This window comes from Fusobacterium sp. FSA-380-WT-3A (genome assembly GCF_012843705.1).
In the GTDB taxonomy this organism is placed as follows: domain Bacteria; phylum Fusobacteriota; class Fusobacteriia; order Fusobacteriales; family Fusobacteriaceae; genus Fusobacterium_B.
The window spans coordinates 57672-115342 of sequence record NZ_JABAFQ010000001.1; the positions used below are offsets into that span (position 1 = coordinate 57672).

Annotated in this window: 50 protein-coding genes (2 of these 50 cut by a window edge); 9 read left to right on the forward strand and 41 right to left on the reverse strand. The window is 25.5% G+C overall.

Annotation, left to right across the window (positions count from 1 at the left end):
* The 32 genes from pncA to HF862_RS00430 all read right to left on the reverse strand — a co-directional run.
* Window positions 1-209 carry the 5' portion of a bifunctional nicotinamidase/pyrazinamidase gene (gene pncA / locus HF862_RS00275; protein ID WP_170185924.1) on the reverse strand. The gene continues 415 nt to the left of window position 1, outside the view, so only the first 209 of its 624 coding nucleotides appear in the window; it begins with the start codon at window positions 207-209; its stop codon lies beyond the left edge, outside the window.
* 68 nt (window positions 210-277) lie between these two features.
* A complete protein-coding gene (gene mgtE, locus HF862_RS00280; RefSeq protein ID WP_170185925.1) occupies window positions 278-1630 on the reverse strand; it encodes a magnesium transporter in 1353 nt (450 codons plus the stop codon).
* Window positions 1631-1868: 238 nt separating this feature from the next.
* Window positions 1869-2615: a GntR family transcriptional regulator gene (locus HF862_RS00285; protein ID WP_170185926.1), complete on the reverse strand. Its 747-nt coding sequence runs from the start codon at window positions 2613-2615 to the stop codon at window positions 1869-1871.
* A gap of 31 nt (window positions 2616-2646) precedes the next feature.
* Window positions 2647-3813: a MalY/PatB family protein gene (locus HF862_RS00290; RefSeq protein ID WP_170185927.1), complete on the reverse strand. Its 1167-nt coding sequence runs from the start codon at window positions 3811-3813 to the stop codon at window positions 2647-2649.
* Window positions 3814-3826: 13 nt separating this feature from the next.
* Window positions 3827-5362: a maltose/glucose-specific PTS transporter subunit IIBC gene (gene malX / locus HF862_RS00295; RefSeq protein ID WP_170185928.1), complete on the reverse strand. Its 1536-nt coding sequence runs from the start codon at window positions 5360-5362 to the stop codon at window positions 3827-3829.
* 26 nt (window positions 5363-5388) lie between these two features.
* A complete protein-coding gene (locus tag HF862_RS00300; RefSeq protein ID WP_170185929.1) occupies window positions 5389-7125 on the reverse strand; it encodes a class I mannose-6-phosphate isomerase in 1737 nt (578 codons plus the stop codon).
* 175 nt (window positions 7126-7300) lie between these two features.
* Window positions 7301-8530 (reverse strand): U32 family peptidase, encoded by a 1230-nt coding sequence (locus HF862_RS00305; protein ID WP_170185930.1) that lies wholly within the window; start codon window positions 8528-8530, stop codon window positions 7301-7303.
* 39 nt (window positions 8531-8569) lie between these two features.
* Window positions 8570-9910, reverse strand: a complete 1341-nt coding sequence (dnaB, locus tag HF862_RS00310; RefSeq protein ID WP_170185931.1) for a replicative DNA helicase — start codon at window positions 9908-9910, stop codon at window positions 8570-8572.
* A 2-nt stretch (window positions 9911-9912) separates the two neighbouring features.
* Window positions 9913-10359, reverse strand: a complete 447-nt coding sequence (gene rplI, locus HF862_RS00315) for a 50S ribosomal protein L9 (RefSeq protein WP_170185932.1) — start codon at window positions 10357-10359, stop codon at window positions 9913-9915.
* Window positions 10359-11219: a hypothetical protein gene (locus HF862_RS00320; protein WP_170185933.1), complete on the reverse strand. Its 861-nt coding sequence runs from the start codon at window positions 11217-11219 to the stop codon at window positions 10359-10361. The genes rplI and HF862_RS00320 overlap by 1 nt, the downstream gene beginning before the upstream one ends.
* Window positions 11219-12652: a DNA polymerase III subunit gamma/tau gene (dnaX, locus tag HF862_RS00325; RefSeq protein ID WP_170185934.1), complete on the reverse strand. Its 1434-nt coding sequence runs from the start codon at window positions 12650-12652 to the stop codon at window positions 11219-11221. The genes HF862_RS00320 and dnaX overlap by 1 nt, the downstream gene beginning before the upstream one ends.
* 21 nt (window positions 12653-12673) lie before the next feature.
* Window positions 12674-14065, reverse strand: coding sequence for a sigma-54 dependent transcriptional regulator (locus HF862_RS00330; RefSeq protein WP_170185935.1), 1392 nt, complete (start codon window positions 14063-14065; stop codon window positions 12674-12676).
* Window positions 14066-14091: 26 nt separating this feature from the next.
* On the reverse strand, window positions 14092-14973 hold the full coding sequence (locus HF862_RS00335) for an energy transducer TonB (RefSeq protein WP_170185936.1): 882 nt from the start codon (window positions 14971-14973) through the stop codon (window positions 14092-14094).
* Between the two features lie 11 nt (window positions 14974-14984).
* Window positions 14985-15422, reverse strand: a complete 438-nt coding sequence (locus HF862_RS00340) for a biopolymer transporter ExbD (protein ID WP_170185937.1) — start codon at window positions 15420-15422, stop codon at window positions 14985-14987.
* A 3-nt stretch (window positions 15423-15425) separates the two neighbouring features.
* Window positions 15426-16037 carry a MotA/TolQ/ExbB proton channel family protein gene (locus HF862_RS00345; protein WP_170185938.1) on the reverse strand — a complete coding sequence of 204 codons (612 nt, stop codon included), beginning with the start codon at window positions 16035-16037 and terminating at the stop codon, window positions 15426-15428.
* 18 nt (window positions 16038-16055) lie between these two features.
* Window positions 16056-16409 (reverse strand): hypothetical protein, encoded by a 354-nt coding sequence (locus tag HF862_RS00350; protein ID WP_170185939.1) that lies wholly within the window; start codon window positions 16407-16409, stop codon window positions 16056-16058.
* Between the two features lie 22 nt (window positions 16410-16431).
* Complete coding sequence (locus HF862_RS00355) at window positions 16432-19422, reverse strand: tetratricopeptide repeat protein (RefSeq protein WP_170185940.1); 2991 nt, start codon at window positions 19420-19422, stop codon at window positions 16432-16434.
* Window positions 19423-19427: 5 nt separating this feature from the next.
* Complete coding sequence (locus tag HF862_RS00360; RefSeq protein ID WP_170185941.1) at window positions 19428-19979, reverse strand: DUF116 domain-containing protein; 552 nt, start codon at window positions 19977-19979, stop codon at window positions 19428-19430.
* Between the two features lie 189 nt (window positions 19980-20168).
* Complete coding sequence (locus HF862_RS00365; protein ID WP_170185942.1) at window positions 20169-21335, reverse strand: iron-containing alcohol dehydrogenase; 1167 nt, start codon at window positions 21333-21335, stop codon at window positions 20169-20171.
* A 199-nt stretch (window positions 21336-21534) separates the two neighbouring features.
* Window positions 21535-22653 carry a DNA polymerase III subunit beta gene (dnaN, locus tag HF862_RS00370; RefSeq protein ID WP_170185943.1) on the reverse strand — a complete coding sequence of 373 codons (1119 nt, stop codon included), beginning with the start codon at window positions 22651-22653 and terminating at the stop codon, window positions 21535-21537.
* A 16-nt stretch (window positions 22654-22669) separates the two neighbouring features.
* Window positions 22670-23494 carry an RNA polymerase sigma factor RpoD/SigA gene (locus tag HF862_RS00375; RefSeq protein WP_170185944.1) on the reverse strand — a complete coding sequence of 275 codons (825 nt, stop codon included), beginning with the start codon at window positions 23492-23494 and terminating at the stop codon, window positions 22670-22672.
* Between the two features lie 15 nt (window positions 23495-23509).
* On the reverse strand, window positions 23510-24508 hold the full coding sequence (locus HF862_RS00380) for an NAD(P)H-dependent glycerol-3-phosphate dehydrogenase (protein ID WP_170185945.1): 999 nt from the start codon (window positions 24506-24508) through the stop codon (window positions 23510-23512).
* A gap of 36 nt (window positions 24509-24544) precedes the next feature.
* Window positions 24545-25150 (reverse strand): glycerol-3-phosphate 1-O-acyltransferase PlsY, encoded by a 606-nt coding sequence (plsY, locus tag HF862_RS00385; protein WP_170186217.1) that lies wholly within the window; start codon window positions 25148-25150, stop codon window positions 24545-24547.
* Window positions 25151-25496: 346 nt separating this feature from the next.
* Window positions 25497-27632: a DUF262 domain-containing protein gene (locus HF862_RS00390; protein WP_170185946.1), complete on the reverse strand. Its 2136-nt coding sequence runs from the start codon at window positions 27630-27632 to the stop codon at window positions 25497-25499.
* Window positions 27633-27650: 18 nt separating this feature from the next.
* On the reverse strand, window positions 27651-28184 hold the full coding sequence (locus tag HF862_RS00395) for a hypothetical protein (protein WP_170185947.1): 534 nt from the start codon (window positions 28182-28184) through the stop codon (window positions 27651-27653).
* Between the two features lie 10 nt (window positions 28185-28194).
* Window positions 28195-30162, reverse strand: a complete 1968-nt coding sequence (locus tag HF862_RS00400; RefSeq protein WP_170185948.1) for an AAA family ATPase — start codon at window positions 30160-30162, stop codon at window positions 28195-28197.
* Window positions 30137-30307 carry a hypothetical protein gene (locus tag HF862_RS00405; RefSeq protein ID WP_170185949.1) on the reverse strand — a complete coding sequence of 57 codons (171 nt, stop codon included), beginning with the start codon at window positions 30305-30307 and terminating at the stop codon, window positions 30137-30139. The genes HF862_RS00400 and HF862_RS00405 overlap by 26 nt, the downstream gene beginning before the upstream one ends.
* Window positions 30288-32477 (reverse strand): DEAD/DEAH box helicase family protein, encoded by a 2190-nt coding sequence (locus tag HF862_RS00410; protein WP_170185950.1) that lies wholly within the window; start codon window positions 32475-32477, stop codon window positions 30288-30290. The genes HF862_RS00405 and HF862_RS00410 overlap by 20 nt, the downstream gene beginning before the upstream one ends.
* 9 nt (window positions 32478-32486) lie before the next feature.
* Window positions 32487-33644 (reverse strand): aminotransferase class V-fold PLP-dependent enzyme, encoded by a 1158-nt coding sequence (locus HF862_RS00415; protein ID WP_170185951.1) that lies wholly within the window; start codon window positions 33642-33644, stop codon window positions 32487-32489.
* 10 nt (window positions 33645-33654) lie between these two features.
* Window positions 33655-37263, reverse strand: coding sequence for a hypothetical protein (locus HF862_RS00420; RefSeq protein ID WP_170185952.1), 3609 nt, complete (start codon window positions 37261-37263; stop codon window positions 33655-33657).
* Window positions 37264-37266: 3 nt separating this feature from the next.
* The gene (locus HF862_RS00425) at window positions 37267-38151 is read right to left on the reverse strand and encodes a DUF4007 family protein (RefSeq protein ID WP_170185953.1); all 885 of its coding nucleotides are present in this window, start codon (window positions 38149-38151) and stop codon (window positions 37267-37269) included.
* A 12-nt stretch (window positions 38152-38163) separates the two neighbouring features.
* Window positions 38164-39882, reverse strand: a complete 1719-nt coding sequence (locus HF862_RS00430) for a phosphoadenosine phosphosulfate reductase family protein (RefSeq protein ID WP_170185954.1) — start codon at window positions 39880-39882, stop codon at window positions 38164-38166.
* Window positions 39883-39984: 102 nt separating this feature from the next.
* On the opposite strand from HF862_RS00430, the gene HF862_RS00435 reads away from it, so the two are divergent.
* The 3 genes from HF862_RS00435 (at window position 39985) to HF862_RS00445 (ending at window position 44169) form a co-directional block, all read left to right on the forward strand.
* A complete protein-coding gene (locus HF862_RS00435; protein WP_170185955.1) occupies window positions 39985-40953 on the forward strand; it encodes a tyrosine-type recombinase/integrase in 969 nt (322 codons plus the stop codon).
* 283 nt (window positions 40954-41236) lie between these two features.
* The gene (locus HF862_RS00440) at window positions 41237-43594 is read left to right on the forward strand and encodes a DEAD/DEAH box helicase family protein (protein ID WP_170185956.1); all 2358 of its coding nucleotides are present in this window, start codon (window positions 41237-41239) and stop codon (window positions 43592-43594) included.
* Entirely contained in the window at window positions 43594-44169 is a 576-nt protein-coding gene (locus HF862_RS00445; protein ID WP_170185957.1) for a bifunctional 2-polyprenyl-6-hydroxyphenol methylase/3-demethylubiquinol 3-O-methyltransferase UbiG, read from the forward strand. The genes HF862_RS00440 and HF862_RS00445 overlap by 1 nt, the downstream gene beginning before the upstream one ends.
* Before the next feature lie 159 nt (window positions 44170-44328).
* On the opposite strand, the gene rlmD is transcribed toward HF862_RS00445, so the two are convergent.
* The 7 genes from rlmD to pnp all read right to left on the reverse strand — a co-directional run bounded on the left by rlmD (window position 44329) and on the right by pnp (window position 51345).
* Window positions 44329-45699, reverse strand: a complete 1371-nt coding sequence (rlmD, locus tag HF862_RS00450) for a 23S rRNA (uracil(1939)-C(5))-methyltransferase RlmD (protein WP_170185958.1) — start codon at window positions 45697-45699, stop codon at window positions 44329-44331.
* Complete coding sequence (locus HF862_RS00455) at window positions 45699-45962, reverse strand: hypothetical protein (RefSeq protein WP_170185959.1); 264 nt, start codon at window positions 45960-45962, stop codon at window positions 45699-45701. The genes rlmD and HF862_RS00455 overlap by 1 nt, the downstream gene beginning before the upstream one ends.
* 14 nt (window positions 45963-45976) lie before the next feature.
* Window positions 45977-46924 (reverse strand): 16S rRNA (cytosine(1402)-N(4))-methyltransferase RsmH, encoded by a 948-nt coding sequence (rsmH, locus tag HF862_RS00460; RefSeq protein WP_170185960.1) that lies wholly within the window; start codon window positions 46922-46924, stop codon window positions 45977-45979.
* Window positions 46925-47030: 106 nt separating this feature from the next.
* The gene (locus HF862_RS00465) at window positions 47031-47291 is read right to left on the reverse strand and encodes a YggT family protein (protein WP_240934728.1); all 261 of its coding nucleotides are present in this window, start codon (window positions 47289-47291) and stop codon (window positions 47031-47033) included.
* Between the two features lie 21 nt (window positions 47292-47312).
* Window positions 47313-47861, reverse strand: coding sequence for a CDP-diacylglycerol--glycerol-3-phosphate 3-phosphatidyltransferase (gene pgsA / locus HF862_RS00470; RefSeq protein WP_170185961.1), 549 nt, complete (start codon window positions 47859-47861; stop codon window positions 47313-47315).
* A gap of 9 nt (window positions 47862-47870) precedes the next feature.
* The gene (rimO, locus tag HF862_RS00475; RefSeq protein ID WP_170185962.1) at window positions 47871-49205 is read right to left on the reverse strand and encodes a 30S ribosomal protein S12 methylthiotransferase RimO; all 1335 of its coding nucleotides are present in this window, start codon (window positions 49203-49205) and stop codon (window positions 47871-47873) included.
* Between the two features lie 16 nt (window positions 49206-49221).
* A complete protein-coding gene (gene pnp, locus HF862_RS00480; protein ID WP_170185963.1) occupies window positions 49222-51345 on the reverse strand; it encodes a polyribonucleotide nucleotidyltransferase in 2124 nt (707 codons plus the stop codon).
* A 252-nt stretch (window positions 51346-51597) separates the two neighbouring features.
* Between pnp and HF862_RS00485 the strand changes: the two genes are divergently transcribed.
* Entirely contained in the window at window positions 51598-52101 is a 504-nt protein-coding gene (locus HF862_RS00485) for a GNAT family N-acetyltransferase (protein ID WP_170185964.1), read from the forward strand.
* Window positions 52102-52243: 142 nt separating this feature from the next.
* Window positions 52244-53038, forward strand: coding sequence for a peptidylprolyl isomerase (locus HF862_RS00490; protein WP_170185965.1), 795 nt, complete (start codon window positions 52244-52246; stop codon window positions 53036-53038).
* Between the two features lie 38 nt (window positions 53039-53076).
* On the opposite strand, the gene HF862_RS00495 is transcribed toward HF862_RS00490, so the two are convergent.
* Window positions 53077-53355 carry an HU family DNA-binding protein gene (locus tag HF862_RS00495; RefSeq protein ID WP_170185966.1) on the reverse strand — a complete coding sequence of 93 codons (279 nt, stop codon included), beginning with the start codon at window positions 53353-53355 and terminating at the stop codon, window positions 53077-53079.
* Window positions 53356-54462: an alanine dehydrogenase gene (ald, locus tag HF862_RS00500; RefSeq protein WP_170185967.1), complete on the reverse strand. Its 1107-nt coding sequence runs from the start codon at window positions 54460-54462 to the stop codon at window positions 53356-53358. It lies immediately after the preceding gene.
* 182 nt (window positions 54463-54644) lie between these two features.
* On the opposite strand from ald, the gene HF862_RS00505 reads away from it, so the two are divergent.
* From HF862_RS00505 to HF862_RS00520, 4 genes are all read left to right on the forward strand, one after another.
* Complete coding sequence (locus HF862_RS00505) at window positions 54645-55970, forward strand: Na+/H+ antiporter NhaC family protein (protein ID WP_170185968.1); 1326 nt, start codon at window positions 54645-54647, stop codon at window positions 55968-55970.
* Window positions 55971-56061: 91 nt separating this feature from the next.
* Window positions 56062-56982: a phosphatidylserine decarboxylase gene (locus HF862_RS00510; RefSeq protein ID WP_170185969.1), complete on the forward strand. Its 921-nt coding sequence runs from the start codon at window positions 56062-56064 to the stop codon at window positions 56980-56982.
* A complete protein-coding gene (locus HF862_RS00515) occupies window positions 56979-57371 on the forward strand; it encodes a NusG domain II-containing protein (RefSeq protein WP_170185970.1) in 393 nt (130 codons plus the stop codon). Before HF862_RS00510 ends, HF862_RS00515 begins: the two co-directional genes overlap by 4 nt.
* A 13-nt stretch (window positions 57372-57384) precedes the next feature.
* Window positions 57385-57671, forward strand: partial view of an AI-2E family transporter gene (locus tag HF862_RS00520; RefSeq protein ID WP_170185971.1) — the start only. Its footprint extends 862 nt past the window's final position; the window shows 287 of its 1149 coding nt (coding positions 1-287); it begins with the start codon at window positions 57385-57387; the stop codon falls past the right edge of the window.

The following is a 57671-nucleotide window of genomic DNA, read 5'->3' on the forward strand; positions in this document are numbered from 1 at the left end:
ATCTCTCCAATTTTTCCATCAGAATTACTAGCAAAACTTTTATGAGTTATTGGATGCCAATCTTTAGTTGCTAGTATCATATTATTAGAATTTTTAAATTTTTCCATAAGAAGATTTCCAATAATTATAACTTTATCTCCATCTTTAACTTCTAGAGCACCATTTTTACAAAAATCATTTTGTAAGTCTATTAATAACAAAGCTTTCATTATCATCACCTAAAATATTTTATAAAATCTCAAGGGAATTATAGCATATCTAGTATAATTATTCAATGTTATATATTTAAAACATCTTTGTAAAGTAACATAGCCATATAGAAATATATTACTAGAGCCAAAGCATCTACTATTGTTGTAACTAATGGTCCAGCCATTATAGCTGGGTCAAGTTTTAATTTTTTAGCTCCAATTGGAAGTAATCCACCAACTAGTTTTGCTATTATAACCACAACTCCCAATGTTAGAGAAACTAAAAGGGAAATTTTTAAATCATTTTTTAAAATAAGTTTCATACGTAAAAAATTAACAAGTCCTAAACCTATACCAACAATCATACTAACTCTTAACTCTTTCCATAAAACTTTTAGGCAATCACTATCTTTTATCTCTCCTAAAGCCATTCCTCTGATAACAAGTGTAGAAGATTGAGAACCAGCATTTCCACCTGTATCCATAAGCATTGGAATAGCTGCAGCAAGGACTACCATTTGTTCAATAATATTTTCATATTTACTTATAATTGTACCTGTAAAAGTAGCAGAAACCATTAAAACTAAAAGCCAAGTTAGACGATTTTTAGCTAGTTGAAATACAGATGAATCTAAATACTCCTCTTTACTTGGAGCCATAGCAGCCATTTTTTGGAAGTCTTCTGTATTTTCTTCTTCAATAGCATCCACAACATCATCTATTGTGATAATTCCAACTAATATATTTTCTTTGTCAATAACAGGTAATACTGTTAAATCATATTTTTTAAATAAATCTATTGCTTCTTCTTGATTTGTAGAAGTTGTAACATATAAAATATTTTTATTCATGACATTTTCTATTAAATCATTATCATTTGAAATTAATAAATTTTTTAAAGAAATTTCACCAATAAGTTTTTTGTTTTCTGTTACATAAGCAACATCTATAGTCTCTAATTCTTCAACTTTTTTTCTTATAAATAAAAGACTATCTTTTACAGTCCAGTTACTTTTTAGAGAAAGATATTCTATTGTCATTAAACTTCCAGCAGAATCTTCCTCATAAGATAAAAATTGATTTATCAAAGAACGATTTTCATTTTTATAGTTTTCTAAAACTCTTTTTACAACATTTGAAGGCATCTCTTCAATAAAATCTATCATATCATCAAAGTAAAGTTCTTCTAAAAGTCCTTGTAACTTTTCGTCATTGATAGAGCTTATTAGTTTCATTTGCATATCAGGGTCTAATTCAGCAAATACTTCAGCTGCCTTTTCTTTATTTAGAAGCCTAAATAAAATTATTAAATCTTTTTCATTTTCTTCATTATTTTCAAAAAATTCAATAATTTTTACAGGAGTTTCAGAGTTTAAAACTCCTTGTAATCCTTTTAAATCTTTTTTTTCAAGAAGTTCTCTTACTATTTTTTCAAACATTTTTCCTCCTTTTACAGAGGAAAAAACATTATCCCTCTGTAATTCATATTAAATTTTTAATTGTTATTTTACATTGGGGATAAGTATCCATAATTTTCTCCTTATTCTTAAATTTATATTCAACTTAAATATTATAACATTTTTTATATTAAAAGTAAATATTTTTATTTTTTGAGAATTTATTTTAATAAAAAGTGTAATATTAATAAAAAACTCGAGAGAAATCTCGAGTTTTTTATTATTCTTCTATTTTATTTTTTAAAGTTATATTATAAGTAAATTTATCAGCACGATAAAATCCTAAATTATATTCTATAAGAATATTATCTAGTGTATAAACTTTTCTTTTTCTACAAAGAATAGGAATATTTTTATCAACAATACATAATTTTTTAGATATATCTCCATCAGGCATAGTAGCACTTATTTCTTCATAAGAAAATTCAGGAATAATATTGTGTTTTTTTTCTAAATACTCATATAATTTTTCAAAATTGCCATTCATAAAATCTTTATCTTCTTCTAAAAGAAAAATAGGATTAAAATAACTTATAAAATATACATCAGGATTTTTAAATCCTTTAGCTCGAATAAGTTTTACTACTTTTTGGTCACTTAAAAAAAGATTCTGTACTTCTTCTGGAGCTTCACAATATTCTACTATTGAATATTTATAAAAAAGATTTTGATTTTTTTTACTCATTTCGTCTGTAAAACTATGCCATTCTGAAAGGGTAGTATTTATCTTTTCTGGTTTTTGATTGAGCCTTGTTCCTTTTCCTCTAATTCTTTCAATAAGTCCTTGAATTTCTAAATTTTTCATAGCTTTTCTTAAAGTATCTCTACTAACTGATAACATGTTCATAAGCTCATATTCATTAGGTAAAAAATTATTAGAATATTCTTTACTAAATAACATTTCTTTTAAAATTTCTTCTACTTGTATATATAAAGGAATAGGAGATGATTTATCCACTTTATTCATAATTTCTCCTTAAAAATATTTTCAATAGATATTATACATTATTTTTTAAAATATCTAAAGCTTTTTTTATCCCTTTTACAGCAAGTATCAATTTTTCTTTTGGACATCCAACATTTAGTCTCATTCTGGTAGAATCTCCATAAACTTCACCAAACATAATTCCTACCTTACATTCTTTTATTAAAGTTTCTTTTAATAATTGAGGTTTTATGTTAGTTTCCTTAAAATCAATCCACATTAAATAAGTTGCTTCAGGTATATAAACTTTTAATTTTCTATAGTTATCTAATTCAGTTTTTACATATTCACAATTAGTTAAAATATACTTATTTAATTCATCTACCCAATAATCACATTGATTATAAGCTATAATAGTAGAAATAATACTTAAAATACTAGCTGAAGAAACAGAATCAATTTCTTTTGTATAAAAAAGGAATTTCTTTCTTAATTCTTCATTAGGAATAATACCATATGAACCACCAAGAGCAGGAGTATTAAAAGTCTTAGTAGGAGAACTAAAAATAATACAATTTTCAATATCTAACTTTAAAACAGGGGTATATTTTTTTCTAAGTATATCCATATGAATATCATCAGAAATTAATAAAACTTTATATTTTTTGCAAAGAGAAATTAATTTTTTTAATTCTTCTTCTGACCAGACTTTTCCTGTGGGATTTTCAGGATTACAAAGTAAAAATACTTTTACTCCTTCTTTAAAACCATTTTCAATTTTTTCAAAATCAGTTATAAAAACTCCTTTTTCAATTTCTTTTAATTGAATATCATAGACTTCATAAATTGATAATAGTTTTGAAAAACCATCATATCTAGGAGTATGAGTCATAATTTTTTTATTATTTTTATTTAAATAAAATCTTAAAATTAATGAAATACTATATAAAACAGATGGAGAATAAACTATCCACTCTTCCTCTATGTTAGTATTGTGTCTTTTTAAAAACCAATTTTTAATAGCTCCTTTATATTCATGATGATTCCACCTAGAATAACCATATATTTTATGATTTATTCTTTTTAAAAGTCCTTCATATATTTCTTTAGGTACTTCAAAATCAGTATCAGAAATAGAAAATGGTGTAATATCACCATTTCCTTTTCCAAATCTATCTTCTATATAATCCCATTGAGTACAAAAAGTTCCATGTCTATCAATAATTTTATTAAAATCCATAACTAACTCCTAATTATAAAAGTTTTTCAATTTGTTTTCTCATTACTTGAACTTTAGGTCCTATTATAACTTGAATATTTGTGTTACTTAATTTAACAACATCAATAGCTCCAGCTTTTTTAATTTTATTTACATCAATTATAGTAGCATCATTTAAAGTAAGTCTCAATCTAGTTATACAGTTATCAATATTGACTAAATTATCTTTTCCTCCTAAACCTTCTAACATTAATTTAGCAGTATAATTATTTAATTCACCAGATTCTAATATTTCTTTAGATTCCTCTGAAGAATCTCTACCTGGAGTTTGAATATTGTGTTTTTCAATATACCATTTAAATACGAAATAATAAGCGAAAAACCAAACTATACCAACAGGAATTACAAGATACCATTTAGTCCAAGTTCCTTGAAGTACTCCAAAAACAAAGAAATCTATAAGATTTCCATCTGTATTTCCTATTTTCACTCCAAGAATAGCCATAACAGAAAATCCTAAACCATACATTATAGCATGGAAAAGATATAAGATAGGAGCTATAAATAGGAATAAGAATAATATAGGTTCTGTAATTCCACCAATAGCAGAAGCAATAACAGCTGATATTAAAAGACCTTTTATTTTTTTTCTATTTTCTAAGAAAGAAGTTTTATATATAGTAAAAGCAACTCCAGCTAATCCAAATATAAGAGAAGGCATTTTTCCTTGAGATAAGAATTTAGTAGCTTCTGTACTTACAAATTCATGTCCTTGAGCAAATTGATTATAAAATATATTTAATGCTCCAAAAATTTGTTCTCCAGCTTGGTTTATATAACTACCTCCAGCTTCAGTAAATCTTATTAAAGCGACTAAGATATGATGTAATCCAAATGGTAATAATAAAACTTCTCCAGCTCCAAATAAGAAAGGACCAAAGTTACCAGATTTTTGAATAACATATCCAACTTTACTTATTCCAGATGCAAAGTAAGGCCAAATAAATGGAACTACTAAACCAACCAATGATAGAATAACAGCTGAAGCAATAGCAACAAATCTAGTTCCCCCAAAGAAAGAGAAAGCTTCAGAAAGTTCTATATCCTTAAATTTTTCATGAACAAAGAACACAATGATACCACAAATTAAACCTCCTAAAACTCCAGTATCAATACTTTGGATTCCTAGAATTGTTTTAGTATCCACAACATCTAATAAACCTCTTGAAGAAAGATGGAAGTTAATACCAAGTTGCATAGCAATATAACCAACAACTCCTCCAAAAGCAGCGATTTCTTTATTTTCTCTAGCAAGACCTAAAGGAATAGCTACAGCAAATAATAATGGTAAATATGAGAATACTACTAAACTTACTTGAATCATAAAATTAAAAGTAAGTTGTAAAATTTTATTTCCTAAAAATGGAAATGATTGAACAGTTGTAGGACCTGTAAATCCAGCTCCGATTCCTAATAAAATACCCATAGCTGCTAGTAGAGCCACTGGTAACATAAATGTTTTTCCTAAACTTTGGAAAAATTCCCATGCACTAATTTTGTTATTTTTCATAAATCTTCCTCCTTAAAACATTTTATTTAAAATCTTACATAAGCTTTTAAAGTACCAATTGTTTTTCCTAATGATTTTCCACAAGGTTCAATAATATATTCATCTACATTTCCAGGAATAATAAATGTTTCAGCATAATGAACTTTATAAGGTTTAAATTGATTTGTAGGACTTTTTATAATAGCTTCTTCACCTTCAACAAGATTTAAAACATTTACATTTCCATTTGTTTTATGTAAAACAGGTTTACTAAACCAATGTCTTCTAGTTTCAATAAATTCAAGTTTATGAAGTCCTGTTCTCTCTTCTATAATTCCCTCTTCTTCATGTAATACTTGAATATTATTTATAAGGTTTTCTTTTACCCAGTCTGTATCTCTATTATATTGAATAACTTCTTTTCCATGCTCAATATGTATAGGTCTAGGTAATCCATCAAGCCCTACTCTACTCCAATCCCAAAGTTTAAAAGTAAAAATATATGGAGTAGAACTAATTTCTAATACCATTGAATTTTTACCAGAACAATGAACAGTTCCAGAAGGTATTAAGAAATGGTCGTGTTTTTTTGCTGGAAATTTATTTACATATTTACTATCATCAAAAATTTCTTTTCCTGTATTTGCTTTTTCTAAAGCTGATATAAATTTTTTAGGATTTATTCCTTTTTTCACACCTAAATAAACACAAGCATCTTCTTTGGCATCTAACATATAATAACTTTCATCTTGAGTATAATGCATTCCAAATTTTTCTTGTATGTATTCTGTTACAGGGTGAACTTGTAAACTTAAATTTTGTCCATCCATAGTGTCTAAGAAATCAAATCTTATTGGAAATTCAGCTCCAAATCTAGCATAAACTTGCTCGCCTAATAGTTCTTTTGGTCTATATAAAACAAGGTCTAAAGACGGAATTTCAATTACTATATCTTTTTCACCTTTTAATAGAAGAGAGTTTTCTTCAGGAACACAATCAAAACACCAAGCAAAATTTTCTTTAGTTCTATCAAGGTCACATACTTCTTTCATCCATTGTCCTCCCCAAACACCTGGGTCAAAGAAAGGAACAACTCTAAATGGAGTTTTTGTAGCATTATTTAATCCTTCTCTAAAAGCATCTCCAGATAACATTTTAGGTTGATTTTTAATATTAGTATCAATTAAAAAATCAATTTTATCAAAAAGTTTTCTTTTATGTTTATCTAGCATTCTCCATTCAATAAAGAAAGAACGTTTATATTTTTTTAAGACATCTTCGTTATGATTATTTGCTCCCCAGTTATCTAAAGATTTATCTCTAAAACGTTGTTGAATTTCCCATCTAGCCATATCTAAATAGATTGTCATATCTGGATTGTCAACAAATAGGGAAGCTCCAATTCCATAGTAAATATTAATTCCCTCTTTTTTTTCAGATAAACTATTTTTAAATTCCTCTATCTTATTTTTATTGAAAAAATCAATTAGATTAAAAGGACACATATAACCAAATACTCTATCATCAGTTAAAAATCTATCAATCTTATTTAAAATTTCAGTTTCAGATAATTTAAACTGATTAACAAAATATTTTTTTCCAGGTAAAAGATTTATAAAATTATTAATAACTTCACTTTCATCTACCCCATGATACCAGTCAATTACAATATTACAGTTATTTGATACTATTTTTTGATTTATTTTAGAAATAATATCTTCATATCCAGACCAAAATTCTTTAGAATTATCAATAACTTCAATAAAAGGTAATTTATTATACATTTTTCCTCCTTATGTACGTACATACGTATTTATATAATAATTATATTTTATAAATTTTCTTTTGTCAATATATTATTTATGAAAAAAATGTATTTTTAATAGATTAGTCGGCAATAAAAAAAGGTATTGTATGATTTTACAATACCTTTAATCAATATTATTTTTATAGAGATTTTTAATTTTCCTCTTTATATCTTCTAATCATATCTAAAACTTCCATATTTTCATCAAGAGTAATTCTTACAGTAGAATTTGGATTAGCAACTGTAGTTTCCTCTTCATGACCATTTTTACCTATTAAAGTCATTACAGGAAGTTTAATTTTTCTAGGGTCATATTTAGGAGTAACAACTTCTAATTCTTCCCCTGTTTCTAATCTATTTCTTATAGCAAGAACATATTGGTTATCTCCAATTTTATCAATTACTTTTGCTACTAATTGATGAGTTTGGCTATAAGAATTTCTGTCATTGTAATTTTGAGCTTCTGCTCCAGGTTTTCCATGATAAAATCCCTCTGTATATAATCTATGAGAAGTTGATTCTAATTCTTTTATCCATTTTTCTTCAAAAGAATAATTTCCAGCATAATATTTATCAATAGCTTCTCTATATGTTTTAACAACATTAGCTACATAATAAATTCCTTTCATTCTTCCTTCAATTTTTAAAGAATCTACACCAGCTTCTAATATATCATCAATCATTCTTATTGTACATAAATCTTTTGAACTAAAGATAAATGTTCCGTGCTCATCTTCAAATACAGGCATATATTCTCCAGGTCTTTTTTCTTCAACTACAGAATATCTCCATCTACAAGATTGAGCACAATCTCCACGATTAGCATCTCTCCCTGTCATATAGTTACTTAATAAACATCTTCCAGAAATAGACATACACATAGCTCCATGAATAAATACTTCAATTTCAATATCAGGAACTTTGGCTCTAATTTCTTTTATATTTTCTAAAGATATTTCTCTAGCAAGAACAACTCTTCTAGCTCCCATATCTCTCCAAGCTTTAACAGATACCCAGTTTGTATTACTTGCTTGTGTACTTACACTGATTGATAAGTTTGAATTTTGTTTTACAATTTGGAATACTCCTAAGTCAGCAACAATAACTCCATCAACATTTATACTTTCTAAGAATTTTACATATTCTGGTAAATCTTCTAATTCTTCATTGTGTGGAATTACATTTAAAGTAACATAAACTTTTTTTCCTAAAGAGTGGGCATACTCAACAGTTTTTGTAAGCTCTTCATCAGAAAAGTTATTACTTCCAGCTCTTAAGTTAAAAGCTTTTCCTCCTAAAAATACTGCGTCAGCTCCATAATGGAAAGCCATTTCCATTTTTTCAATATTTCCTGCTGGAGCCAATAATTCAACTTTTTTCATTACATCTCCTCTTTCTTTATATATCAATTAATTTTTAAATTAATCTATCTTTGTAGTATAATCTCCAAACTTAGTTATTTCGTGGAAGAATCTAAGTTTAACAGTTCCTACAGGTCCATTTCTTTGCTTACCTATGATTACTTCTGTTATTCCTTTTTCATCTGTATTTTCGTTATAATAATCATCTCTATAAAGGAAAATAACCATATCAGCATCTTGCTCTATTGCTCCTGATTCTCTTAAATCAGAAAGCATAGGTCTTCTATCAGACCTTTGTTCTGGAGCTCTGGAAAGTTGTGATAAAGCTATGATTGGAACATCTAATTCTCTAGCAATTCCTTTTAATGACCTTGAAATATCAGAAATTTCTTGTTGTCTGTTATCTCCTTTTCCAGAACCTTTTATAAGTTGTAAATAGTCAATTATTATTGCATCAAGTCTACCCATAGCTTTTAATTTTCTAGCTATTGACCTTATTTCCAAAACATTTACACTTGGAGTATCAGCTATATGAATTTTAGCTTCTGAAAGTTGCCCACAAGCTACACCAATTTTTCCCCATTCATCATCTGTTAAAAAACCATTTCTAATTTTTTGTAATCCAATTCCAGATTGAATAGACAAAAGTCTTTGTAAAAGTTGAGCACTAGACATTTCAAGACTGAATAATAAAACTCCTTTTTCTGAACGAGTGGCCATATTAAGAGCTATATTTAAGGCAAAGGCTGTTTTTCCCATGGCTGGTCTAGCTGCTAATACAACTAAATCAGAAGGATGAAATCCACTTGTCTTTTCATCAAATACAGAAAAGCCAGATGAAATTCCAGTAGTAACTCCTTTATTTCTAACTATAACCTCTAATCTTTTTAACTCTTCTGTTATAGCTTCTCTTATATTTATAATTTCTTTTGAATCTTTATTTTCAGCAATTTTAAAAATAAGTCCCTCTGCTTTATCAAGAATTACATCAGCATCTTCATAACCTTCATAGGCCATTTCAACAATTTTTGTTCCTGCTGCTCCAAGACTTCTAAGCAAAGCTTTTTCTTTTACAATTTTAGCATAGGACATAAGATTAGCTGCTGTTGGAACATCTCTTATGATATCCATAAGTGTTTCCTCTCCACCAGCTTCTTCAAATTTACTCATTTTTTTTAATTTTTCAGATACTAAGACAGGGTCAATATTTTCTTGATTGCTATAACAAGATGTCATAGCTTCAAAAATATATTTATGAGCTACTTTATAAAAATCATCTCTTCCTATTATTCCAATAATTTCTCCAAAAGCTTCTGGTTTTAAAAATACTCCTCCTAGAACAGCTTTTTCAGCTTCCATACTACTTGGCACTGTCTTAAATTTTTCTAACTTTTCTTCCATAATTATCCTTTTGTTACTACTGTGATTTCAGCTTTTACCTCTGGATGTAATTTAACTGTTACTTTATGTTCTCCTAAAGCTTTTATACTGCATTCAATTTTCTTTCTATCAATTTTTATTCCAAATGCTTTCTCTAATTCAGAAGAAACCTCTTTATTAGTGATAGCTCCAAATAATTTTCCATTTTCTCCAACTTTTACTTCAATAACTAATTTTTCTTTTTCTAATCTTTCTTTTAAAGCTATTGATTTTTGTTTTTCTTCTTCATTTCTTTTTTCATCTTTTTTCTTTTGATTTTCTATTCTTTTTAATTCTTCTGGAGTAGCTATAATTCCTTTATTGTTTTTTAATATAAAGTTTTTAGCATACCCATCAGAAACAGATATTAAATCTCCTTTTCTTCCTTGTCCTGCTACATCCTGTGTTAAAATAACTTGTATTTTTGCCATTATTTTTTCCCTCCGTTGTTAATTTTTATTATATGTATTTTCAAAAAATCAAAGCACTCTAATGCTCCTAATATAAAAGTAATTCCTGAAAAATAAAATCCTAATATAAAAGATATTGCTTGACTTAAGATATTTATTTTTAGCTTACTATTTATTAAAGTATATATAAGTTTTATTCCATAAAGTGTATATGAAATTTTTAAAATTTCTATCACATTCATAGCTAATATTTTTCCATATGGTGAATATCTTTGTGTAAAAAATGCTATTATATAAATAATTATCCACTCATATGAAATTTTCCAATCTTTATATGTATTTCTCATAAGTGATAAATAAGTTAAATAAACTACCACTCCAGAATACATAAAGACTAAGAAAATTTTATATTCACTTAAGTATCTTAAAATTATACTTAAATCTCTTTGACTAAATCCATATTGGTTTACATAAATATCACTTACAGTTTTCTTTAAAAGTTCAATAGCTTCTCCAGCATATCCTAAAAAGAATAAGATAAATCCTGTTGAAACTAAAGATGTTAAAATTATTCTATCGTATATTTTAACTTTTATTTTAGAAATTTCAAATCCATAATAAAAAGCCTCTATGACTAAAAACACAGATACATATAACATCATACTAAATCTACTTAAGATACTTATAAGAAGCAGAGTAGTAATGTTAGTAATAAATATTTCTTTAGAATTCATAGTTCTGTTTGTTTTTATTTTATAGACTGGAAATACAAAACTTATTAACGGAAAAATAGAAGCGATATTGTATACTAAAAAAGATACTATTGTTGTTTTTAATATACTCATAAAATTTAAGTCAAGTCTGTTATTTTTTAATTCCATTAATTTAACCCCTCTAAATATGATACAATATTTTTAGTCATATTATCTTTTGATTTTTCTTTTACCTCTTTTTTAAATACATAGGCAGTTTTTAATTTTGATTTTGTAATCTGTTGTACAATTTCTTGGAATGGTAAATTATAATAATCACTTTCCATTGATTCCTTAGAAAATTCATTTTCTCTAAAAGCTATATAAAGAATATTATCTTCTATCTTAAGAGGAAAAGCATCAGCTAAGAAAGCTTTATAAGTTGGCTTTTCATCTTTAGCTGCCTTTAATATATCATTCCATTTATTTTTTACTTCATCAATAGAAATTATTCTTTCCTTTTCAGTTTTAGAAATTTCAATATTATTTTCTTTAGGGGAAACAATAACCTCTTTATAGATAATTTCAGTTTCTTTAGGTTTTTCAGAGATTTTTATTATATTATTAAGTACAACATGACCTAAAAGCCTTTTGTCTTCTTCATACTTAAACTTATTAAGACTATCATAGACCCCACCTATAATTTTTAAGCCCTCTTCTACAGAAATTCTTTCACATATGACTTCATCTTTGATATATTTTGCAAAATCTTTAAAATATTTTTCAATATCTATAGAATCTATCCATAATTTTTCTAAAAATTCTACTCCTCTTTTTAAAGATTTACTTTTTATTATATCATAAAATTCTCTTAATGTCTCCTTAGAAGTTACACCTAATATTTCACTTGTTTTACTTTCTATAATATCTTGGTTTAAATTAGCAATTATAACCCTTTCTAAAATAGAAATACTATCTCTCATACTTCCACCAGAAGATTCATAAATTAATTCTAAACTACCATTATCAATTTTTATATTTTCTTTTTCACAAATATCTGATAATTTTTCACTGACCTCTTTGTAGCTAAGAGTTTTAAAATCATATCTTTGACATCTTGAAATAATAGTTGGTAATATTTTATCTGGCTCTGTTGTAGCAAGTATAAAAATTACATGTTCAGGTGGTTCTTCTAAAGTTTTTAACAAAGCATTAAATGCTTCTTTTGTAAGCATATGAACTTCGTCTATTATATATATTTTTTTTCTACCTTTTGAAGGTCTATAATTAATTTTGTCTTTTAACTCTCTGATTTCATCAATACCTCTATTGGAAGCAGCATCAATTTCTACCAAATCAATAAAACTACCTTTATCTATCTCTTGACAGTTTTCACAATGGTTACAAGGTGTACTACTAATTCCATTGTTTAAGCAGTTTACCCCTTTGGCTATAAGTCTAGCTGAAGTAGTTTTCCCAACTCCTCTTGGACCACTAAATAGATAGGCATGAGATAATTTATTATTATCCAAAGAATTTTTGAGAGTTTTTATAATATCTGATTCACCAGCTACTTCTTCAAAAGTTTTTGGTCTATATTTTCTATATAGTGTTACATGCATGATTTTCTCCTAGTGATAAATCTATTCTAATTCATAATTACTCATTTTTGTCCTTAAAGTATTTCTTGTTATTCCTAAAATTTCAGCAGTTTCAACTCTTTTTCCACTAGTGATTTCTAAAACTTGTCTTATTAATTCTTTTTCTACTTTAGAAATTATATTTGAATAATAAGCTCCTTTTCCACTAGCTTGAAAGGCTGAAATTTCTCCCTCTATCCAATCGGCTAATATCCAATCTTGAATATCTCCTTTTCTTTTTACAGGTCTATTTCCTAAAACATTACTTGGCAAATCTTCAACTAAAATTGAATTTCCTCTACATAGAGCCACAGCTGATTTAATAGCATTTTTTAATTCTGTTACATTTCCTGGCCAGTCATATCTCATTATTTTTTTGATAGCTGGCTTACTAACACCTTTTACAGCCTTATTAAGTTCAGCATTACATTCTACCAAATATTTATCAATAATAAAAGGTATATCATCTTTTCTCTCTCTTAAAGGTGGAATATTTATTTCTAAAACTTTTAATTTATGATAAAGTTCTTCGATAAAAGTTCCATTTAAGATAGCTTCTTCTAAATTTGCACTTGTAGTGGCAATAACTCTAATATCTGTTTTGATAGGGTCAGCTCCACCCATTCTAAAGAATTCTTTTTCTTGTAATAGATAAAGTAATTTTGATTGAATATCAAGATTCAAAAATTCTATATTTCCAAGATGAAGAGTTCCACCATTAGCTTTTTCTAAATCTCCAGCTTGTGAAAATATAGCTCCTTCAAAAGCTCCTTTTTCATATCCAAATAATCTTCTTTCTAATAAAGAGTTTTGGAATGAAGTACAGTTAATACTGATAAACGGTTTTTTACAAGCATCACTAAATTGATGAATAGAAGTTGCAACACTTTTCTTTCCTGTTCCTTTTTCTCCAACGATTAGTACAGGAACTCTACTTATAGCAACTTTTCCTATTTTTTTATAAACTTCAACAATTTCTTTAGTTTGTCCTATTAATCTTTCACCAGTATTTTTATTTTTATCAACTCTTTCAGCCATTAATTTATGGTCTTTTACAGATTTTTCCACAATTTTTATAATTTCATCTATTTCTAGTGGTTTTAAAATATAATCATAAGCTCCAGCTTTTATACTTCCAGCTACAACTTTTAGATTAGAACTTTGTCCAAGAACAATTATAACAGCTTTTTTTTGAAATTCTTCTATTTTTTTTATGATATTGATAAGAGTGTCAGCTGGAAGTTGTGCTTCTTCTACTAAGACACATTCATATCTTCTTTCTTTTAGAGCTTCTATAAATTCAGCAACATTTTCTACTGTTTTCATTTCGTTATCAATATTATTTTCTAACCTTTCCTTAAGCTCAACCTCGATTCTAAATCCTAATATGTTCATATACATCTCCTTTAATTATAGAATTCTTAAACACCTTTTAATTTAAATGTATAATCTAGTATAACCCTTCCTTTTATTCTTAAACCATGTTTACTCAAATAAATCTTCCAAGTACGACCTATATTTTCAATGGCTTTATTAATTTCAGGAACTCCACTTCCTTTTATTATAGTAAGACTTAGAACTTCTCCTCTTTCATTTACTTCTAATCTTACTTTTACTGTTCCTTGTAATCCACGAAGTTCAGCTTTTTCAGGATATTCTGGTTCTCTGTTAGAAGAATCCCATCTAGCAATTACATCTCCATCTTCTAATCCTAATTTGTAACCACTAGGAAGTCCCTCGACTTTTCCTTTATCAACCTTTATATTTTCAAAAGTCATATCTTTATCAGAATTTATTGTTAAATTTTCATCTTGTGAGTCAGAAATTATTTTATCAATAATTTTTGCATCACTAAAAACAGACTTTTCTTTTTCTAGTCCAACACTCTCTTCTCTTTCATATTTCATCTCTTTTTTATAAGCCATTGCCACATTTTCTAATTGACTATTTCTTTTGATATTTTTATTTTTTTTAGAGGAAATAATTTCAAAAGAAGGAGCTTGAATTCCTTTAGATAATTCAACTAAGTTTAAACTTTTTTCTTTTTTAACCTCTTCATTATTTTCTATTACATTTTCTGTAGTAGTATTTAGAGTTTGTTTTTTTTCAGATTTCTTTTTATTAGGTAAATCTTTATTATTTTCTTTAGAAAAATTTTTTTCCTTTTCTAAAGCTACCAATCCCACTTTTATTTTTTTGTCTCCAACATCTTCTGTTGTAAAATGAGGGATTAAAAATAGAAGTCCTATATTAAGAGCTGAGGCTATTATAAAAGAAAAGAAATCATTTTTTTTAATTCCCATAATCTCAACTCCTATTTTTCAAATATAGTATCTATATCTAATTGTTCTGCTCCTGCTTCTTTAGAAAGAGTCATTATTTCTACAATATATCCATAATCAAGAGTTTTATCTCCACTTATTACTACAGCTTTATTATCTGAATTACTCAATACTTGTGCTAACTTTCTCTGTAAATTTGCCTTGTTAACAAGTATTTTTTTAGTTTCGTTTCCTTCTTGATATTTTAAGAATATCTCTTTTGTATTTGTAAGACTAAGTTGTACTTCTTTTACAGTTTTAATTTCTCTTATTGTAGATTGAGGTAAATCTATTTTTATTCCTGTATCAACATCTTCAAAAGTTGTAGCTACTAGGAAAAATATTAGTAAAAGGAAAACAACATCTATAAGAGGAGTCATTTCAAGAATAATATTTTTATTATTTCTTCTTCTGTATCTTTCTATTTTCATAACCTATCTCCTAAAATAATTTATTACCTCTGTACTTCCTTTTTCTATATCACTTATAATATTATCTATTTTTTTATTATAATAGTTATAAATTATCATAGCTGGAATAGCTACAAATAATCCACCAGCAGTAGTAAATAAAGCTTCTGATATTCCTTCAGCTAGTACAGCAGCATCTCCTGTTCCATGAATAGCTACAGCTTGGAAAGCCTTTATCATTCCTGTAACAGTTCCTAAAAGTCCTAAAAGAGGTGTAACATGAGCTACCATTGATAATACCCACATATTTTTTTCTAATGAAGAAATTTCACTTAGAGCTGTTTCTCTAGCTTTTTCTTCAAGAGTAGTTAAATTAGTTGTTTTTGTTTTAGACCAAAGATTTAAAATCTCCTTTACAACTCTTCCAGAAGCTGATTTAGATTTTCCTAAAAAAGCTATAGCACCTTTTACATCATTTTTTTCTAAATATTTTTGAAATTCATTTCTTATATCATCAAATCTTCTTCTTTCTGAAGAAATAAAATAAAAAAATCTTTCAATTACAACTGTAGTTCCTAGAATAGACATACCTGCTATAAAGTACATCAATATTCCACCTTTTTCAATCCAGTACATTATTCTCCTCCTAAATTATTATAAAGCTACTGCTATTCCTATTACTGCTAAGATACCAAGTATATATTTTAATGGTGAAGATTCTTTTTCAACATCTTGACTAATTTCTTGTTTTAATTTTTCATTTTCTCTAAGTAAAGTATCTTCATTTTCTTCTTTTAATTCTTTAGTAGATACATTCAATCTTGTAGCATCCACTTTCTCTTGTTCTAATTCTAACTTTTCTTCTTTTATATCTCTTAATTCCAAAGTATCTCTATTTATTCCTGTAACCTCTTTATCAATAGATACATTGTTTACAGGAGCTTTTTGCTCTGCTGAGTATACTCCTAAACTCATTGATAACATTAATAGTATTGCTAGTTTTTTCATTTTATATGACCTCCAAGTTTTATTATTTTTCATCTTCTTCTGGGTTTACTGTTTCTTCTGTAAATAAATCTTGTTGTATATTTTCTTTTACTTTATCTTCTACAATATTTTCTACAACTTGTTCAGTAGTTTCTACAGATTTTTCATTTTCCATAGCTTCCTTTATTTTTTCTACTATATCTTGATATTTTGAAGCACTATCTTTATTTATAGATTTCAAGTCCTCATAATATTTTAATACAGCTTCAATATTTTCTTTTTGTAGATTTAGATATAGTAATTTTTCTAAAATAAATTCCGAATATTCTTGTGCTTTAGAATTTCCACTAAGTTCTTCATAAGCTTTCATAGCTTTATCTATATCTCCAGAAATCTCATAAACTTCAGCTAGTTTTATTTGAGCAGGAATTACATATTTACTTTGTGGATAAACTAAAAATACTTTTGTTAAAGTAACTGTAGCTTCTTCAATATTTTTTTCTATTGCATAAATATCTCCCATCATATATAGGGCATAATCTTTGTATGAACTTACTTCTAAATTATAGATTTCTTCATAATGTTTTAAAGCTTCTTTATACTGATTATTTGAAAATTCGTCATCAGCTAAAACTTTTAATCCATAATCTTTATAAGTACTAGATTCTAATAATATTGGTTCAACTTTTCTAGCTTCTTCTATCATATCCATATCTCTATAATAAATAGAGCTATAATAAGCTTTTTTATATTTATCCTCTAATTTGTCAATCCAAGTTTTTGCTTCAACTTTGTTGTTGTCTAAGAATAAAATATCTATAATTTTTTCTACTGTTAAATCTCTTTCAACCTTATCATTTTTAGATGAAAGTTTTAGATATAATCTTTGATATTCTTGTAAGGCAGTTTTTAAATTTCCTTCCTCTACTAAGATTTTTCCTCTCATTATCATAAGGTTTTTATTATAAGTTGAATTTTTATAAATATTCATAAATTTTTGACTTTCATCTAAGAAAGTTTTTTTATCATCTAAATTAATATAACATCTAAGTGCCCAATAATTAGAACTTTCTCTGTATTCTAATTTATAAATTTTATTGTTAGAAATTTCTTTAAACAATTCTAAAGCTTTAGCATAATCTTTTTCAGCATAATAAGTATCAGCTATTTGATATTTTGCATAAGAGAAACGTTCTTTATATTTTAATAATTGAGTAAAATAATCTCTAGCTGTTTTAAAATCCTCTTTTCTATAATAAGTTATTCCTAAAATATCAATTATATCATCTACTTTATAACCATTAGAATTTTCTATATAAACTTTTCCTAAAGTGATAACTTCATCATATTTCTCCCATAAAAATTGATTTTTTATAGTAGAATATTTTACTTTATTTAATAATTCCTTATCTAAGTTTTGACTTTTTTCAAGTCCACCAAAAAATCCAGCTGCTTTTGAATAGTTACCTATTCCCATATAAGCTATACCTTTTAGATATTGGTTTTCATCTGTAACTTCCATAGTGTTTAAAGTTTTTATAACATCTGAATATTTTTTTTCATTTACTAATAAATCCACTAATTTATTGGATATCTCTATGTCCTGAGTAGTTTTTAAATACTCTTTATACAGATTTTCAGCTTTTAGATATTTATCTTTTTTATAATATAAATCTCCAACTAAAATATAAACTTCTTTTTTGTATTGTTTATCATCTGAGAACTTATCTTTATATTCTTTTAATAATTTATCAATTATATTCTCATCCTCTATTTTTCTAGCTATTACCATAGTTCTATAAAGATTTTCTAAAGTAGGATAATCTTTATAAATCTCCATATAATATTCATAAGATTTTTTATAATCTTCAAGTTCATACATGGAATTAGCTAAAACTATTCTAACATCATTATATTTTTTACTATCAGTTAGATAATTATCCAAATCCTTTTGAAATTCTTTAATTTTTTTATAATTTTTTAGATTATAGTAAGATAAAATCTCATAGTATCTTACATCAATCATATATTCTGGTGCTTTAATTTTTTCAAATTCTTTTAAGGCTCTTTGAAAATTATTTTCCTTAAAATATGAGTAAGCATAGGCATATTGAGCATTTACATCTTTATTTGGAATTTTATCAAAAAAATCAATAGCTCTTCTATACTCACTTTTAGTTACAAAATAGTTACCAAAAATCTTAGAAGCTCTTGTAATATCATCTGTATCACTTAATTCTGAATAAAGTTTTAAAGCTTTATTAGATTCACTTCTATTTAAATAAATCTCAATAAGGACTAATTTTCCCTTTTGTGTGTAAGAATCATTTGGAAAATTTTTTAATCCTGATTCTAAGTATGCAATAGCTTTGTTTATATCATTTAATTTGTAATTTAACACTCCATAAAGATAAGTTACTAAAGCCATATCTTTATTTTTTTCATCTAAATTATTATAAACATTTATAGCATTTAAAGAGTTTTGATAGTCTCCTAAATTTAAAAGTGCTAAAGATTTATAAAGTAATGCTTTTGAAGAGTTATTTCCCTTAAGGGCCATAGCTCTATTAAAGTGTTCAATGGCTTCTTTATTTCTACCATCATTTAATAGAATAATTCCACTATCATAGTTCATTTCTTCATAGATTTTTTTATTTTCACTAACTAAATTTCTATATTCATTAGCTTTTTCCATATTTTTTTCTAGAATTGCTATTCTATAAAGATATGAATAAGCTTCAGCTTTTTCATCTTTTTTTACTTTATATTCTGTCAAATATTTTTGAAAATATAATTTAGAATCTTGAAAGTTATTACTTAAATAACTTATTAAAGCTATTCTTTTACAAAGATTTTTATTATATTTTGATTCAGGATAAGTAGTTAAGAATTTTTTAGATTGTTGTACAGCCATTTCATATTTACCCTGATTATATAATTCATTTAAAAATACAACATCTTCTTTCATTCCACCATAGGCAAGACTACTTAACATTATAGAAAAAACCATCATTTTTTCAATCGTTTTTTTCAAAAGTATCACTCCCCTTTATTTACAACAATATCTAGTATTTTTTCTATCTCCAACATATTAACATCAGTATTTATACAAGGAGAATCTTTTATTATATTAAAAATTCCATAAACATTCATAGGATACATATCAAATATGCCAGTAACTAAATCTCTTTTACAAGCAACAGCAATTATAAAATCTGGTCTTTCTTTTTTTAGATAAAGTCTTGCTAAAGTTCCACCAGTAGCTACTTTAATATCAATGTTATACCTTGATTTGAGATTTAATAAATCAGCTATTTTACATTTTCCACATTTTTTACAATTTTCTACATTAGAAGTTAGTTTGAAACTACAATCATAATCTTGAATACAATGAGGTAATAAAATAGATATTTTTTTGGGTATAGTATTTTTTATATTTTTTAATACTCTTTTATTGTTATAAATTAAAAGTTTTTTAGCAAATCTATTAAAAGCTTTTTGGTCTTTTAATATTTTTTCTTCAAAAAAATAACATATAAAGTAATAATTATAAACAAATTTATCTAGAATTTTTTTAAAAAATTTGGTCATAAATTTACCTCGTACAGAATTTTTTTTATACAATAAATTATAGCATACTTTTCTATCTATTTCAAACTTTATAAATGTTTTTTTAGATTTTCGATAGAATAAATTAAAAAATATTTTTTATTTTATTAGAATAAAAAATGACCAATAACTTTTTTGAAAATTATTGGTCAATTATTATTTATTTAATTTTTATAAACACATTTCATAGATATTTTCTATATCTTTTTGGTTAAGAGGTTTAAATCCATTTAATATTCCATCATTACAAGCTTTTTTAGCCATTATTTCAAAATGAGTTTTATCAATTCCTAAATCGCTAAGATGTTTTTTTAGTCCTAACTCTTCAAATAGGAATTTTTCTAACATCTCAATACTTTTATTTGCAACTTCCATAGGCTCTAAGTTTTTATCAATTCCAAATACATTTACACCAAAGTTATAAAAACGGTCTACATTAGTTTCATCTAAAACATATTTCATCCAACGAGGAGTAAGGATTCCTAAACCAAGTCCATGAGTTATATCATAATATGCTGAAAGTTGATGTTCTATTGGATGACAAGTCCAAGTACAAGTTTGACAAGAACTTATAAAACCATTAATTGCCCAAGAAGATGTCCACATCAAATTTGCTCTAGCTTCTTCATTTTCAGGATTTTTCATAGCAATAGGAGCATATTTTATAACTGTTTTCATCATTCCTTCCATAAAAGTATCTAGCATATACATACTTCCTTCTCTATTGAAATATGTTTCAATAATATGAGAAAGAATATCTACAGAACCACAAGCTGTTTGATAAGGTGAAACTGTAAATGTATTTTTAGGGTCAAGGAAAGAAACTTTTGGTAAAACTTCTTTTGAAGCAAAACCAACTTTATCGTTACTATCCATATTACTAATTACTGCAAAAATATCCATTTCAGAACCTGTTGCTGAAAGAGTAAGGATAGATACAAGAGGTAAAGCTTTTTCGATTTTTACTTTTCCAATTATTAAATCCCAAGGGTCTCCCTCATAGAAAGTTGCTGCTCCAATAGCTTTTGTACAGTCAATAACACTTCCACCACCAACAGCTAAAAGCACATCTATTTTTTCTTTTTTACATATTTCAGCTCCTGCTTTTACAGATGTAACACGTGGATTTGGTTCTATTCCATTTAATTCAAATAATTCTAATCCAGCTTTTTTTATTTCTTCTACTACTTCATCATAAAGTCCTATTTTTTTTATGCTTCCTCCACCATAACAAAGAAGTACTTTATTTCCAAATTTTTTTAATTCTTTTCCAAGATTAGAAATTTGATTTCCTCCAAAATAAATTTTTGTTGGTATATTGTAAACAAAATTATACATTTTTCAAACCTCCTAAAATTTTTTATTAAAACTTAAGAAATATCTTAAGATTCTAGTTTCTATCCTTGTTTTTATTGGAAGTTAATTTTATAAATTCTAACTATAAGACGATAAAATTTCTATTTTTGCTTTAAATTTTCTAAAATTTTTTGTAATAAAAAAGCTACAATTTTATTGTAGCTTTTTCTATTAAATAAAATTAATTTTTTAAAGCAAGAGGCATTACTATATAGATGTAATCTTCTTTTCCCTCTTCTATAATTTTTACAGAGCTATTAGCTTCTTTTAATTCTACTATTATATTTTTCTCGTTGTCTAAGTTTTGCATAAATTCTAATAAGAATTTAACATTTAAAGATATTTTTAAATTATCTCCTTCATATTCAATAGGAAAATCTTCTACAACTTTTGCTATGTTACTTGTACCATTTATAAGTAGTCTTTCTTTTTTAAATTCTAATAAAGCTCCATTTTTAGCATCTGTATTATTTTTTACAAATATTTGAACTCTTTTTAAAATTTTAGAAAACTCATTATTTTTTATTATAAATTTTTTATTATATGTAGCTCCTTGTAATATTCCTTTGTAGTTAGGATAAGAAAGTTCGATTATTCTTGAGATAATCTCTGTCTCTCCACTTATAAAGTACACATAATTTTTCTTATACATAACTTTTATATCTTCTAAACTTTCTACTTTTAAAAGTTTAGTTATAGCTTCAACAGAGTTAAGAGGAATACTTATTTCCAATTCACATTGATTATCTATTGGCTTTTCTAAATATGTCATACGATAAGTATCAGTTGTAACAAATCTAGCAACTTTATCACTTACTTCTAATCTAATACAGTTTATAGCAAGGTTTTCACTTCCAGTAGCTGCTGAAAATTTCACTTTTTCAAAAGTTTCTAAAAGTTCAGTTCCTTGGATAGTGAACCATTTTTCAGCTTCATCATATGAATAATCTAATTTTGGATACTCATCAGCATTCATAATAGAAAATTCTGTTGCTGAATCTTCAGTTTCTATAATAAGATTACCATTTTGAACTTTTAAAGAAAGTTCTGTATCTGATAACTCTTTTATATATTCTTCTATTAATTCAGGATGAAAAGCAACAGTCCCCTCTTCCATAACATTGGCTTCTACACTAGAAATCATAGTAATTTCTAAATTTGTTCCATAGAAAGTCATTTTATTATCTTGAGCCTTTATAAATACACAACCTATTATTGGTTTTACTTTATTTTCAGATATAGCCTTTTCAACGATTCTTAATTTTTTTAAGAATTGAAGTCTATCTATCTTTACAAACATTGTTCCTCCTAATTTATTAAATAAAAAGATTTTGATACATATCTTTTTTATATTTTTTTCTAAGTTTTGCTAAAGTTTTCTTTTCTAATTGTCTTACTCTTTCCCTAGTAATACTAAAAGTTTCACCTATTTCTTCAAGAGTATGTATATCATATCCATCAAGACCATATCTTCTTTTTAGAATTTCCCTTTCTCTAGCATTTAATTCATTTACCATTTTTTTTACTTTTTCTCTACCCATTTTATTTATAAATTCTTTTTCTATATCTATATCATCTTGGATAGCTAAAGTATCTTCTAAATAGATGTTATCTCCTATCTCTTCATTTAGTGACATTATTTCTTGAAAGTCAATATTGGCTTCTTCTACTACTTTTAATTTTAAATCTAATTTTTCAGCTATTTCTTCATTTGTAGGATATTCGCCTGTTTTTGAAACTTCTTCCAATATAAATTTATTTATCTTGTTGTAAATATCATATTTGTATGATGGTATTCTGATTTCTCTACCTTTATTTATAAGAGCTTTTGTAATAGACTGTTTTATCCACCACACAGCATAAGTTGAGAAACGATAACCTTTATTCATATCAAATTTTTCTACAGCATGAATAAGACCAAAATTTCCCTCACTGATTAAATCTATAAAAGACATTTTTTTATTCATATAGTTTTTGGCAATACTAACCACAAGACGTAAGTTAGAAACTATCAATTGATTTTTAGCTTCTAAATCTCCTTCTTTTATTTTTACAAGTAATTTTTCTTCTTCTTCTTTAGACAAAATCTTATATTTTTTTATATCATTTAGATAAATAGCCACTAAATCCTTTTCTTCCATTAGTATCACCTCTAATTAAAACTCTTCTTTTAATTCACGAGTCATTAACTCTTCAACCATTTCAGTAGCTTTTTTATCTTCGTATATTACTTTATAAATAGCTTCTGTTATAGGCATTGAGACATTTAACTCTTTTGCTTTTTCGTAAACAGCTTTAACTGTTGGTACTCCTTCAGCAACCATCTTCATTCCTTTTAGGATATCAGATAATTTTTCTCCTTTTCCTAATTTTTCTCCTACATATCTATTTCTACTATGTTTACTAGCACAAGTAACTATTAAATCTCCAATTCCAGCAAGACCATTGAAAGTTTCAGGATTAGCTCCACATCTTTCTCCAAATCTTATCATCTCTTTTATTCCTCTTGTTATAAGAGCAGCTTTTGTATTATCTCCAAATCCCATTCCATCAGCTATACCAGCCCCTAGAGCAAGACAGTTTTTAACAGCTCCACCTAATTCAACTCCAAGCATATCTTCATTTACATATACTCTAAAAGTACTTGTATTAAAAATTTCTTGAATTTTTTTGGCATTTTCATATTTACCAGCAGCTACTATTGTAGTTGGTAGATTAAGAGCCACTTCTTCAGCATGAGTAGGCCCAGATAATACAACTATATTATTATGATATTTTCCTAAAATTTCATCTTTTATAACTTCTGATAATCTCATTCCTGTAGATATTTCAAGACCTTTTCCTGTATTTACTATAAGTAAGTCACTTCTCATTTGGTCTGAAAATTGTGCTACAACTCCTCTTAACACTTGAGATGGTATTGAGAATACTACAATTTTTGCATCTTTAAATAAATCTTTTTTTTCATTTGTTACATGCAAATTATCTGGAAATTTTATACCTGGCAAAAGTTCGTTTTCTCTATTTCTTTCTAATTCTTCTGCCCTTTCTTTACTATATTCCCACATATAAACTTCATAAGATTTTTTTTTAGCCAGTGTCAATGCCAGTGCATTACCCCAACTTCCTGCTCCAACAACTACTATTTTTTCCATAAGCAATGCGATAACTGAAAAGTTATCTCCCCCTTCTTATTTTTTAAATACTATTTTTGACTCTGTTCCATTTAATAATCTAGAAATATTTGTTTTATGTTTATAAATAACAAACGCTCCTATAAAAATACTTAGTATAGAAAGTGTTAGTTTATCTACTCCCTCTTTTGCTGGTAGAATCAATACCATTATTGGTAGTATAACTGCTGCTATTATAGAAGATAATGAAACATATCTTGTAGAAAATACAACAATTAAAAATCCTAAAACAGCTATTCCTACAGGTTTTGGAGCTAAAAATAAAAATACTCCTAAACTTGTAGCTACTCCCTTTCCTCCTTTAAAGTTTAAGAAACAAGAAAAAGTATGTCCTAAAATTGCTACTAAACCTATAACAACTATAAATTTATCAGATACACCCATTCTTTGAGCAATAACAAGTGGTAAATATCCTTTTAAAGCATCTATTACCAAAGTCATTATTCCATAAACTGCTCCTAGATTTCTATAAGCATTTGTTGCCCCTGAATTTTTACTTCCAACTGTTCTTATATCTATACCTTTAAAAGTTTTTCCTATCCAAACTCCACTGGCTATAGAACCTGAAAAATAAGCAAGTAAAATTAAAAAAATGTATTTAATCATAATTTTTCTCCTTCAAATTCAGAAATTTTTATATTACATCAATTATTATATCATATTTTTTCCATAAAATCTATTTATTAACATTTTTTAGAACAAAAATACTATTATTTTTAGTATTATATCATATTTGAATTTTTTTTTAAATAATTAAAAGAATTTAATTGATTTTTATTGATATTTCAATAAAAAATAAAAAACTCAAGAAATTTTCTTGAGTTTTTAGATATTTTATTTTTAATAAGAAATTTAAAAATTTTTAAAATAAATTTCATAAAGGTATTCTAAAGAAAGCTTTTTATTTATTGAGTTATAAAGGAGTGATAATTTGTAAGTTCTTTCTAAATTAACCTTTTAAAAAATATAATTCTCTTAATAATTCTTCTTTAATTTTATTATATCTTTCTTCTATTAATCTCATATAATACGTTTCATTATCTTCATTATCTTTTTTAGTTAAGTCAGCTGAAATATAATAACTTATTCTACAAATTTCTTTTACTTGTTGAATATATTCATTTAATTTTAAATTTGAAATACAACGATTTGCTTCTTTAGGAATTTTAGCTCTATTAAGAACACTATTTAATATATGTGTTTTATCATTTCTTATCTTAGAACTTAATTCTCCTAATTTTTTATCACTACTAGCTGGTATTAAATGATGGTCTTCAAAATTAAAATATTTATCTTCTAAAATATATTTATACATTCTTTTTTCTTCATTAGGTAATAAATCATAAGGATTTCTACTAAATACATAATTCAAAAGTCCTTTAACTACAGATATTGGAGTTTTTGAATTATCAATTAAAGTTTTAAAGTCTGAAAATTCTTCTACAAAAAGAACTTTTTCTAATTTTTCTTCTAAAAGTTCTTGAACTTTTTTATCTGTTCTATCATTATTTATAATCCATTTACATAAAGTTTTAAAGTCTTCTACAGCTCTTATATTTTGCTTTTCTCTATATCTTCCTGTAAAAATTGAAACCCAATACCAATATTCTATCTTATTCAATGCTCTACTATCATTCCAAATTTCATCTTTAGAAAGTAAATATGCCATAGGTAAAATAAGAAGCTCAAAAGAAAAATCTCCAAAATCTGTTATTCCTAATCTTATATTGATAAAAGCTAAGGCCCTTACCATACTTTTTATAACTTTTTCTGTCAAATTATTTATTCCTTTAGATGTTATTTCAAATATTTTTTCTCTTTTTATATAGTCTAATTTTAAATTTTCAAAATTATCTTCTATATGAAAAAAAATTGATAAAAGATTAAGATATTGATTTTTTATTCTTTTGTTAATTTCTTCAGAATTTCCTATAATATTTAGATTAAGGACATTCCAATTATTTATATTAGAAAAATGTATTTCTTGAGTTAATGAATTTGGTAATGAAATATCTTTTTCTAAATATTCTATAATTCTTTGAGCTAAAGCTTTTTCAGAAGATTCTTTTGCTGATTTAGCTGCAATTAAGTCAAAATTGTCTAAAGGAGTTCCTCCTTTATTAATAGTTTCAAAAATCGCTATTCCCCTACTAATTTCATTTTTTTCGATTTCTATTAAACTTATCTCTTGCTTTAATAATATATCTAAAAAATTTAAAATTTTAGTTTTCCATTCAGCACAAATATCTGATTTTAAACTTTCTCTTTCTTCTTCAAATTGTTCTATAGATTCTACGAAGATTCCTAACTCTTCTCTTGTAAAGTAATACTTTATTTTTTCTAATTTTAAACGACTATCTTTTTCGTCATCAATTTCACAAAGAATTTCTTCCATTCTATCAGAAGCAATACTTGTCAAAACTTTATTTTGAAAAAGTTTATTTGGATCTTCATTTAATCCATTTAAAGGAACTAAAAAATCTTCTGCACATTTTTTAACATACTCTCTTACTCTAGCTGAACCTTGAAGAGGAGTAGTACTTTCTTTGGAATAAAATTTATATTCAGGATGATACCATAAATCTTTTTTTGTTTTTTTTATTCCATAAGAAATTATATGGTCTAAAACTTCTTGAGGAGTATAACTTCTTAAGTTACCATTTTTGAAGCACAGGTTTTTATATCCAAAAATATCTTGACATTCTTCATCTGGACTTTTCATTCTTAAGAACCATAAATTTCTTAATTTTCCATATAAATTTGTAAATTGAGTTTCCCAATCTTCTTTAAAAAAATTATAAAAAATAGATTTTAAAGTACTCATTCTTTGTTGTCCATCCAATAAGTAGAAACAATCTTCTTTTGCATTTTTACTTTCATTTCTATAACATAGTTTTCTGTAGTTAAAATCATCAGGTGTTCCTCTTAAAAGTAGTATATTACTTATTGGTAGTTCAACTAAAAAAGTTGCTAATAATTCTTTTTGTTGTTTCTCTTCCCACACAAAATCCCTTTGGAAATTGGGAAGTATTATTTTTCCAGTATCGTCTTCTATAAACAATTCTTTTAATGACCTAGTTTTCAATTTTTCCCCCTAATATTATTAATTATTACCAAATAAAGTTTTAAAGTCATTTTTATTAATATTTTTATTATATACTTCTTGAAATTCTTCAAAAAATTCATAAATTTTATTTACATAATCATCAGGGGTTTTAGTATTTTCAACTAATTTTTCATAAAGAACATCTACTCCACCTCTGACATAAGAGTTATATAAAGCAAAATCTTCTTTAGATTTCTCACTCCCTATATATCTGAAAGCTTTATCAGCTCTTTTATTAAAATCAGGTTCATATTTATTATCTAGAAGCATTATAAGTCTATAATTATATTTTATTTTTTCAATTTCTCCACTTAAAGTTTCAGAAAATATACTTTTTTCTAAATTTCCCTTTTCTTTTTCACTTTTTCTTTTATAGATAAATCCTACAATAGGAGCTAATAGATATACATCTAAGACCCTATCAAATAATTTTAAATTTTTTTCACTATTATATACTTTTGTTAATTCTATTACTTTTTCAGCATGAGTTCCTGTAAATACATACTGACTTAAAAAAATATCTTTTTCCATAATATTACCTCTATATTAATTCTGTATTAAATTCATCTATTTTTCTTAATTGCTTTTGTACTCCTATTCTATTATTTAAATGTTCTTTAGCTAAATCTCCATCAGTATCTTTTATGAAAATAATAACTTGTTCTGCAATATTAGGTAGTACATTACAAATATTTTTAATTACATTTTTATCAAAATTTGAAAGAGGAGCATCCATTACTAAAGGATAAGGCTCTCCATAAAAATCGTTTTCAGTATCTAATTTTGCTTCTTTAGATAGCTTTATAATACCAGCAATAAATGATAAAATTACAGAAGTACTTTGTCCATCAGAAATTTCTTTATTAATTGTTGTAGAAATATTGTATTTTTCATCTATTGTAATATTTAATTGTCCAACATATATTGTATTAAAAATTTTATCAACTTCTTCTTCTAATCTTTCTCTTAATTCTTGTTCTCTTTCATCTAGTGATTTGCAAATATCTTCATATATTGCTTCTGCATATTTTTTATAAATAGAGATTTTTATATTTTCTTTATTTTCTAGTAATTTTTTTTCTCTTTTATTTTTTCTATCTTTTAAGATAATATCATATTCACCTTTTTTTATATTTTGTTCATCTTTTTCGGTATTTAAACTTTTTCTTGTGTATTTTATATTGTTTAATTCTGCATTTAATTGTTTTATCTTTAATAAAACATCTCCACCAGATAATTTTTTATCTATATCTGATAAAGTATCATTTAAATTAAGAATTTTATTTTCTATCTCTTTTATTTGACCATATTTTTCTTTGACCTTTTGATAAATATCTTTATTATTTAATTTATTTTTAGAAGTATTTAAAAAGTTAGCCACACTAATTCCAATAGAATGAGGTGGTAATTTATCTCTTAAATTAATTAATGTTTTGTATTCTTCTGACCCCTCAATAATTTCATGTCCACAAAGACATTTTTTATTTTTTAGAATGTAATCAATAGTTTTACTATGTAAATCAGGAATATCTTTTTCTGTAAAATCATATTTTTCTAAATTAGAAATTGCTTTTTTAATATAGTATTGGCTTATAAAAGAAAGAGTATCTTCATTTAAAAAGGATAATATATCTTTTTCTAAATTTATTCTAGAAGAAATATTAGATATTATTTCTTTTTCACAATTTATTCTTTCTTTTTCATAATGTTGAGAATCTTCATATTGTAGCAATTCTTTTCTTATTTTTTCTTTCATTTCTTCTGATTTTTCTAATTCTTCCTCTATTTCTTCTATACGAATACTTGCTTTAGTAAAAAGTTTTTCATATTTTTCTATTTCATCATTTAATCTTAATATAATTTCATTTCCATCTATTTTATAAAGATTTTTATATTCTCCTATAACAGATTGCTTTGAATTAGGATTTAAATGTTCTTTTGCTTCTAAAAAAGGAGCTAGTCCTAAGAGACTTTTTACTGCCTTAGAAAGTTCTGAGTTTTTTCCTCCTTTTTTTACACTTTCACTCATTGCAGCTATTCTCTCACCTGCAAAAAAGAAGTATTTAGATAAATCTTTTGGTAAAATTTTATCTATTTCTATATCAATACCACTTTCTCTTATAGTTTCAGTCTTTCCATCTATTGATTTCTTAAACATTTTTGTACTTATATCTTGATTAGAAGTAGTAACTTTATCTTTTTGTTTTCTAGTATAAGTTTGTTTTCTAATTATCGTATATTCTGTATTATCATGTTCTAAAATTATTTCTACACTAACTTCAGCACTTTCCCCTAAAGCGAGAGATTTCTCTATATCTGCATTTAATAATAAAGTATTATAAATAGTTTCTGTATAAAGACACCAAGTAAAAGCTTGTGCAAGAGTTGTTTTTCCGCTACCATTATTTCCAGAAATTATAGATACATTTTTTTGACAATCAATAGAAAAATTCATTTCTAAATTTTTAAATTGTCTAAAATTCTTAATTTTTATATATTTGATTAACATTTATCTCCCCCTCTATAATTTCCTTTATTTTTTTTATCATTTCAGCTTTTGTATATCTTTTTAATTTTAAATTATCTTTTTCTAATTTTAAAATTTTTCTTTCTATTATTTCTAAAATTTCTTCATCAATATTCAAATTCATCATAATCATCTCCCCTATTATCATCAGATATATTATAGGCTGTTTTTATATTAAAAATTATTAAATCAGTATTTATAGGATTTAGTGCTAATCTTCCAAATTCTTTCATTCTTTTTATCTCTTTTTTTACTAATGATTTTTCTTTTTCAATATCAAAAGGGCTTGTATAAGGAACTTTTTCTAATTCTCTAGGTAATGTTATAAAATCATATATTTCAGCATATTCCTTATTTTTAGCTAATCTCAAAACTCTTCCTCTTCTTTGAATGTGTTCTTTTGGATTAGTTGTACTTGCTAAAATAAAGGCAGTTTTGATATTAGGAATATTAACTCCTTCATCTAAACATTTTATTGCTACTAAAGCTTGTAAAGAATCTCCACTTTTAAATTCATTTTTTATTAATTCTCTTTCTTCTATATTTTCATTAGAAGTAAAAGGAGAAACTTTCATATTAAGTTCATTTCCTAATATTTTTATAACAGCATCTATTTGTCTAATATCTTTTTCAGAAGTACAAGTGCTATCTTTATTTTCTTCTAATATATTTGTTGCTCCACAATAAATAAGTAAGAAATTATCATTTTTATATTTATATATTTCTCTTTTTAAAATTTCTAGTTTACTTTTTGCTCCAGCCACTAGTCTAGCTCTTTTTATAGATATCATTTTTCCATATTCTGTTAATTTTTTCTTACCATCTAAGTCTATAATTATATTTTTTAATAATTCTTGTGTTAGTTTTAAATATTCTTCTCTTTCTTCAAAAGAAAGATTAACAAGTATAGGATAGTATTTATATGGTGTCAATTTTCCATCTTTTATAGCTTTTTCTAAAGGATATTCTATACATTTTTTTTCAAAAAAATTATATAATTTTTTAGTTCCTTCTTCATCTCCAACTCTCTCTAAAGTTGCTGATAAAGCTAATCTAAATTTATATTTTTCATCTAATAATTTGCTAAGTCTATAAGTTCCAAAGTTATGAGCTTCATCTACTAATATTAATATATTTTCTTTTATTTTTTTTAATTCATCTTGGACATATTTTGACGAAAAAGTAGCATTAGTACAAATAAAACAATAAAACTCCTTATCTTTTATTTTTAAATTTTTCATAATAATGGAATTATTTAATCTTTCTTTCCATCTTTTTTGTCTTGAAGCACTATATCCAATTATAGGTTTAATATTAAATCTTTCTATATCTTCTACCCATTGTTCTACTAAATGTTGATAAGGACAAACAATCACAACGAAAAGATTATTATCTAGTTTTTTACTTAATTTACAAAGAGCTCCTAATCCTGTTAAAGTTTTTCCAGAGCCTGTAGCCATGTCAAAAATACCTCTGAAATCATTTTCTTCCCAATTTTTAATAGCTTCTAATTGATAATCATAAAGTTTTACATCATCAGGAATTGTAGGAGTATTTTCAATTAATTTTATCTTTTCATTTACTTCAATATCTGTGTTTTCCTCATCTTTTTTTAATTCAATATCCTCTTTTTTATATCTATATTTTTTTATTATTTCTTCCTTTACTTTAGGGAAATCTATAACTTTTATTTTTTTCTCATTGTTATTCCAAATATTATCAAAGGCTTGAATTTTTCTTAAAACTCTCTCTTCATCTTCCCAAGAAGTAAAGACATCTATAGTTTCATAATTCATATTAAAGGCTGTAGAAGTTTCATTTAAAGACCCTGTAAAAACAACTTTATCTTGAAAAATATCTTCTAATATTCCTAATTTTTCATGATAAATTCCAATATTATTAGAATTTTCTATAATTGCAATTTTAATATCTAAAACATTTTCGGCAATTAAAGAGGCAAGTAAATTTAATCTATCCTTTTCAAATTCATTATCAGGCTCTTTTAATTCTTTTAATAAAACACTTTCAATAATTTCATCTCTTAATCTATAACCTTTTTCTATAGCTTCAATATCTTCTTCTTGAAGTTTAGGAGAAGCTACTATTTGGATTTTTCCATTATTTTTTACTAATTCTTCAATTCCCTCTACAATTTCAGAGAGAGAAGTAGAAGAGAAAAAACCTACAGCTCTTTTATAGTAAATACTTTCCTTTAGAAGAGGGATATAAAAATCTTTTACTATATCATCATAAGAAGTTCTATATTCTTTCTTTATCTCTATATCTCGTAACCCCATAAAATCACCCTATGAATTCTCTTTAATATAGTCTAATACTTTTATAAGTTCTTCAAAATCTTCATCATCATTAAAATATCCTATACTAAATCTTACTGTTCCTTGTGGAAAAGTTCCTAAAAATTTATGAGCTATTGGAGAACAATGAAGTCCTACTCTAACACCTATATTAAAGTTACTAAGAACTTGTCCAATTTCATCACTTGTATAGTTATCAAAAATACATGAAACAACAGCAATATTATTTGAAAAATCTTTGAAACCTACTAATTTTATATTAGAATAACTTTTTAAAATTTCTATTAATTTTTTATAATTTTCTTCTTCTTTTTCTTTTATTTTCTCTATAGAAATATTTTTTATCCATTTTAATGCTGAGTTTAGTCCAACAATAGAAAGTATATTTTTACTTCCTACTTCATATCTTTCAGGAATACCTTTAGGTAAATCTTGATTAGCTGATTCAATACCTGTTCCTCCATACATTAAAGGAGCAAATTTCAAATCTTCTTTAACAATAATCCCACCTACTCCTAAAGGACCATAAAAAGTTTTATGTCCTGCAAAAATTCCACAATCATATATATCACTACTTAAATCTAAATGGACTAATCCAGCACTTTGACAAGTATCTACAATATTTATTGCACCATATTTTTTACTTATTGAAAATATCTCATGAACAGGAGAGATAAATCCACAAACATTACTTACTTGACTTATTATAACTAAGTCAGGAGATTTTGCTTTAAATTGATTTTTAATTTCTTCAATATCATATTCTAATTTTTTATCATTAACTTTTAAAATTTCTATATCAATAGAATATTTATTTTTTAAAAAATGTATAGTTCTAGTAATTGAATTATGTTCAAAGGGAGAAAGATAAACAGTTTTTATCTTTTCCCAATTTAAACCTTGTAATATTAAATTTATTCCTTCAGTAGCACTAGATGTAAATATAACTTTTTTATTTTGACAATTAAAAAAGTCTAATAATAAATTTCTTGTTTCATCTACTAGAAAACTTGCTTTTGAAGCTAATTTATATTGACCTCTTCCTACATTAACCCCACAAGTTCTATAAAAATCATTGGTAAAATTATATACTTCTTCTGGTTTTGGAAAGGTAGTAGCTCCATTATCAAAATAATAAATAGATTTCATCTTAAACACCTCAATAAAATTTCTTTAAAATTTCAATTAGAACTTGTAGTTTTTCTTGCTCACTTATAGAATATCCCATTTCCTCAATAGAGTTTTCTATTTCATTTAATAATAATTTAGCTCTTGGGCTATAATCTATTTTTTCAAAAGTTTTAACATTTTCTTTTCCATTTTCATCAACAAAGATAAACTTATATAAATTATCTTTTTCTAGTTTTGTTTCAATAGAGGAATTAAATTTCTCAATAGAATTTTTTATCTCTTTTATATTATTTAAGAATAACTCTATAGTCTTTTCACTCCAATCTTCTAATCTAAGAGAAGTTAAAATTTTTCCTAATTTATGTAAAAACTCGTTTTCATCATTTGAAGAATTTTTTATTAAATCTAATAATCTATTTTCTCCTTTAGAATAAATATAAGTTTTAGCATTTTCACTTAAATCTTCATACCAATCTTTTAAAACAGAAGTTAGGCTAGCTTCCTCTATATATTCATTAGAGAAAATAATTTTTAAATCTTTTATTAAAATATTAGTTAGTTTTGAAAGTACAGATTCATAAAAATCTTTTGTATTTTTTATATCCTCAATAATGTTTAGATTAAAATCTTGATATTCATAAATATTAAATATATCATTAAAAAGATAATCTCTAGAATTAGGAATATCTTTTTTTAAGCTTTCAGCAAATTTAACATATTTTTGAGGAACTTTTATTTTTCCTTTATTTAAACCTACATATCTATTTTTAATCTCTTTAGAATATTTAGGTAATCCTATAAACCATCTTTTTATTCCACGAATAATATATAAATAATTATTATATGTTTTTTCTTCAATTGTAATATTTTTAGAAAAAATTTCTTCTAATTCTTTTAAATATCTTTCTTTTGTTGGATTCCAATCCTCTAAATATAAATAATATCCTTTAGGATTATCATTTATATCAGTCAATAAGTCAGAAGTTAATTTTAAGTCAGCTCCATCTTTTTGAATAACTAAATTCTTTTTATAGAAATGTAGGACAACAGCTAAATATAGAGGGATAACTCCTTTTTTCAAACCTATGTGATATTTAGGTTTTATTAAAAAATCATAAAGTTTTTCTATATTTAATGGCTCTTCAACTGATGATACCTTTAAAGAATTTTCTATTTTTTCAAATATATTTATTAATTCTTTATTAGTTACTTTCTTTAAATTTATAAAAGATAAATTATCTTCATTTATTAAGATGTTTTCATTTATAAGTAAACTTCTAGTAATAAATATTTCTTGGCTATTTCCTCTAAAGCCTAAGTTATACTCTAAATTTTCTTCTAAAAGTTTATCTATTATTTTATTTCTACTTCTAATTGTAGTATTAGAGATAAAATTCTTATTGATAACTTCATTGTTTATTATAGGAGTTAAATAAAAAATTTCATCACAGATATTAGAAAGTAAATTTGAAAGTTGACTTTTTCTAGAAATTTTTTCCTCTCTATTATTATAGAAATAAAGAGATTTTTTTGATTCAGGATTAATATATATACCAATAAGACTTAGAATAATATCTTCTAAGTCCTCAATTATAATATTATATTCTTCTTCTAAAACACTATCCTCTTTTACAGAGGCTTTTAATTCTAAAACTGCTTTATACTCATAAAGAATATCTTGTATATTTTCTTTGTTCTTTGAAAGGATAAATACAAGTTGTTTATTTATAGGTTTATCCTTAGTTAAAAACTCTTTTACTTCATCTAATTTTTCTTTATCTTCTACAATTATTCCGAAAACAATTCCGTCAGCTTGAGTTTGTATTAGTTGCTTTTCTAAATACTCATTATCAAATAATTGTTTTTCATTTATAAATCTAAAATCAAAATATCTTATGATTTCCTTTGTATCATTATATTTATTTGGATATAAATAATTTTCACTAGCAATATCATTTAAAATATCTAAATAATTGTAAGAAGTTTTTATTTTTGTTATAGCTCTATCTATTTCATTTTGGATATTTTTTCCACTGCTTTCTTTAAATTTAATAAAATTATTACTTCTTTTTAAATAAATAATACATTGTTTTTTCTCTAAGTTTTCTAATATAGAATTTATTTCTGTAACATCTCCGTATATATCAGCTATGGTTTGTAAAGTAGGAGATACTTTATTTACTTCATCAATAGAATAAATTAAAAATAGTGTTTTTAAAATTTTACTTTCTATTGAATCTTTTTCTACTTTAGAAAGAGAAGTTTTTAAAAGTTTATAATTTTTATACATTAAACTTTCATAGGATTCATTTTTTATAATTGACTCAAAATAATCATAAATATAATCTGGTGTTACTAGATTAAAGGTATTTTGATTATTATTTACAAATTTTTTCAAACTATGTTTTTGACTAGATGAAAGAAAAGTAAATAATGTTCTTTCATTTTGAGCAACCTTTTCAGAAAGTCTTGGTAAAATAAAAGCTGTTAAAGGGTGTAATGGATAACATCCCTCTACTAATTTTTTCTTTAAATCATCAGTTTCTAAAAGGTTATAATTATCTACTAATTTATTTAAACTTTCAAATTTTTTGCTGTTATCAATTAGAAATTTTTTCCAAAACTTAGGCTCTTTTCTTATTACAGAAGAGATAATTTCAAAGGATTCTGAAAAATTATTACTTAAATTCATATGTAAAAATCTTCCTGATATTCCTTTCCATTCATCTACTTTCTTTTTAGAAATACTGTTATCTATATAGTTGTTTATATCCTTATGGCAGATTAGAAGCATATTCATACTTTTATTTCTATCACATTTTTCAGCAAAATCTTGTAAAAGTTTAATATCTTTGTCAGAAGAGATATTTAAATTATTTTCTAAATATTTACTAAATTCATCATAGACTAAATATATTCCTTGATAACCTTTACTTTTTAATTTAGTAGTAACTTTTTCATATATATCTACTATATTAAAACCTAATAAAGGATTAAAATGAGCTCCTGAAGTAAGTTTAGGAAATATTTTTTCAAATTTTATATATTTTTCTAAATCATAATTTTTTAAAGAAAGAATAAAATCATTTATAGGTTCATCTATATAAGAAATAAATTTTTCATAAGTTTCCCTATAATTTATTTTCCAATTTTCTATAGTTTTTACTGCTGATAAAAAATTAGTTTCAGGCATAATATCTGTAAATTCTTCTTTTTTTAAAGTTTCTTCTAAAGCAATAAGAAAGGCTTGTGTCAAAGAATTTCCATTGTTATAGACAATTATAGGCAAAATTTTTTTATTGCTATCTATATAATTAGAAAGTTGATAAAAAAAGTCTTTGTTATATTCTTTTATTCTTTTTAATAAATTATTAAAAAGTTTTTTATCTTTATTAAAAAGAATGGATAAAAAAACAAGAATCATATGAGATTTTCCTTTTCCATAAGGACCAACTAAAATTCTTGCTCTTTGAGGGGAAAAGCCTAAAGCACCTTTAAATAAATCTTCTATAACTTTTATGTATGAAGTTGTTGGAATAAACTCCTTTATTTTATTTTTATTAGATAAATCATAAGATAAATTAATAGAAGATTGAAACTCTTCCATTAATTCTATATTTTTAGATAATTTTTCCATTATTTACTCTCTTTCTTTGATTGTTTCATAATATTTATTTAAACAATCAATAAAGTTTATTTCTTTTTCAATTTTTATAACATCTAGTCCAGCTGTTCTAATAACTTTTATATAACCTAGTTTTTCTAATTTTGATAATAATTTTAATAAAGATAAAATATCTAAATTAAATATTTTACCTATACTATTTACATCTTCTAAAAGAGAAGAAATCTTTATCTCTTTTTTATTTTTATATTGGTCTGTAATAACAGCTAATATTATTAATGGGTGAATTTTTTCAGAGTTTAGATAATTTTTTCTAAATATCTTTTCTTTTTCATCAGTCATTTGTATAATATCTAAATCTCTAAAAGGAGAGATTATATTATTTTCTGGGTGATTTTTTTCTGATGAAATTTTATTTTTAGATAAATATGTATTTAAAAGACAATTACAATCATCTTCTAAAATTCTATCTGAAATAGTTAAACCATTTTGAATTGTATAATTTTTTAAACTTTCAAACAAATCTTCTTTAGTAAATTCACTACTAGTAAACTCATTAAAAAAATAGTACCAAGTTGTTGCTAAATCTTTGTTACTTGCTAATTTATAATGAATAATATAGAGAGAACCATCTTCTTGTAAATATGGGTCATTTTTCCAAATAACTTCACCTAAATCAGTTAATGAATGAGTTTTTTTTTGTTTTATTATTTCTTGAGAAAGTTCTGTAGCCACTAACCAATATCTAAGAGATTTCACCATATTAGAACCTATTCCTAGAATGTCCATAGGATTTCCATCTACTCCCATAAAAACACTAGGATTTTTTACAATATTTTTTAAACCTTTAGTGAGCCAACCTTTTCTTATAAAAAAAGTTTCATGTCCTCTAAATTTCATTTGTTATACTCCTTATTCTGTTCTTGTTTTTAAATATCTTTCCATTAAACATCCACCTGTAAGATATTTAGGAGAAATACACATTTTACATCTTTTACATTTTTCATTATTTATAAAATATTCATCTCCTATTATTGAAATAGCTCCGTGCTTACATAAAGATTCACACTTTAAACATTTTCTACAAGCATTAAATTTTTTTATTTGATAGCTTATTTGTCTTTGTAAATCTTCATGATTTTTTACATTCATTGTTTTTATTTTTACAGAATATTCAAACCCATCTTGTGAAAAAGGTTGAATTGAAATTATAGGAATATTTGTTTTTACATCTACTATTATCATTTCCTTTAAAAGTTTTCTTCCTAATTCAGGAGCTAATTTACCAAAAGGTATAAATAGAGTATAGAACCAATCTGGAATCTCTTTATTAAGTTGATAAACTTTTGCATTTTCTTCTGTAGTACAATTTGCAAATTTTATTTTTACATCATTGGCTGCTTTTATTCCGTTTCCACCTTGACGAGCTTTCCATTTTCCTGTATCTACATAAACTTCAGGGTCAGCTTTTCCAATTTGTTTTGCAAATCTAATTAGAAAATCTCTCCATTTTTTACTTTTTTCAGGCATATAGATATTAGATAAAAAGACTGCTCTTTCTCCGTTGTTAGGACAACACCAACATCCAACTCTATCATAACCAAGTCTATAGGCATCATTAAAATCTATTTTTTCTGTTAGCATATAAAGCCATATATCAATATCTTTCCAATAAAATATTGGAGAAGCTACTGTTTGTTTATTAATTTTTACAGAGCCAGCTTTATTTTCTACTCTGTTATATTTACTTCTACTTACTGATTCACATTTTCTTATTCCATAAAAAGTTAAAACATCTTTATCTTTATATAAATTATTTAAAACTCTTGTTATAGGTCCTGTTTTAAACATAGAACAACACCATCTTAACATTCTTGCAGGAGGACCAATGTCTTCACAAACTTTAAAAAAGTCTTGCTCTCTATTTTTACACACTTTAAAAATACTCATCATATTTTTTTCTCTAAATCTTTTTACATATTCTTGAGTCATAGGAAATTCTAAAGTTGTATCTCCGAAAATATGTACAAGACTAGGCTCTGATAATGCTCTAACAACTAAATCAGCTGTTACAGTAGAATCTTTTCCACCTGAAAAAGATAAGATGATATTTTCTAAAGGAAAATTTTTTCTTGTATTTTTTATAAATTCACAAGCTTCATCATATAGATAATTTAATCTTTCTTTATTAGCTTCAGTAAATTTTTCTATATGTTTATCAAAATATTCATATGTATTCTGATTTTTATACTCTTCTAATTTTTTTAATATATAATCAGAAGAATATTTTTTATATAATTTTGAATTTATCATTATAACTTCTCCATTTATATAATATCTATTATCTGAAACCCAAACACTATCTTTATAAAATTCCATTGGTTTATCTAAAAGTATTTCTATTAATAATCTTTCTTCTGGAAAAACAGGTCTTAAATCTGTTGATAAATATTTAAGTTTTCCTTTACAATGAGGACATTTTAATTTATCAATAGCATTTTCTTCTTTAATAATAGGTATATTACAGTCAGGACACCAATATATATTTATTGGTATATCACTTTCTGTTGGAGAACCACATATTTCACAAATCTCTTCTTGTGTTTCTCTGTTACATTTTTTACACCACATTATTAGAAAACTCCTTTTAAATTTTTGTAAATTCTCACATTTAAAAAGATTTTTTCTTCATGATAAAATTAAATTAATTTTAAAATTAAAGGAGTGATGTAAATGAAAAATAAGAAGAAAATTGAGATTAACCCTAAAAATATTGAAATTTATGAAAAGTATTTGAGAAGTTGTTATATAAAATCGAGGGATACTATTGATACAACTTATAAAGTTTATAAGAGTAATATGCACCAATTTCTAGAATATTTAAGAGACTTAGAAAACAATAGATATATAATTTCAGATAGTACTATCAAAAATTTTTATGATATTTGGGAAAGATATGCCAATGAGTGTATTCAAAAGGGAAATAATAACAGAACTATTAATAATAAAAGAACTGCAATTTCTACTTTTTATGATTGGTGTGAAAAAAGAGATATTATAAAATATAATCCTTTTAGAAAAATAGATACTTTAAAGATAACTTCAAATGATTTAAGAAGAGAGAGTTACTTTTTAACTCAAAAACAAATTTGGGAAATAAATTATCATATGGAAAAAGATACAAAGAATTTTGATATACAAGATAGAATTTTATTTAATCTGTTTTTAGATTCTGTAGGTAGAATATCAGCTATACATTCATTGAAAATTAGTCAATTAAAAATAGAAGAGAATATTTTTGAAAATGTTAGAGAAAAAGAGGGATATATAGTGTCAATTATTTTTTTTAATGAAACAAAAGAACTTATAAAAAAGTGGTTTGAAATAAGAAAAGAAAAAAATATTGAAAGTGATTTTTTATTTTTAACTTATTATAAAGATGAATATAAACAAATGACTAAAGAAACTATTAGAAATAGGGTAAAAAAAATGGGAAAAATTATAGGAATAAAAAGTTTTTATCCTCACTCTATAAGAAAAACTATTATAAATATAATAAGTAGTATTGGAAATATTTCAGATGGAGCTATTTTAGCTAATCATAAAGATAGTAAAGTAACTTCGGAATATTATATTAAACACCAAAAACAAAATGATATAAAAAATAGATTGATAGATTTAAGAATAAAAGCAGGTTTGTAAATTAGAAAATTTAATAAAAATAAAAAAACATTTAAAAGCCTTTTTCTAGTTTAAAAAGGAAAAAATAGCAATTTATTTAAAAATAATTTAAAAAAATGTAGTTTTTTTTTCACAAAAAATGGAAATTATAAAAAAAGTTTTCATAAATTTTCTAATTTATGAAAAACATTGAAAGTATATTTTTTCTGTATGTTATTAATATAGAATGTATTTACTTTTAACTAATTTTAATATATAATAAATGTGAGAATTTACTAAATCTTTATAACAAAAGGTGATAAGTATGGGATTAATTTCAAATACTAAAATCAATATGTATAATTCATTAGTTAACTCTATTTCTAATTCTGAAGAGATAATTATGAATGTTTCATTTGTAAGAGATTCAGGAATAAAACTGCTTATTTCAGAATTATTAAAAGCTAGAGATAATGGAAAGAGTATAAAAATTTTAATAAGTGACTATATGAAAATTACAGAACCTAATGCTTTATACAGGCTTTTAGATATAAAAGGTATTAAAATTCTTCACAGTATTTCAAATAAATCTTTTCACCCTAAAGCATATATATTCAAAAAATCAGATAACAAAATAGAAGTGTATATTGGCTCATCAAATATATCTTATTCAGCATTAGTGGATGGAATAGAATGGAACTATCACTTTTTAGGAGATAAAAACTCAAAAGAGATACAAGAAATTTTAGATGAATTTCAAGAGTTATATGAAAACAAAAGTTTTTATTTAACATTAGATTGGCTTAGAAAATACGAGAAGCAATACAAAAAACATTCCTTTGAAAGTGTAATAGATTTTACAAAACCTACTGATGAAAAAATAGAGCCTATTAAATTTCAGATACCAGCACTTTATGAACTAGCAAAAACAAGAGAAGAGGGGTATAAAAAAGCCTTAATAGTTGTAGGAACAGGACTTGGAAAAACTTTTTTATCAGCCTTTGACTCACAAAATTTTAATAGAATTCTTTTTATAGCTCATAGAGATGAAATTTTAAAAGACGCGTATAAAACATTTAAAAAAGTATATGGGGATAAAAAAACTTTTGGATTTTTCAACGGAGATGCAAAAGATATTGGTAGAGATATATTATTTGCTAGTGTCTACACCATAGGAAAAGATGAATATTTAACAGAGGAATATTTTTTACAAGACTATTTTGATTATATAGTTGTAGATGAATTTCATCATAGTACAGCCACAACTTATTCAAGAGTATTAAAATATTTCAAACCAAAATTTTTATTAGGACTTACTGCTACACCAGATAGAGCCGATAATGGAGATATTTATAAATTATGTGATTACAACATAGCCTATGAATGTGATTTTAAAGTAGGAATAAATAATGGTTGGCTAACTCCTTTTGAATATTACGGAATTTATGATGATACAGATTATGAGGTTATTCCTTGGAGAAATGGAAATTATGATTTAACTTCCTTAGAAAATTCTCTTATTGTAGAAAAAAGATTAAATTTAATCTATGAAAAATACATTCTTTTTAAGAAAAAATTTGCTGTTGGTTTCTGTGCAGGTGTTAGACATTGTAAAATAATGAGTGATTTCTTTAATAAAAAAGGGATAAAAAATAAGATAATTTTAGGGGAAACTCCTATAGAAGAAAGACAACAAACAATAGAAGATTTTAAATCAGGAAAAATAGATATAATATTTACAGTTGATGTATTTAATGAGGGGGTAGACATTCCTTGTATTGATACAGTTTTATTTTTAAGACCTACTTCTTCATATACAATATTTATTCAGCAATTAGGTAGAGGGCTTAGAACTTATGAGGGAAAAACAAAATTAAGAGTCCTTGACTTTGTAGGAAATTATAGAGGGGCTGAATTAAAAACTAATTTTTTAATGGGTAATTCACAAGGGAAGAGAGAAAGAATAATTCTTCCTAGTGATGGAGATTTTATACTTCCAGAAGGTTGTACAGCAAATTTTGATATGCGACTTATAGATTATTTTTCTATTACTAAAAATAAATCTCAAAAGATAATAGATAGATTAATAAGTGATTATAATCGTGTAAAAGAGTATTTAAACCACAGACCAAGTATAATGGACATTCACACTTTTGGAGAATATCCTGTAAATATTTATTTACAAAAATTTAAGTCGTGGTATAATTTCCAAAAAGAAGTAGATGATTTAACAGAAAATCAAAAGAGATATTCTGATAAGGTTATAGATTTTTTATTATTTTTAGAAAAAACTCCTATGACAAAATCCTATAAAATACCTCTACTATTATGTTTCTTTAAAAATACTTTGCCAGAGATTGTATCTTTAAAAGAGATTGGAGAAAATTTCAAAGAATTTTATAGTGATGAAGTATACAGAAAGGACTTAAATAATAAAAAACACGAAAACTTATCTTCTTGGAAAAATAGAGATTATGAAAAATTAGCTCTTACAAATCCTATTAAATTTTTAACAGAAAATGTAAAAAATAGAGAGTTTTTTATTTATGAAAATGATAACTTTATTTTAAATAAAGATTTATATATAGAAATTTCCAATGATAAAGATTTATTAGGTGAAATTTTAGAGAGATTAAATTATAGAAATATTAATTATTTTAGAAGGAAATATATGGAGGACTAATGTCTATAGATTTTTATAATGAAAATGCTTTAAATTTTTTTGAAAACACAGTTAATTCTGATATGAAAGATTTATATAGTTTATTTTTAAAAGAATTACATAAAAAAGCTTCTATTTTAGATTTAGGTTGTGGAAGTGGAAGAGATTCAAAATATTTTATAGATAATGGTTATAAAGTTGTAGCAAGTGATTTTTCAAAGGAGCTTTCAATACTAGCTTCTCAATATATTGGACAAGAGGTAGTGGTAGAGGATATGAGAAAAATTACTTATGAAAATATTTTTGATGGTATTTGGGCTTGTGCTTCTATGCTTCATCTTACAGAAAATGAAATTATAGATACTCTTAATAGATGTTACAAAGCTCTAAAAAAACAAGGAATTATTTATCTTTCTTTTAAATATGGAAATGAAAATTATAAAAAAGATGGAAGAAGTTTTACTTGTTTTACAGAGGAAAAATTTTTAAATCTTCTTTCTAATACAAAATTAAAATGTAAATTTATATTGCAAACTAATGATGTTAGAAAAGGTAGAGAAAATGAAAAATGGCTAAATGTAATTTTATATAAATAAAAGTTAAAGATATTATTTAAGATTGAAATAGAAATTTTAAAATTAATAAAAAATAGGCTATTGAATTAATTTACAACAGCCTATTTTTTTATGTTATATAAAAAATGTCGGAAAAATGTTGGAAAATTGATATTTTTTATATAACATTCTTTTTATAAGTTAAGATTTTATCAAAGAAAATTTACCTACAACTTCTATTTGAACAGTTTGTGGGAACATATCTACAGGTTGGATTTTTTCCAATCTATATCCCTCTTCTATAAGAATTTTACTATCTCTAGCAAAAGTTGAAGGGTTACAAGAGATATATACAATCTCATCAATTTTATGATTAGTTAAATCTCTTAGAGTTTTTTCTTCAATTCCCTTTCTAGGTGGGTCAAAAATTATAGAATCTACTTTTTTTCCACAACTCATAAGTTTTTCAATCTCTTTATTAACATCTCCAATAATGAACTCCATGTTTTCAATGTTATTTTCTTTGGCAGTTTTTATTCCATCTTCTACTGCAGATTTTACAATTTCAATAGAATATACCTTATGAGCTTCTTTAGATAACATCATTCCAATAGTTCCTGTACCAGAAAAGGCATCTATTATATATTTATCTTTGATATTATCAAAATAACTAATTCCAATATTATATAATTTTTTAGTTTGTCCTAAATTAATTTGGAAAAATGAGCTTGGAGAAATATTAAAATGAATTCCAGATATTTCCTCTTTAATGGTTTTTTCTCCAAATAAATGAACCATAGTTTTTCCCAAAGCAAAGTTTGTTTTCTCTGTATTTAATGAAACATATACAGATTTTATCTCTTCTACTTGATTATATAATTTAGAAAGGAATTCTTCCACATCTTTTGTAACTTTTTTTAAGTTTACCACAAGAACAACCATAGCTTCATTATAAGAGTTTGTTCTTGTCATTATATGTCTCAAAATTCCCCTATGCTCTATTTCATTATATACAGATATTCTTTTTTCATTATTTAATATCTCTTTTGCTTTATTGATGACCTTATTACTTAATTTTGAGCTAAGCATATTTTCTTTTACTTGAAATACATCATGACTTCTTTTTTGAAACATTCCTGTAATAATCTCATGATTTTTTCCATAGGCAAAAGGCTCAATAACTTTATTTCTATAATTATATATTTCATCAGATTTAACAATAGGTAAGATTTCTACATCTTTAACTCCACCTATTTTTTCCATTACATCTTTTACTAATTCTTGTTTATATTTTAATTGGGCTTCATAATTTAACATTCCAAAATCACAACCATGGAAATCTTCAAAAGATATTCTTTCATTATCTATTCTTTCAGCTCCAGCTTCTAATAATTTTGTGATTATTCCTCTAGCATAATTTTTCTTTTTAGAAATAATCTCTATTTCTACTTTGTCTCCAGGTACTGACATTGGTACAAATATTGCAAAATCATTGTAATATCCAAGCCCTTCTCCCCCATAGACAATTTTATCTATATTTAATTGTATTTTTTCTCCTATTGATACAGGCATTAGTCCTCCATTTCTGTAGAAAAATAATTTATATTATTTGTTATTTCCATTTTATTTTTTTCGTGCATCTCATTTTCAAAGGCCTTTAAATCGGCTTTTTTATCATACTCTAATTTTATCATTGCCAATTTTTTTTCAGCTTCTTCTACATATTTTTTTTCTACATAAATTTCCCTTTCAACTCTAGAGATTCTTATTAAAAGACTATTATGTATAAAGAAAACACCTACTATTACTGTTAACAATAATACAAAATTTTTCATTTTCTACATCACTCCTATATTTTTTCTACTACTCTTAATTTAGCTGAGTGAGACCTATTATTATATTTTAATTCTTCTACTCCTGCACATATTGGCTTTTTAGTCAAGATTTTTACTTGAGGTTTTTTTCCACAGATACACACAGGTAATTCTGGAGGACAAGTACAACCTTTTTCAAGTTCTTTAAATTTATTTTTTACAATTCTATCTTCTAATGAGTGGAAAGTAATTATAGCAAGTCTTCCACCTTTTTTTAAAGATTTTACAGCTTTTTCAATAGCAATTTCTAAAACTTCAAGTTCTTTATTAACTTCAATTCTTATAGCTTGAAAAGTTTTTTTTGCTGGATGTTTTTGAGATTTTCCAGAATAAGCTCTTCTTATAATTTCTACAAGCTCCCCTGTAGTTTCTATCTTTTTCACATCTCTAGTTTCACAAATAAATCTGGCTATCTTTCTAGCAAACTTTTCCTCTCCATATTCATAAATTATTTTTGAAAGTTTTTCTTCTGGATATTCATTTACAACTTCATAAGCTGAAAGAGGGCTACTCTTATCCATTCTCATATCAAGTCTTGTATCAAATCTATATGAGAAACCTCTTGTTTCATCATCAAGTTGAGTTGAAGATACTCCAATGTCCATAAGAATTCCATCTACTTGATATTTTCCAGCCATGTATAATACTGTATCTAAGTTTTGGAAATTATCTTTATAAACTTTCCATTTATTTTTATATGGTTCTAATCTTTTTGAAGCAAACTCTATTGCTTGTTGGTCTTGGTCTATAGATATTAACATTCCTTTATCAGAAAGAGTTTTTAATATTCCTTCTGAATGACCTCCCCCACCTAAAGTACAATCTAAATAAACACCATCTTTATTAGTCACAAGATTTTCTATTGTTTCATAATATAAAACAGGGATATGATATTCACTAAATGTATTTTTTATATCTTCCATTATTTTTCCTTTCAATTTTTATAGTTCCTTACTATTATATCACACATAAAAAAAATAGAGAAGAGTATCTCTATTTTTTTATAAATTATAGGTTTTTCTTAAAAATTTAAAATAATAAGAAAAATATTAATTTTTTTATAAGGTTTAAAGCTATATAAGCTAGTATAGGAGAAAAATCTATTCTACTATATCCCAAAGGTAATATCATTCTAAAAGGTTGTAATAGTGGTTCAGTTATTGAATAAACAATTTCAGTAAAATCATTTCTAGTGTATGGAGCTAACCAAGAGATTAATACTCTAATTAAAATTATAAGTTGTAAAATATATACAGTATAATGAATTATATTCATTAATAGTAATCTCATATAACCTCCTAATTATATTTATTAATTTCCCTCTAAGAAATAATGTTTTGTTATATTGATATACTCTATTCCAGACCATATTGTCAATACAACAGGAATCATCATTAAGATAGTATTTAAATTTATTAATGTAGGATATTCTTTTCCAAATAAAATTAATATCATTATTACTATCATTTGTGAAGTTGTTTTATATTTTCCAAGTTTGTTAGCTGCCACAACTTCTCCTTTAGCTGCCACAACTATTCTTATTCCACTTATTAAAAATTCTCTAAATATAACAACTATTGACATCCAAGAAGGGATAAATCTTAAATAGACCATAACAACTAAAGCAGATATAACTAAAACTTTGTCAGCTAATGGGTCCATTACTTTTCCAAAGTCTGTAATTAAATTATATTTCCTTGCTATATATCCATCAAAGAAATCTGTTATAGAAGCTATGGCAAATAGAGCTAAGGCGATAATTCTATATGCCCAACCTCCATCAATAGAGTTTTCTAAAAAATAAATAAATGGTACTGCTAATACAAGTCTTGCTATTGTAAGCTTATTAGGTAAATTCATTTCTCCCCCTTACTCCTCATCTAATATGGGACCTATAAAATCATATTGAAAATTTTGTTCTATTTTTACTTTGACTATATCTCCTATATTGGCTGTTCCATCAGATGTTAAAACTTTTCCGTCAATGTCCAAAGCCTGTGTTCTCATTCTTCCTTCCAACATATACTCACTTTCTGTTGAAATTCCATCAATGATTACATCTACAGTTTCTCCTATAAATTTTTCATTTTTTCTTTCAATAATTTCACCTTGAATATTTAAAAGCTCAGCCCATCTTTCTTCTTTTATCTCTTCAGGTATTTGATTTGGTAAATTATAAGCTACAGTATCTTCTTCTCTTGAATATTTAAAAACTCCCACATAATCAAACTTAAATTCTTGTATAAATTCTTTAAGCTCTTGGAAATTTTCCTCTGTTTCACCAGGAAAACCAACAATTACAGTAGTTCTAATTGTAGCTTCAGGGATAGCATTTCTTATTCTTTCAAGAATATTTCTTATAACATCTCCTGATTTTGCTCTACCCATATTTTGTAAAATATTATCTGATATATGTTGAATAGGAACATCAAAATAATTACAAATTTTTGGCTCATTTTTTATAACTTCTATTAACTCATCAGATATAGAATTTGGATACATATAGTAAAGTCTTATCCATTTAATCCCCTCTACTTTTACAAGTTCTTTTAAAAGTTCAGGTAACATTCTTTTTCCATATATATCTTTTCCATATTCTGTAATTTCTTGAGCTAAAAGATTTAATTCTATAACTCCATCTTTTGCAAGTGTTTCGGCCTCTGCTACTACATCTTCAATAGTTCTACTTCTTAAATCTCCTCTAAGTGATGGGATTATACAATAAGTACAATATTTATCACAACCTTCAGAAATTTTTAAGTAAGCACTGTGAGGATAGTTTGTAAGCATTCTCGGAGTTTTAGAAGTAGGTAGGAAGTCTAAACTTCCTACTCTTAATTCTTTCTTTCCTTCTATTATAGAGTCTACAACCTCTCCAATTTTATCTACATCACCTGTTCCAACAACAGCATCAATTTCTGGAATTTCTTTTAATAATTCCTCTTTGTATCTTTCAGATAGACAACCAGAAACTATTAATTTTTTTAGAGAACCGTCTTTTTTGTAGTCTGACATCTCTAAAATAGTTTGTATAGATTCCTCTTTAGCATCATTTATAAATGCACAAGTATTTACAATTATTATATCGGCTTCCTCTATATTTTCTACTAGCTCTAATTTTTTTTCTTTAACTAGTATTCCTAACATATTTTCACTGTCAACTGTATTTTTACTACAACCAAGGCTTATTAATCCTAATTTCATTAATTGTTCTCCTTAACTATTTAGCTAAATCTAATAATACTCTTTTTCTACTTAAGCTAATTTTTCCACCTTCATTAGAAATTACTTTTACATCAAAAGTATCTCCTTCTTTTAATACATCTTCTACATTAGCAACTCTTTCAGTTGAAATTTCAGATACATGTAAAAGTCCCTCTTTACCAGGTAATATTTCCATGAAGGCACCAAATTTTGCTACTTTTACAACTTTTCCTTTATAAACTTCTCCAACTTCTACGTCTTTTACATAGTAGTTTACACGTTTTATAGTTTCTTCTAAAGCTTCTAAGTCAGCACAGAATATTGAAACTTTTCCATCATCTTCTATATCAATTAAAGCTCCAGTTTCATCTATAATCTTTTTAATATTTTTTCCACTTGGTCCGATTAAAGCTCCAATTTTTTCTACATCTATTTGCATTCTGTGGATTCTTGGAGCGTTAGGAGCTAACTCTTCTCTTGGAGTAGGGATAGCAGCGTTCATAACTCCTAATATTTCAATTCTAGCTTTGTGAGCTTGATTTAAAGCTATTCTCATTATTTCTTCAGTAATTCCTGTAATTTTTATATCCATTTGTAAAGCTGTGATTCCTGATTTTGTTCCAGCAACTTTAAAGTCCATATCTCCTAAGTGGTCTTCAAGTCCCATTATATCTGTAAGAACTGTAAATTCATCTCCCTCTTTTACAAGCCCCATAGCAATTCCTGCTACATGTTCTTTAATAGGGACACCAGCGTCCATTAAAGCTAATGAACCTCCACAAATTGAAGCTTGAGATGAAGAACCATTTGATTCTGTAATATCAGATACAACTCTTACTGTGTATGGGAATTCTTCTTCAGATGGAATTACATATGATAAAGCTCTTTCAGCTAATGAACCATGTCCTAATTCTCTTCTTCCAGGAGCTCCATTTCTTCCGATTTCTCCTACTGAATAAGCTGGGAAGTTGTAGTGAAGATAAAATCTTTTGTAGAATTCTTCATCTAATGTATCTATTAATTGCTCATTTACTTTTGAACCTAAAGTTACAGTAACAAGAGCTTGAGTTTCTCCTCTTGTAAACATTGCTGAACCGTGAGGCATTGGTAAAGTTCCAACTTCAGCATATAAAGGTCTTATTTCATCAGTTTTTCTTCCATCAACTCTGTGTTTGTGGTAAAGAATAACTTCTCTTACTAATTTTTTCATAAGTCCATCATAATAAGTATCAAATTCTGTCATAACATCTTCTGGTAACTCTTCTTCTGGAACTTCTGGATAATTTTCATTGATGAACATTTCTTTTAATTCATCATGTAAAGCATCTACAGCGTCTTGTCTAGCTTGCTTTCCTGTAGTAAGAACTGCAGCTTTTAATTTTTCCTCTCCATTTGTATCTATAAAGTTTTTAACTAATGGATTTGGTTCTTCTTTAACAAATTCTATTTTTTCTTTTCCAATTAATTTTGTAAATTCTTCTTGGAATTCACAAAGTTTTTTAATATTTTCATGTCCAAACATTATAGCTTTTAACATAGTTTCTTCGTCCATTTCAGCAGCTCCAGCTTCAACCATGTTTACAGCCTCTTTAGTACCAGCAACTTTTAAATTTAAATCACTTTCAGCAAGTTGAGCTGGTGTAGGGTTTAATATAAATTCTCCATTTTTATCTCTACCAACTATTACAGATGATACAGGTCCTAAGAAAGGAATGTCAGATATCATAAGAGCAGCTGATGAACCTATAGCACAAAGATAGTCAGGAGTATTTTCTCCATCATAAGAGAAGATAGTATCAACTATTTGTACTTCATAATTAAATCCATCTGGGAACATTGGTCTTATAGGTCTATCTGTTAATCTTGAAATAAGAGTAGCATCTACAGATGGTTTAGCTTCTCTTTTATTAAATCCTCCAGGAAATTTTCCAGCAGCATAAAATTTTTCAATATAGTCTACTGTCAATGGGAAAAAGTCAGAACCAGCTCTTCCCTCTTTGCTTCTGTTAACAGTACATAACATAACTGTATCTCCATATTGAATCATTACAGCACCATTTGATTGTCTAGCAAATTTTCCTGTTGAAAGAGATAGAGTTCTTCCACCAATTTCTAATTCTAATTTTGTTTCGTTAAACATTAATTTCCTCCTAATTTTTAAATTTTATCCCTTTTTAGAAGAAACTAGTATCTTTTGTAAATAATAAGGGAATGAAAATAAAATATTTATTTTCCCTCTCTTACTACTTACACTTTTGTTTCTTCTAAAAGGCAATTCTATCATATAAGTATATCATTTTTAAATAAAAAAATCAATTAAGATTTTCTCTAGTAAGTTTGATTTTTTTTAGATTTTATGCTATTATTTACAGAAAAAATACGGAGTGATTAAATGAAAATAAGATTATCTACAAAAGATGATTTAAAAGATATTATAAGAATAATAAATCAAGCTAAAGTATATATGAAAAATAATAATTTTAATCAATGGAATGAAAATTATCCTAATGAGGAAATTATTTCTAAAGATATTTACTTGAAAGAAAGTTATGTTTTAATTGATGATGAAAAGATTGTAGGGACTTTTGTTTTATCCTTTACAGATGAAATTAGTTATAAAAATATTTATAATGGAAAGTGGAAAACCAATAATCCTTATGGGATTTTACATAGAGTGGCTATAGATAATTTATATAAAGGTAAAGGAATAGCAAAATTAATTTTAGATTTTTCAGAAAAAGAAGCTCTAAAAAAAGAAATAAAAAATTTTAGAATAGATACTCACAAAGAAAATAAATCTATGAGAAAATTTATTGAGAAAAATGGTTTTGAATATTGTGGTATTATTTTAGTGGAAGATGGTACAGAAAGAGTTGCTTATGAAAAAAAATTATAAAAATTTGGTAATATAAAAATCTAGTAAAATGAATGATTTTCTTTTATATAAAACTTGTAAATTCAATCTTTAAAATATTTTTTAGACAAAACTATTATTTATATAGTCAAAAGTAAGAATACTAGACTTTGGAGGAAATTTTATGAAAAAAATTATTAAATTATTATTTGTATCTATGGTATTATTAGCTTTGGGAGCTTGTGGAAGCCTTTCTAAAAGAGGAAATGCTGACCTTACAAAATATAATGATATAAGAGCTACTTTTGTTACAACTCAGGGAGAAGTTAATTTTTATCTTTATCCAGAGGCTGCACCTATTACAGTTGCTAACTTTGTAAACTTAGCTTTAAGAGGATATTATAACAATACAGTATTTCATAGAGCAGTTGAAAACTTTATAGTTCAAGGGGGAGACCCTACAGGGACAGGACAAGGAACACCAGGATATGCTATTAAAGATGAATTTGTAAACTGGCTTGATTTTTATCAATCAGGAATGTTAGCAATGGCAAATATGGGACCTAATACTGGTGGTTCACAATTTTTTATTACCTTATATCCAGCTGATTTCTTAAATAATAAACATACTGTATTTGGAGAAGTTGTATCTCAAATAGATGGTGAAACTAGTAGAAAATTAGAAAAAGGTGATGTTATAAAAGAAGTTAAAATATCAGGACATTACGATTTATTACTTGCTCTAAATAAAGAACAAGTTGAAGAATGGAATAAAATTCTTGATAAAAATTATCCTAACTTAAAAAAATATCCAATTAAAGATATAAGTGAATTTGAAGAAGAAGTTGCTAGATATCAAACAGAATTGAAAGAAATCTACACTCCTAAAGAAAAAGTAGAAAAAAAAGAAAGAGAATTCTTTATTCCTAAAATGATAAGAGCTATTGAAAAGAAATTAAAAAGTGATGATGTAGAATAATAATAAAAAAGCTATTGCATATTTGCAATAGCCTTTTTTTAATCTGCTAATTTATCTTCTAATGTTTTACTGATTTTAAATTTTACATATTTTCTAGATTTTACGTCTATTTTTTTATTAATATTTTGTGGATTAACAACAACTCTTTCTTTAGTTTTTTTGACTTCAAAGGAACCAAAATTTCTAAAGATAATATTTTTATCAATAGTTAAAGCATATTTTAAAGTATCTATAAAATTTTCTATATCTTTTTGTCCTTGTTTTTCATCAATATTATTTTTAGTGCAATATAATTTTATAAAATCTTTTTTTATCATCTAAAACCCAACTCCTACATAATCTAACTCTAAACTGTCAGCAACTTTTCTACAAGTGACTCTTTCATTTTTTATATTTATTCCTCCTAAAAGTTCAGGATATATTTCACAAGCTCCTTTGAGTCCACGACAAGCTATAGCTCGAGCATATTTTAATATAAAATTTTCAGAAGAGAGAGTAGATGTTAAAGGATAAGCACTAGCCATATTACCTACACAATAGTGAACAACTTCATCCACTATGTATGTAGGTTTTTCTAAAGAAGTTATTTTTGATGTTTCAAAACATCCTCCTTGGTCAATGGCAACATCAACAATAACACTTCCTTTTTGCATAGAACTAATAAATTCTTTTGTAACTAAACAAGGAGTCTTTCCACCAGGAATCAATACAGTTCCTATTAATAAATCGGCACTAGATACAGCTTTTTCAATATTATTTGGAGTTGAATAAAGAGTGTTTATTTGACTTTTATAACTGTCATCTAGATATCTTAGTTTACTTACATCTATATCAATAGCTGTAACTTCAGCTCCTAAACCAAAAGCAGCTTTAATGGCACTTTGCCCAGCTACACCAGCCCCTAAAACTACAACTTTTCCTCGTTCAACACCAGGAACTCCACCTAATAATTTTCCCATTCCACCATTATTTTTTTGTAAATAATAACTTCCTACTTGAACAGCCATTTTTCCAGCTATTTCTGACATTGGAGAAAGAATTGGAATACTTCCATCTTTTAAAATAATTGTTTCATATCCTATACAAGTAGCTCCACTTTTTAGTAATTCAAGAGTAGTTTCTTTATGAGCAGCAAGATGTAAATAAGAATAAAGAATATGATGAGGTTTTAAAAGTTTTATTTCAGAAAGAAGAGGTCTTTCTACTTTTATTATTAATTTTGCATTTTCATATAATTCTTCATTTGTTTCAACTATTATAGCCCCACTTTTAATATATTCTTCATCAGTTATTCCCGTATTTATACCAGCCCCTTTTTGTACAAATACTTCATTTCCATCTAAAACTAATTGACCTACACCAGCAGGGGTTAAACCTACTCTACTTTCATTATCTTTTTGTTCTTTAGGTATTCCTATTTTCATACCAAATTATCCCCTTTCTTTATATTACACACTAATTATATATCATTTTTTTTAAAATAGCAAATTATAATGGATTTATATATTTTATAAATAATAGAATATGTTACAATATTAAACCTTTATTTTATTTTTATTATAAGGTATACTATAATATAATAAAAGATTAGCTAGGTGGTGAAAAAATGAAAAAGGGTATATATTTTTTAAGTCTTTTATTGTTGATTTTATTTGTCTTAAAAACAAAATTTACTATAGGAGGAATTATTTTAGGAATATATATAATATTATCATTGATTTCTATAAAAAAAGATGTAACTTTAGATGAAATTATAGATATATCTATATTGTATGGGAAAAAATCTAGCCTTGTAATAATTCTTTTTATATTTATAGGAAGTCTTTCAGCTATGTGGATGGCTTCAGGAACAATTCCTGCCCTTGTTTATTATGGTTTGAAACTTATAAATCCTAAAATATTTTTATTCTTTGTATTTTTTATCAGTTGTATTATTTCAACTATATTGGGAAGTGCCTTTGCCTCAACAGGAATAATTGGAATGGCTCTTATGGCTATAGCTAAAACAGGAGATATAAATTTAAGCCTTGTGGGAGGAGCAATAATTTCTGGAGTTTATTTTGGAGATAGATGGTCACCAATTTCAGTTAGTGCAAATCTTGTTTCATCATTAACAGGGGTGGATATTTATACAAATTTAAAAAATATGATAAAGTCAACTGTTGTTCCTTTTATTTTAACATCAATTATATATATACTTTTATCACAAATTTTCACTTTAGATACAGGAGAAACTACTTTACCAAAAATTATAATGGAAAGTTATAATTTAGATATAAGATTTATATTTTTACCACTTGTGTCTATAATTTTACTTTCTTTTTTTAGGGTAAATGTAAAAATTTCTATGGGAATAAGCATTATTATTGCTGGAATTATAGCAATATTTTTACAAAATGAAAAATTAATTAGTATATTACAATATGCTCTTACAGGATTTTATAAATTTAATGGACATCCATTAGAGAAAATTATAAAAGGTGGTGGAGTTATTTCTATGGCTAATGCTACCTTAGTAATTGTTATCTCTTGTTTATTAATTGGAATTTTAGAAAAAATGGAAATATTATCATTTTTAAAATCAAAAATTAGAAATATAAGCACAAGAAGTGGACTTTTCTTAAATATGATAGGGATAAGTATTTTAGCTGGTATGATTGGTTGTAACCAAACAGTATCAGTAATTATGACAGAACAAGTTATGGAAGAAATTTATGATTCAAGAAATTTATCAAGAGAAGCTTTAACTTTAGATTTAGAAAATTCATCAGTTCTTTTAAATAACTTTATTCCTTGGAATAGTTCTTGTTTTGTTCCTTGTGCTATATTAGAAGTTGCTTTTTATAAAGCAGTACCATTAGCATTTTTTCTATATTTTATACCACTTTGGACATTTATTTATTATAAATTTAATGGTAAAAAATTAGGCTAAATAATTTTATCTTTAAGTTGATATTTATTTCAATAATTAAAAAAATATGATATACTATATCAGAGTAAGAAAAAATTATATAGGAGAATATATGGAGTTTAAAAAGATTGAGTATATAGATAGAAAAACTGGAAAAACTTTAATTGAGAAGGTTCCAGGAGAAAATTTTTTAAAATTTTTATATTATAATCCTTTTGGGATTTTACCTTTAGAGGCTTTAGTAAAGAGAAAATTCTTATCTGTTTTGTATGGGAAAAAAATGGATAGTGAAAGCTCTAAAAAGATGATACCTAATTTTGTAAAAGAACATTCTATAAATATGGAAGAATTTGTAAAATCTATTGATGAATTTACATCTTTTAATGATTTTTTTTATAGAGAATTAAAACCTGATTCAAGGGTAGTAGATAGAAGAAGAGGGGTACTTACAAGTCCTGCTGACGGAAAGGTATTTGTAATTGAAAATGTATCTAAAGATACAGAATTTTTTGTAAAGGGCGAAAAATTTTATTTAGAAGATTTTTTAAAAAATAAATCTCTTGCTAAAAAATATAAAAATGGAATGATGTTTATTATAAGATTAGCACCAGTTGATTATCATAGATTTCATTTTCCAGCTTCTGGTATGATATCTAAGACAAAACTTATAAAAGGTGCTTATTACTCTGTTTCAACTCATGCTATTAGAAAAAAATTTAGAATTTTTTGTGAAAATAAAAGAACACTTTCTACACTTTTTACAGATTCATTTAAAGATATTTGTATATTAGAGATAGGTGCCACAATGGTAGGTGGAATAAAACAAACTTATATTCCTTATACTCATGTAAAAAAAGGAGATGAAAAGGGATACTTCTACTTTGGAGGTTCAACTGTAATCTTACTTTTAGAAAAACAATCATTTAGAATAGATAAAGATATATTAGAAAATAGTAGAAATGGAATTGAAACAAAGATATCTATGGGTGAAAGATTAGGAGTTTCTTGGAGATTTAGGGAGGAAGAGGATTGAAAAGAAAACCCTGTTATTTTAGAAAATGGGATATATTAATATATACAGTCATTTTTTCTATATTTTTAATGCTTTTTTTACATGTACAAAACCTTAAAATTATAAAAGGAAACAAGGCTGAAATATATGTAGATAATCAATTAAAATATGTGTTTAATTTACAAGAAGAGAAAAAAGAGTTTTTTGTTGATACAAATTTAGGTGGAGTAAATGTATTAATTGAAAATATGAAAATTAGAGTTACAACTTCTAATTCTCCATTGAAAATTTGTGTAAAACAAGGTTGGATTTCAAATATAGGGGATACTATTGTAGGAATTCCTGATAGACTGCTTATAAAAATTGTAGGTACTCCTACAGAAAATGATATTGATGCTACTATCAGGTAACAAAGGAGAAAATATGACTAATAGAAAAGAAAAAAAACTTTTTTTAAATATTTTTATAGTTGGATTAATACTTTTGATTATCCAAACTATTTTACAAAGAAATAATGAATTTTTAGACATATTAAATGCTCTTAACATATATTTAAAACCATTTATTTATGGAATTTTTATAGCTATGCTTTTTAATCCAGCTGTAGAAATAATAGAAAAGAAATTTAAATTTTCAAGAATGGTTTCTATGTGGGTTGCATTTTTTATATTTCTTTTGATTTTTATAGGGATAATGCTGTGGTTTATACC

Bases quoted from the DNA above. Each gene is read 5' to 3' on its own strand.
- HF862_RS00420 (WP_170185952.1), bottom strand. From the start codon at position 37,263: ATGGAAAAATTATCTAAAAATATAGAATTAATGGAAGAGTTTCAATCT.
- rsmH (WP_170185960.1), bottom strand. From the start codon at position 46,924: ATGGAAGATATAAAAAATACATTTAGTGAATATCATATCCCTGTTTTA.
- HF862_RS00415 (WP_170185951.1), bottom strand. From the start codon at position 33,644: ATGAAATCTATTTATTATTTTGATAATGGAGCTACTACCTTTCCAAAA.
- mgtE (WP_170185925.1), bottom strand. From the start codon at position 1,630: ATGTTTGAAAAAATAGTAAGAGAACTTCTTGAAAAAAAAGATTTAAAA.
- rimO (WP_170185962.1), bottom strand. From the start codon at position 49,205: ATGAAATTAGGATTAATAAGCCTTGGTTGTAGTAAAAATACAGTTGAC.
- HF862_RS00305 (WP_170185930.1), bottom strand. From the start codon at position 8,530: ATGAAAAAAGTTGAATTATTGGCTCCAGCAGGAAATATTGAAAAAATG.
- malX (WP_170185928.1), bottom strand. From the start codon at position 5,362: ATGAAAAATAACAAAATTAGTGCATGGGAATTTTTCCAAAGTTTAGGA.
- HF862_RS00400 (WP_170185948.1), bottom strand. From the start codon at position 30,162: ATGTTAATCAAATATATAAAAATTAAGAATTTTAGACAATTTAAAAAT.
- HF862_RS00375 (WP_170185944.1), bottom strand. From the start codon at position 23,494: ATGGAAGAAAAGGATTTAGTGGCTATTTATCTAAATGATATAAAAAAA.
- pnp (WP_170185963.1), bottom strand. From the start codon at position 51,345: ATGTTTAACGAAACAAAATTAGAATTAGAAATTGGTGGAAGAACTCTA.
- HF862_RS00430 (WP_170185954.1), bottom strand. From the start codon at position 39,882: ATGTGGTGTAAAAAATGTAACAGAGAAACACAAGAAGAGATTTGTGAA.
- HF862_RS00340 (WP_170185937.1), bottom strand. From the start codon at position 15,422: ATGAAAATAGAAAGATACAGAAGAAGAAATAATAAAAATATTATTCTT.
- HF862_RS00505 (WP_170185968.1), top strand. From the start codon at position 54,645: ATGAAAAAGGGTATATATTTTTTAAGTCTTTTATTGTTGATTTTATTT.
- HF862_RS00285 (WP_170185926.1), bottom strand. From the start codon at position 2,615: ATGAATAAAGTGGATAAATCATCTCCTATTCCTTTATATATACAAGTA.
- HF862_RS00435 (WP_170185955.1), top strand. From the start codon at position 39,985: ATGAAAAATAAGAAGAAAATTGAGATTAACCCTAAAAATATTGAAATT.
- HF862_RS00405 (WP_170185949.1), bottom strand. From the start codon at position 30,307: ATGATGAATTTGAATATTGATGAAGAAATTTTAGAAATAATAGAAAGA.
- HF862_RS00445 (WP_170185957.1), top strand. From the start codon at position 43,594: ATGTCTATAGATTTTTATAATGAAAATGCTTTAAATTTTTTTGAAAAC.
- HF862_RS00485 (WP_170185964.1), top strand. From the start codon at position 51,598: ATGAAAATAAGATTATCTACAAAAGATGATTTAAAAGATATTATAAGA.
- HF862_RS00490 (WP_170185965.1), top strand. From the start codon at position 52,244: ATGAAAAAAATTATTAAATTATTATTTGTATCTATGGTATTATTAGCT.
- HF862_RS00395 (WP_170185947.1), bottom strand. From the start codon at position 28,184: ATGGAAAAAGATATTTTTTTAAGTCAGTATGTATTTACAGGAACTCAT.
- HF862_RS00360 (WP_170185941.1), bottom strand. From the start codon at position 19,979: ATGACCAAATTTTTTAAAAAAATTCTAGATAAATTTGTTTATAATTAT.
- HF862_RS00365 (WP_170185942.1), bottom strand. From the start codon at position 21,335: ATGTATAATTTTGTTTACAATATACCAACAAAAATTTATTTTGGAGGA.
- pgsA (WP_170185961.1), bottom strand. From the start codon at position 47,861: ATGAATTTACCTAATAAGCTTACAATAGCAAGACTTGTATTAGCAGTA.
- HF862_RS00300 (WP_170185929.1), bottom strand. From the start codon at position 7,125: ATGTATAATAAATTACCTTTTATTGAAGTTATTGATAATTCTAAAGAA.
- dnaN (WP_170185943.1), bottom strand. From the start codon at position 22,653: ATGTTTGTAAAGATAGATAGACTTCAATTCTTAAAAAAATTAAGAATC.
- HF862_RS00495 (WP_170185966.1), bottom strand. From the start codon at position 53,355: ATGATAAAAAAAGATTTTATAAAATTATATTGCACTAAAAATAATATT.
- ald (WP_170185967.1), bottom strand. From the start codon at position 54,462: ATGAAAATAGGAATACCTAAAGAACAAAAAGATAATGAAAGTAGAGTA.
- HF862_RS00320 (WP_170185933.1), bottom strand. From the start codon at position 11,219: ATGGAATTAAAAAATAACAGACTTGACTTAAATTTTATGAGTATATTA.
- HF862_RS00440 (WP_170185956.1), top strand. From the start codon at position 41,237: ATGGGATTAATTTCAAATACTAAAATCAATATGTATAATTCATTAGTT.
- rlmD (WP_170185958.1), bottom strand. From the start codon at position 45,699: ATGCCTGTATCAATAGGAGAAAAAATACAATTAAATATAGATAAAATT.
- HF862_RS00350 (WP_170185939.1), bottom strand. From the start codon at position 16,409: ATGAAAAAACTAGCAATACTATTAATGTTATCAATGAGTTTAGGAGTA.
- HF862_RS00465 (WP_240934728.1), bottom strand. From the start codon at position 47,291: ATGAGATTACTATTAATGAATATAATTCATTATACTGTATATATTTTA.
- dnaB (WP_170185931.1), bottom strand. From the start codon at position 9,910: ATGGAAGAAAAGTTAGAAAAATTTAAGACAGTGCCAAGTAGTATGGAA.
- HF862_RS00455 (WP_170185959.1), bottom strand. From the start codon at position 45,962: ATGAAAAATTTTGTATTATTGTTAACAGTAATAGTAGGTGTTTTCTTT.
- dnaX (WP_170185934.1), bottom strand. From the start codon at position 12,652: ATGCATGTAACACTATATAGAAAATATAGACCAAAAACTTTTGAAGAA.
- HF862_RS00510 (WP_170185969.1), top strand. From the start codon at position 56,062: ATGGAGTTTAAAAAGATTGAGTATATAGATAGAAAAACTGGAAAAACT.
- HF862_RS00335 (WP_170185936.1), bottom strand. From the start codon at position 14,973: ATGGGAATTAAAAAAAATGATTTCTTTTCTTTTATAATAGCCTCAGCT.
- HF862_RS00425 (WP_170185953.1), bottom strand. From the start codon at position 38,151: ATGAAATTTAGAGGACATGAAACTTTTTTTATAAGAAAAGGTTGGCTC.
- rplI (WP_170185932.1), bottom strand. From the start codon at position 10,359: ATGGCAAAAATACAAGTTATTTTAACACAGGATGTAGCAGGACAAGGA.
- HF862_RS00345 (WP_170185938.1), bottom strand. From the start codon at position 16,037: ATGTACTGGATTGAAAAAGGTGGAATATTGATGTACTTTATAGCAGGT.
- HF862_RS00290 (WP_170185927.1), bottom strand. From the start codon at position 3,813: ATGGATTTTAATAAAATTATTGATAGACATGGAACTTTTTGTACTCAA.
- HF862_RS00410 (WP_170185950.1), bottom strand. From the start codon at position 32,477: ATGGGGTTACGAGATATAGAGATAAAGAAAGAATATAGAACTTCTTAT.
- HF862_RS00330 (WP_170185935.1), bottom strand. From the start codon at position 14,065: ATGAACATATTAGGATTTAGAATCGAGGTTGAGCTTAAGGAAAGGTTA.
- HF862_RS00380 (WP_170185945.1), bottom strand. From the start codon at position 24,508: ATGGAAAAAATAGTAGTTGTTGGAGCAGGAAGTTGGGGTAATGCACTG.